Raw genomic sequence first — 57,671 nt, forward strand, 5'->3', positions numbered from 1 at the left:
TAGAAATACGGCTCCGTCTCTGCCAGTTCTTTTCTGGCTTTCTTTAATTTCGTCGAAGATATCAGGTACATCGCGTTCGTGATCTTGCGCGTATCCTGAATACTCCGGATCCGGTTCTGGATCTCTCTGAGTCCTGCCATCTTCCATCACCGCCTTACTGCTTATCCAGTTTTGCATCCGCTGTGGCTGCCTCCAGCGCATTTCCCTGTGCTTTCAGGAATTTTGCCTTGTACTCGCCCACCGCCTTCGCAATCTCGCGCTGGATATCCTCGCTGAGTGTCTTCGTCGTGCGGAGTGCGTCTCCCACCTGCGGGTAGGAGCTTCTCATATATTCGTAAAGACCACCCTGGAATGTCTTCAGCTTTTCCTTCGGAATATCTACCAGCAGATGGCTCGTCGCCGCATACAGAATCACAACCTGTTCTTCCATCGAGAGCGGATGCTCAAGCGGCTGTTTTAACAGCTCCATCAGACCGCTGCCGTAGGCAAGCTGTGCCTTGGTTGCCGGATCCAGATCGGAACTGAACTGTGTAAATACTTCCATCTCGCGGTACTGTGCCAGGTCGATACGTACGCTTCCGGCTGCCTTCTTCATCGCCTTGGTCTGCGCTGCGCCGCCGACACGCGATACCGAAAGCCCTACATTGACCGCCGGGCGCATGCCCTCGAAGAACAGCGAACTTTCCAGGAAAATCTGTCCATCTGTGATGGAAATAACGTTGGTCGGGATATACGCCGACACATCGCCCGCCTGTGTCTCGACAATCGGCAGCGCTGTGATTGAACCACCGCCCAGCTCATCCGAAAGCCGCGCCGAGCGCTCCAGCAGACGGGAATGCAGATAGAATACATCGCCCGGATATGCCTCACGTCCCGGAGAACGTTCCATCAGAAGAGACAGTGCACGGTACGCAACCGCGTGTTTCGATAAATCGTCATAGACAATCAGAACATCTTTTCCCTGATGCATGAAATATTCTGCCAGCGCCGTTCCTGCATACGGCGCGATATACTGTAAGGACGCCGGATCACTCGCCGTCGCTGCCAGCACGATGCTGTACTCCATCGCCCCGTGTTTTTCCAGTGTATGAACCAGTCTCGATACCGTTGAAGCCTTCTGACCGATCGCCACATAGATGCAGATCACGTCTTTTCCCTTTTGGTTCAGCATCGTATCTACCGCGATCGAGGTCTTACCGGTCTGGCGGTCACCAATGATCAGCTCACGCTGTCCGCGTCCGATCGGGAACATCGAATCGATCGAGAGGATACCGGTCTCCATCGGGGTATCAACTGACTGACGCTCGATAATACCCGGCGCCGGTGATTCCACCGGACGGTATCCGGCTGCCTCAATCTCCCCTTTATTGTCGATCGGATTGCCCAGCGCATCTACAACACGCCCTAAAAATCCCTCGCCAACCGGTATACCTGCCATCTTGCCGGTCCGCATCGCGCGGCTTCCTTCTCCGATGGTGTTCGCATGTCCAAAGAGGATGCAGCCGATCTCCTTCGACCGGATATCCTGTACCATGCCTCTCACATCGCCGTCAAACGCCACAATCTCACCGTACATCGCATGGTCGATTCCATCCACATAGGCGATGCCGTCGCCCACCCGGCCGACCGTACCGATCTCACGGGCTGAAATGTCGATTCCATCCAGATTTCCTTTCAGAATCCCGATGATTCCCTTCTGGGTAAGGAAATCACCCGAATCCGGCTCTTTTACCAGATTCTTTAATTTATCTGCCAGTGCCCGTTTTCTTCCCTCCGTGCTCCAGTCATATTCCTCACTTCCGACCCGGAGGATAAAACCACTTCCAAGCTCCGGCTTTTCTTCCTTCACAATCCGGAGTTCCCGTCCCGGATATTTCTCCGAGAGAAATTTCCGGATTCCGGCTGCCTGTTTTTCATCCGGCTCTTTGACATATTCCAGCACACAGCGCAGATATTTATCCGGCTTTTCAAACGTCTCCGCTTCCTTAATCAGATCCGGCATCATTTTCATTGTCTGATCCTGTGCCAGCACCTCGATGATTCCCCGGACTGCCAGCGGAAACAGGCTACGAACCAGATCTTCCCGCTTCTCACGGGTCAAATCCGGATTTTCAAGCTCTGCCGGAAGCTGCGGTGTCGCAGCCAGTATCTCAGCCGCATGCTGCAGATCATCGACAGAAATCTTCTGCCTCTTTATTTCTTGTAAATAGACATCAAGTTTCTTCATTCTCCGTCGTACCCGCTTTCTTCAAAAACTCATCATAAAGAGCGCTGTCATCCGACTTCTTGTTCATCGAACCAGCCGCCGCGTCCAGAACCAGCGACAAAATTTCATGCTTCGCCTGTTCGAGCATCTTGTCCTTCTCCCGGCGTGCATCCTCGCCCGCCTTACGGATGACTTTATCTGCCTCTTTCTGGGCGTTTTCAATCAGCTGGCGTCCTTCCTCACGTGCACTCGCACGCGCCGCATCCAGCACCTTGTTTTTCTCTGCTTCTATTTCATCCTGGCAGGCTGCGTATTTCTCTTTCTCCGCCTGCGCTTCTTCCTGCATCTTTTTTGCCTCATCATACTTTTCCTGAATGGCTGCATTCCGTTTATCGATCACTTTGTTGATCGGCTTAAAGAGGAAAATACGGGTAATTGCATACCAGATTAAAAGGTTGATGATCGTAAAAACCAGGTTGATGTCCAACCGTAACATAGCCTTGCCCCACCTTTCGTTTTCTATCGTATCAGCTTAAAAGAATAATAATCAAAAGGGCAATAACGAAACCATAAATAGCAGTTGCCTCGGCAAGTGCCGCACCTAACAATAGAATCTTTGTGATTTTTCCCTCTGCCTCCGGCTGTCTTGCGACTGCCTCAGTCGCCTTAGATGTGGCGATTCCGATACCAATTCCGGCTCCTGCGCCTGCAAGAACTGCCAGACCTGCTCCGATTGCAATGATTGTACCCATAATAAAGTCTCCTTTTTGTAATTTTCTATTTCTCTTCTATTACTCGATTGATTCCTTGATAAAAAGCCCTGTCAGGAAGACAAATACATACGCCTGAATCAGACCGTCAAAGATATCAAAGTAAGCGCTGAACAATACCGGAAGCCCTACCGGAAGGATGTATTCAATCAATTTCATGATGACGAACGCGCCCAACACGTTTCCGAACAGTCGCATACACAGCGACAACGGTTTGATAAATACCTCCATGATATTGATCGGTGTCACGATGGCGATCGGCTCTGTAAAGCTCTTTAACCATCCTTTTAAACCTTTGACCCGAATCCCTGCTGTCTCAATCAGCACAATACTCATCAGCGCCAGTGCTGCCGTGACGTTCAAATCCTTGGTTGGCGGCTTGAATCCCAGTATACCAAGCAGGTTCGCCACGCCCAGATACATCAGCACGGATGTCAGATACGGCGCATAGCCTTTTCCTTCCTCTCCGAGGATTCCCTCGCCAATGCCCTGCAGCCACGTAACAGCGTTCTCCAGAAGGAGCTGTCCGCGTCCGGGATGTTCAACTTTCAGACCGTGCGTCACAATCAGTGAAACCACGAGCACCACTGCCATCATGATCCATGTAACCACAACGGATTCTGATATGCCGATCCCGCCAATTGTAAAGGCTGTCTCACAGTTCAATTCCTTGATCAGGGTCGCACCCAGATCTCCCATACTGTCACTTCCTCTCTCCGGGTTGTTCTCCCGCGGCTGCCCCGGCTATTGTTCTTTCATTTCCCGATGCCGCCACGTGTTCTAGTTACTGTTCACGCATACGTGCCCAGTAACGTTTTCTCCTGTGTCTCCACATTCTTCCCGTCTGTTCCCGATCTTACTCCCAGAAATACAAATGGTAAAATTATATTTTTTTCCTATATCCATAGATAAAATGAATGGTGATAGTTATTGGTAATCGTTATTGTGGCTGGACATTTCTGGAAAAATACGATAAAGTGTGACTATATTTGGTAAATACACGTACAGATATAAAATCAGATAAACACTGTTTCAATCAGGCAGAAACAGTCCGACATACAGAAAGGATTTCAACTACATACATGGACATCAGTTTCGACTACTACAAGGTTTTCTATGAGGTGGCTCGATGCCAGAATATTACCCAGGCGGCTTTGAATCTCTGCCTCACGCAGCCAACCGTAACAAAATACATTCATAATTTAGAAGATATGCTTCAGTGCAAACTTTTCAACCGCTCCCAAAAAGGCGTGACCCTGACCGATGAAGGGCGGATCCTGTTCCGCCAGATCAACCGTCCCTGCCAGCAGATGGGACGCGCGGAAGAGATTTTAAAAGAATATACGAACAGTCAGAGCGGCAGGGTTTCGATCGGTGCGAGCGAGCTGACGATGCGCTTCTTTCTGCTTCCTTATATTGAACAGTTCCAGCAGCGTTTTCCGAATGTGACCGTGCAGATCCATTCCAACTCTGCGCCGATCACCGCTTCTTCCTTAAAGGCCGGGGAAAATGACTTTGCCGTCATCATCTCTCCGATCCACGAGATCATGAAGGAGCTGGATCTGGTTCACGTGATGCCGGTTTCCGAGTTCCAGGACATCGTCATCGCCGGAAACCGTTTTTCCGAGCTGCAGAACCGCACACTCTCCCTTGAAGAGCTCTGTATGCACCCGCTTGTCAGCATGGAGTCCGGCACGACGACGCGGCTTTTTTGGGACAATCTCTTTGAGGAACAGGGGCTGGATCTGCACCCGAGCATCGAAGTTTCTTCCAACGATCTGATCGCCCCGACCGTCTCCCACAATCTGGGAATCGGCTTTGTTCCCTCGGAATTTGCCCGGAACTACCTGCTCAACTACCGCGTGTTCCAGCTTCACTTAAATATCCCTATCCCGAAGCGCCAGATCCTCATCCTGCAAAACCCGATGCGCCCGCTGACGCCGGCGGCACAGGCATTTCTGGATATGCTGAAACAGCCGGTGCAGGAAAGTATAGGGAATGGACAGCCGGTCTTGTTACACCCATAGGAATTTTCACTAAAAATACCCTGTCGGTCGGATTTTAATGCTCCTGACAGGGCATTTTTGTTTGTAATCTACAAGCTTCTAACCTCTTCATATAAATGAAAGTGATTTTTTCTAAATTCCAGAAGCCCTTCCCGCTGCATTTTCCCCAGCTCTGCCGACAGCGCCGACCGGTCCACACCCAGATAGTCGGCGAGCTGCTGGCGATTGAATGGGATATCAAATCTCTCGCTCTCATTTTTTACCGCCTGATCGGAGAGGTACGACAGAAGCCGTCCCCGGATGGATTTCGACGATGTATTGAAGATCCGGCGGGACAGCTGCAAGTTTTTCTGCGCCGAGATTGCAAGCAGGTTGCGGATAAGCTGCGTGTGATGTCCGCAAGAATTGGGACACTGCGACAGCATTTTTCCAACATTTAAAAACAGCACTTCCGTCACCTCCGCTGCAAACACATCGACCAGCAGCTTTTCCCCCGGCACGCACGCATATGTCTCCGCAAAAATCTGTCCCGGTTCTACCCGGTCTAGAATGCTGCGGTTGCCCCACAGATCATCGTTGACAATCATCACACTTCCGTGCATCACCACACCCAGAGATGTGACCGTATTCCCCGCGCGATAAATCATTTCTTCTTTTTCATAACTGCGTTCCTCCGCCCCCAGACAGGACAGCATCTCCCCGATTCCAGATTCGCCCGCGCCTCGAAACAGGGGGCTGCGGCTTAGAAGCTGCATTTCGAAGGGAGTTAAATTCAGGCTGGCGCCCGTTTTATAGTTTGATGCCATATAGATGTTGACCTTTCTGTTTTAACTAAGTGTTCTTATTATATCAAATATTTTTATATTTTTCTGCAATCTGATTTCCCGTTCTTGCACATCCATACAACTTCTGCGATAATAGAAACATTCCTATATCAAATGAAGCTTTAAACCAGGAGATTTATCGGACAGGATATTTACATAAAGAGGAGACTTTCAAATGATCGAGCCAAACCAGCTTCTTCAGACATATATCCGCCAGTATCAGGCGGCAAGCAAGAAAAAAAGAAAGACCAGTTCCCGCCCCCGCGATCTGAACGAGCGGACGAACCGGCTGTTAAAAACATTGAAACGCACCAAACCGACGCAGGTCACCAGCCTCTCGCTGGAGGAATGGCACCGCCAAATCAAAAATCTGGCTTATTTTGCGTACCGTTCGCACAACGATGCTGTCACAAAGCTCATTGAAAGCAGCCTGCTGCCACAGCTCATCCGCCTGGATGAGGCAATGTTTCTGCCTGCCCAGCGCGATGATATTTCCGTGGATTTTCTGAATTATCTGGAAACAGAACTGGATGGTCAGCTCTGTACGCAGACACTTCTGGAGCTTTACCAGATCTATAAGCGCTACGTCATCCAGTATAAAATCATGGATCTCGTCCCATCCCGTCCAGAGCTGGAATTTCCGGAGACTATGGCGATGAACCGCCGTTTCATTCTCCACATCGGCCCGACCAACAGCGGCAAAACATTTCACGCGCTGGAACGCTTAAAAACAGCGAAAAAGGGCACTTACCTCGGTCCGCTGCGCCTTCTGGCGCTTGAGGTATATGAAAAAATGCACGACTGCGGCGTTCCCAGCACCATGCTGACCGGTCAGGAGTGTATCGCCGACGATGACAGCCGGATCACAGCTTCGACGATCGAGATGGCAGATTTCTCCGAGGAATACGATATTGCCGTGATTGATGAGGCACAGCTGACCGCCGATCCAGACCGCGGGCATTGCTGGACAAAGGCGATTCTGGGACTGAAAGCCCACGAAATCCATGTCTGCATGAGTCCCGCCGCTGAATCTGCTGTCACACACCTGATCCATCTGTGCGGCGACAGCCTTGCCATCTGCCGGTATCAGCGCAAAACTGCGCTCATCTGTGAGGACACGCCATTTTCTTTCCCGGAAAGTGTTCTTCCCGGCGATGCACTCGTCGTATTTTCCAAAAAATCCGTGCTGGATGTGGCGGGACGTCTGGAAGAAGAAGGTATCAAGGCAAGTGTTATATACGGAAGCCTGCCGCCGGAGATCCGCCGCCGCCAGATGCAGCTTTTTACCAGCGGCAAAACCAAGGTGGTCGTCGCCACCGACGCGATCGGCATGGGACTCAACCTGCCTGTCCGGCGTATCGTATTTGTACAGACCCAGAAATTTGACGGTACCACCCGGCGCGGTCTGACCGTACCGGAGGTCAAGCAGATCGCCGGGCGCGCCGGACGCTTCGGACTCTTTGACACCGGCTACGTCAACGCGATGGGGCAGGAATCCCTCGATTATATCCGGGAGCAGCTTACTCAGGAGGAAGAACCAATCGAAAAAGTCAGCCTCGGTTTCCCACAGATTCTCCTCGATCTGGACGAGCCGCTGGACGTTATCATCAAAGTCTGGAAATCCGTTGAGCCGACGCCTCCGTTTGAAAAGGTCAGCGTCGATGAGATTTTAAGCCTTTATGCGCAGGCAGAACGCTACAGAGACGATATCTACGGATTCGATGACAAACGGATTCTCTACCGCATGATCAGCTGTCCCATCGATATCAAGGATCATCAGGTTGTCCTGCAATGGCTGCGCTACTGCAAGGATTACCCGGCGGACAAACGCCTGAAACACCCGGACAAAGGCGCCGGTTCCAAGCTGGGACTGCAGAAATACGAAACGTATTACCGCAAGCTCGACCTCTACTACCAGTTCTCCCACCGTTTTGACAAGATCATCGACGAGGACTGGCTCGAACAGGAACGCAGCCGCACTGAGGGTACGATCATGCGGTATTTGTCCAAGGGCAAAAAAAGCTACATCGCCCGCTGCCAGCGCTGCGGACGGATACTGCCGGTTGGATATCCGTTTAAGATTTGTGAGCCGTGTTTTCATCACAGTTCCATTATCGATTAGCCCCTGATTTTACCGTTTTATTTTCCGGCTGTTCAACACCACCAATGCTGTAAAAATCAAAAGAATGCCCAGCACATTTTCAACCCGCAGCATTTCTCCAAATACCACAATCCCAGCCACAGCTGCCACCATCGGCTCAGCAAACGCCAGAACCGAGGCTTTTCCTGCCTCCATCTGGCGGAGTCCCAGTGTGTAGCTTACAAACGGAAAAAAGGTAGATACAAGTCCCAACGCCAGCCCTTTGCCAAGAAGCGCCGGAGAGGTCATCAAGCTCGAAAACACCTCCGGTAATTTTACAAAGGGAATCAGGCTGATGGTTACAGCCATAAAAAAAGCTTTATTCTGAGGTGATGATATGATAACGGAAGATGCCATGACGACATGGGGGATACTGTTTCGGGGCAGCGCATGACGCGCTGCCTATTTTTTCGAATTTATGCTATAATACAGAAAGAGGGAATCAAATTTTAGGAAAACAAGGAGAATTTCAATATGTATGATGTGTTAATTATCGGCGCCGGTCCCGGCGGTATCTTTTCTGCCTATGAGCTGATGGAACGTAAACCAGATTTAAAGATCGCTGTTTTTGAGGTAGGACATCCGCTGGAGCACCGTAAATGTCCCATTGATGGTGATAAAATCAAGTCCTGTATTCACTGCAAATGCTGTTCCATCATGAGCGGATTCGGCGGCGCCGGTGCATTTTCTGATGGAAAATACAACATTACCAATGATTTCGGCGGTACTCTCTATGAGTATATCGGAAAGAAGACGGCCATTGAATTGATGAAATACGTAGATGGAATCAACCTCCGCTTTGGCGGGGAGGGAACGAAGCTGTATTCCACTGCAGGAACAAAGTTCAAGAAAACCTGCATGCAGCATGGTCTGCATCTTCTGGATGCTTCGGTCCGCCATCTGGGTACAGATATTAATTATATTGTTCTGGAGCACCTCTATGATCATCTGAAGAATAAGGTAGATTTCTATTTTGACTGTGCCATCGAAACCGTGGAGAAGACCGAGAAGGGTTACAAGGTTTACAGCGATGATACAACCTTTGAGGGTACGAAATGCATCATTTCCGCCGGACGAAGCGGCAGTAAGTGGATGCAGAAGGTATGCAGGGATCTGGATATCCATACGAATTCCAACCGCGTGGATCTGGGTGTCCGGGTTGAGCTGCCGGCTGAAATCTTTTCGGATCTTACGGATGAACTCTATGAGAGCAAGATCGTGTATCGCACGGAAAAATACGAGGATTACGTGCGCACCTTCTGTATGAATCCCAAGGGAGCTGTGGTAAATGAAAATACCAACGGCATCGTAACGGTAAATGGTCACAGCTACGAGGATCCTGCAAAGCAGACCCATAACACGAACTTTGCCCTCCTGGTGGCGAAACATTTTTCAGAGCCCTTCAAGAATTCCAATGAATATGGAGAGAGTATTGCAAAACTCAGCAACATGCTGGGCGGTGGTGTAATTGTGCAGCGTTTTGGAGACCTGATCCGCGGAAAAAGAAGCACGCAGCAGCGAATCAATGAATCTTTTACGGTTCCAACCCTCAATGCGGCTGCCGGTGATCTGAGCCTGGTTCTCCCAAAACGGATTCTGGACGGTATTATCGAGATGATTTATGCCCTGGATAAGGTGGCACCGGGTACGGCGAATGATGACACTCTTCTCTATGGAGTGGAGGTAAAATTCTACAACATGGAGGTGGAAGTGGATCACAACCTGATGACCTGTCATGATGGACTCTACGTCATCGGTGACGGCAGCGGTATTACCCATTCCCTTTCCCATGCATCTGCCAGCGGTGTCTATGTGGCACGGCAGATCGCGGAGACAATTTAATAATAAACGGTCAGAAATGTCTATTAAAAATGGATAAGATGCAGCCCCTATCGTCTGCCATCTTATCCATCTCATTTCACTTCTTTAGCTTACCAACATCTCATTCAGATGCATTTTCCTTGATTCCCACTCAGATCCCCAACTTCCGAAACAACGCATACAATTCTTCTGCCTCGTCCATCGAAGGTTTCCATCCATATTGTTTTAAATCGACGCGGTCACCGTCCTCGGTGGAGTCCACCCGTATTCCATCCTGTTCCAGCAGTTTTTTCTGCTGTCCCGGATAGTCGAACGCCGCTGCGCCGCTTAGAAAGCCCTTGGAATTAATCACCCTGAATGCCGGGACATCGCCCAGGCGGTTGGTGCGGAGCGCATATCCCACCTGACGGGAATGGCGCGGTGCACCGCACAGGAGCGCTACCTGACCGTAGGTCGTCACGCAGCCGTCCGGAATGCGCCTAAATACTTCTTTCATTCTCCGATAGATGTCCATAATTATTTTCCCAGCACCTCGTCCGCATGATCAAGTGCTGCCTCGATATTCGGGCAGAAATGATCGCGTCCGACCATATCCACAAATCCTGCTTTCTCCATCACGTGCATCGGCTGCTCGTTGACATGGGACAAAATCAATGTGACGCCGTTCTTCTGGCAGCGCTCATATAGGGCAACCATCGAATTCATCGCTGTACTGTCAACTGCCGGAACAGCACGCATACGAAGAACCAGGCATTTCGTCTCCTCGCGGGTTTCAATCTGGTTGATGCGGTCTGCTGCACCGAAGAACAGAGGTCCTGTAATCTCATAAACAGCCAGTTCTCTCGGGATCTCCCGCAGACGTGCCTGTTCTTTCATGGCTGCTTCTTCATCTTCTGCAGCTGCCGCTAAGAGCTGTGCCTCTTCCACTGAAAGCTCTTTTCCGGCTTTTTTCGCTTTTCTTGCTTCCTGCGCTTTGCGCTTCTGCTCCTCTACTTCTTCGACATAAAGCCAGCTTCTGACGCCCGTCTCATCGCTCATCCGCTTCATAAACAGCAGGCAGGATAACAGCATACCGATCTCGATCGCTACAACCAGATCGAAGATAACGGTTAAGAAGAAGGTCAGCACCAGAACCGCAATATCACTCTTCGGAGCCGTCTTGGTCAGACGGACGAAGGTTCTCCACTGACACATATTGTAGGCAACCATAAACAGGATTGCCGCGATGGTCGGCATCGGGATCCAGCTTGCACACGGCATCAGAACTACCAGAATCAGAAGCAGGACAACCGCATGAACCATGCCTGCAACCGGGGTACGGCCGCCATTTTTGACATTGGCTGCGGTACGCGCGATCGCGCCCGTCGCCGGAATACCGCCAAACAGGGCGGAAATAATATTACCCGCGCCCTGTGCCACCAGCTCCGTGTTGGAACGGTGTTTTCCGCCGATCATGCCGTCCGCTACCACGCAGGAAAGCAGAGACTCAATCGCCGCCAGAACTGCAATCGTAAACGCATCCGACAGGGAACCCTGAATCACATCGTAGCTGAACACCGGCAGACGGAACGCCGGAAGCTTGTTGCTGACCGTGTAAAGGTCGCCGATCGTATTCACATGCAGCGGCAGGAATTTTACCATTAAAATACCTGCAATAACCGCTACCAGCGATCCCGGAATTTTTTCCGTGATCATCGGCATAACGATCAGAATCGCCAGACACACCACGCCGACGATGATCGCGTGCAGGTTGACACTTCCGAATCCAGCCGCGAACGCTTTCAGCTTCTGCATCGTCTCGATCGTCTCCATGCCTGCCGGATAGGTTACGCCAAAGAAATCCTTCAACTGACCGATGACGATCGTCACCGCGATACCGGAGGTAAAGCCGGTCGTGATTGTAAACGGAATAAACTTAATCAGTGAACCAAAATGGCAGAATCCCATGATAACTAGGATGATACCTGCCATGATCGTCGCAACTGCCAGTCCTTCCACGCCGCTCTTCGCCACGATACCTGCCACGATCGTTGCAAATGCCGCCGTTGGACCTGCAATCTGTACCTGGCTGCCCCCTAAAAATGAAATCACAAATCCGGCTGCAATCGCCGTGTAGATACCCTGTTCCGGACCTACCCCCGAAGCCAGCGCCAGCGCGATCGAAAGCGGCAGCGCGATGATCGCCACGATGATACCCGCTACCACATCTGACATCAGCTGTGCGCCGGAATACTTCTTCAATGTTGTAAACAACATTGGACGTATTTTTTCCATACCCAAAACTCTCCCTTTTTCTTCCCAATTTAAATAAAAAGTAATTGCCAGCCCTAAAAAGAACCGACAATTACCTATTATACAGCAAAATAAGGGTGTGTCCAGTTCTTTCGAAGTTTTAACACAGGAATGTTTCCGACTTGTTACTGGGCACGTATGCGTAAACAGTAACTCAGACTTCTAGATAAGCATTTGTTAAATTTCTTAGTTGTGATTTTTTTGTCAAAATGACGGATTTGTAAAATTTCTGTCACAAACTTCCGGCTATTTTTTCGATTGACTTTCCTTTAAAAAAGTCTATAATTCGTACTTGTAAAAAGCATTGAGCAGGACACGATTTCCAATTCTCCACGTTTTCAGAGAGCTGCCGGGCGATGAAAGACAGTAACGCCGATGGAAATTATCCCCTGTGAGCTGATCGGACAAACGCATGCAGGATACCAGTAGTCCGGTCCGGATTCCTACCGTTAAAGAGGAACATATTCAGAATGATGGATATGGCTGAGAGATCGGCTTTACAGCCGGTAAAAGAAGTGGTACCGCGGATGCTTATGCCTCCGTCTTCTTGAACTTTTAAAAGTTTCAGGAGGACGGAGGCTTTTTTGTTTCCCCGCTCCCGAAACTCCGGCAAACTGCCGGGACACTAAAAACCATTTGACCTATGGGAATGGAGGTATCTTTATGAACACATTAGTTATCGTAGTTATCGCAGCCTGTTGTCTGGCGGCTGGTTATCTGCTCTACGGCAGATGGCTCGCCCATAAATGGGGCATTGATCCAAACGCCAAAACACCGGCCGTCACAAAAGAAGATGGTCAGGACTATGTTCCGACCGATGGCTGGGTTGTATTTGCCCACCAGTTTTCATCCATCGCCGGTGCCGGTCCTGTCACCGGTGCTATTCAGGCGGCTGTCTTTGGATGGGTTCCGGTCTTTCTCTGGATCATCCTCGGCGGCATCTTCTTCGGCGCTGTTACCGATTTTGGTGCCCTGTACGCCAGCGTTAAAAATGAAGGCAAATCGATGGGACTTCTGATTGAACAGTACATCGGCAAAACCGGTAAAAAGCTGTTCCTCCTGTTCTGCTGGCTCTTTACTTTAATTGTAACCGCCGCTTTTGCCGACATGGTTGCTGGTACATTCAATGCATATGAGACGGTAGACGGCGTGACCAGCTTATCCGCCGCCGCAACTGTCAACGGCGCAGCCGGAAGCATTTCCCTTCTGTTCATTGCCTTTGCCGTTGTATTTGGACTGATTCAGAAAAAGGCTCAGTTCCATGGCTGGAAACAGACCTTGCTCGGACTTGTCTGCACGGTAGCTGCTTTCGTCATCGGCATGAACTGCCCGCTCATTACCACCAAGGCGAACTGGTCCTACATGGTATTCGCTTACATTTTCCTCGCAGCCGTTCTTCCGATGTGGCTTTTGATGGAACCGCGTGACCTGATGACAACCTTTATGTTTGCCGGTATGATTATCGGTGCCGTCGTTGGACTGCTTGTCGCACATCCGGCAATGAACCTGGCGCCTTACACTGGTTTCCACAATGAGAAATCCGGTGACCTGTTCCCGATTTTGTTTGTAACCGTTGCCTGCGGCGCCGTATCCGGTTTCCACAGCCTGGTTTCCTCGGGTACTTCCTCCAAGGCAATCACCAATGAAAAGGATATGCCGAAAGTTGGCTTCGGCGCTATGCTTTTGGAAAGTTTACTGGCTGTCCTGGCTCTGTGCGTTGCCGGTGCTGCCGCTTCCGCTGATGGCACGCCTGCAACCGGTACTCCGTTTGCTATCTTCTCCTCCGGTGTTGCCGGATTCCTGGAGATGTTCGGAATCCCGGTTTACGCTGCCCAGTGCTTTATGACGATGTGCGTCTCCGCACTTGCCCTGACAAGCCTGGATTCCGTTGCACGTATCGGACGTATGTCCTTCCAGGAGCTGTTCAGTGTCGATGACATGGAACACGCCGAAGGATGGAGAAAACTTCTCTGCAACAAATATTTTGCAACTGTTATCACCTTGGTATGCGGCTACATTTTAACCCAGATTGGCTACTCCAACATCTGGCCGCTGTTTGGCAGCGCCAACCAGCTGTTAAGCGCCCTGGTTCTCATCACCCTGTGCGTCTTCTTACGCGTCACCGGCCGCGAAAACCGCACGCTGCTGGTTCCGCTGGTTGTTATGCTGTGCGTTACCTTCACCGCACTCGTTGAGCGCTGCATCGCTCTGGTAAAGGCTTACAATGCCGGAACCGCTGTCTTTATGGTAGAAGGACTGCAGCTTATCATCGCGGTTCTGCTGATGGTTCTGGGTGTGATTATTGTGGTTCATTCCGGTAAAGTACTGTTTTCGAAATCAACTGCTTCGATGGCAGAGAACAATAAAAAATCTGAAATGAATAAACCGGCGCATTGCTAATGATTTCATCAAAATCAAATTATAACCCGACTATAGGTGCCAAAAAGGGAGTCTCTCGCTCACGAAAAGAGACTCCCTTTTTTGGTATTTTTTAATTCTATTGATAACCACTCTGCTGCTATATGATGCCAACTCTTCACTTCTGAATCTTTCTCACCGCGAATAATTGGCACTTTTGTTACTGTTCACGCATACGTGCCCAGTAACGCACTTTTTTCTATTCTTTCATCTTTTCTCAAATTTCTCTGGTATTTCCCCTGCATTTCGTCTATAATAGAAAGCAAATTTTTCAACCGAACACAGCGCTGACAGGCGTTGTATCAGACAGGAGGAGACATGGATATTGTATGTTTAGATCTAGAAGGTGTATTAGTGCCGGAAATCTGGATCGCATTTGCTGAAGAAACCGGAATCCCGGAGTTAAAACGCACCACCCGCGATGAGCCGGATTATAACAAACTGATGAATTACCGTTTAAACATCCTGCGCGAGCACGGACTGGGACTCAAGGAAATTCAGGAAACGATCTCTAAAATTGATCCGCTTCCGGGCGCAAGGGAGTTTTTAGACAAATTAAAAGAAATCACTCAGGTAATCATCATCAGCGATACCTTCTCCCAGTTTGCCGGACCTCTGATGAAGAAACTTGGCTATCCGACCATCTTCTGCAACTCTCTGGTTGTCAGCGAAAATGGTGAGATTACCGATTTTAAGATGCGCTGTGAGAAATCCAAATATACAACCGTCAAAGCACTCCAGTCCTGCGGCTTCGAGACGATCGCCAGCGGCGACAGCCACAACGACCTCGCCATGATTGAGGCAAGCAAGGCGGGCTTCCTCTTCCGCACGACGGAGGAGATCAAGGCAGAATATCCGCAGATTCCGGCTTATGAGACGTATGATGAGCTGTTAGAAGCGATTAAAAAGGTATTAGCGTAAACATTCCGTATTTTCATAATTGCATATGCAATCGTAAAAGCAGCCCCCGGAATCCACACTCCGGGAGCTGCTTTTCAATCGTTTATCATCTCAAATGTTCACTGATTATTTTTCAATAAATAACTGTTTTACATCAAATGCCTCGTCGATCATGCCGGATTCATACATGAAATCAGCGGTCTTCTGGAAGCCTTCTTTGTCATCATCTGTGATCTCGGTAGAGAAATCATAGAGATCGTACATGCTTCTGACTGCATCGGTGTCCAGATCCAGCTCATCGGCTACGATCTGCATCGTCTCATCCGGTTTTTCTTCCATGAAATCAGCAATCTCGGTCTGTGCTTCTTCCAGCTTCTCGATGATCTCCGGGTGCTCGTCATAGAATTTCTGTGTCACTGCCACTGCAATGATCGCCTTAATCAGGCCTTCGCCGTCGGCTACCAGGTGGTAACCCTGCTGCCCTGCATTGTAAGCAGTTGCGCCAGCAACCAGAGCCACGTCTACACTGCCGCCGTCCAGACCTGCTTTTGCATCCGGGATCGACATATTGACATAGTTGACGTCGTCGATCGTCATGCCAGCCGTTGCCAGATAGGAAACGAGAAGCTCATGCAGGTTGGTTCCGGTCGGTCCTGCGATTGTCTTTCCTCTCAGGCTTTCCGGCGTCGTCAGGGACTCATCCTTAGAATACATACAGAATGCCTTCGGAGAACGGCTGTACATATTTAATACCTTGATATCCGCTCCATTTGCTGCAGACAGAATCACCGAAGTACCGCCAACCGCATACAAAACCTGCACATCGCCGGAAGCCAGCGCCTGTGTCTGATCTGCCCCGGAGGTCAGCTCCGCATAATCAACCTCAATCCCCATATCGCCAAATGTTTTTTCAAAAATACCCTGATTTTTCTCGATGATCGTCGGCACATTGAGCGGAGAAGTTACATACGTAAAGGTCAGCTTATCCAGATCAGATTCTTTCGCTGTCTCCTCCTCGGCTGCCGCCTCCTCTGCGCTGGTTTCTGCCTCTGCCTGCGTGCTCTCAGCCGCATCTTTTGTACCGGAGCAGCCTGCCAAGGAAGCTGCGGTAAGGCAGAGTGCCATTCCCATTGCCATCCATCGTTTCATCATAATCGTTCCTCCTCTAAATAAAATGTAAATTATTTATAATATCCCTTTTCAGGGTTATCATCTCATCCTCCAAAAGATTCCTCTCTTCCTGCGGCGCCTTGACCTCATAGAGCGCCTTGACCATGCCCTTTTCAATGACCGCAATCTGGCTTCCCAGAATCAGTGCCTCATCGATGCTGTGCGTCACAAACAGAATGCTCGCACTGCGCTCCTGCTGGACGCGCAGAAGCTCTTTCTGCATCTGTTCCCTTGTAAAATAGTCAAGCGCGGCAAACGGCTCATCCATCATGATAAAGGTCGGCTCATACGCCAGCGCCCGCGCGATCGCCGCCCGCTGCTGCATTCCGCCGGAGAGCTGTGCCGGATATGCTTTTTCAAATCCAGATAATCCGACCGTGCGTATAACCGCCTCTATTTTCCCCGGATCTGTCTCCTTTTTTGAAAGCCCGAACACCACATTTTCCCAGACGGTCAACCACGGCATGAGGCGCGGTTCCTGAAAGACAAATGCCGTCTTGTGGGCGCTCTCCCAGCGAATCTCTCCGCTGTCCGCCGTCTCCAGTCCTCCGGTCAGCCGCAGAAGCGTCGTTTTCCCGCATCCGCTCTGCCCCAGAATCACAGTGATTCTCCCCGCCGGAAGCGACAGGTTGATCCCGTTTAAAACGGGAATCTCCCGGTTATCCACCAGGTATGTTTTATGAATATCAATCAGTTCAATTCCAGCCATTTTCCCCGGATCCTTTCAGCACAAATCCTATCATCCATCCAAACAGGCGGTCCGTCACATATCCGACTGCCCCGATCGCCAGAATCCCCACGATCACCTTGTCGGTCCGCGACATCTGCTGCGCAAATAAAATCATATGTCCAAGCCCGGTGGACGCCGCCACCATCTCCGCACCGATAATGGCGCGCCAGCTATAGCCAAGCCCGATCCGCATTCCGACCAGAATATCTGCCATCGCATAGGGCAGAATGATGCGGAAAAATTTGCGGCGCTTCGAGTAGCCGAACATATCGCCCACTTCCAGAAGTTTCGAATCGCACCCGGTAAATCCCTTCACGATATTTAAGTACATCGGGAAAAATGACGCCAGCACAATAATCACCGTCTTCGTCATCTCTCCGATTCCGCACCAGAGAATCAGCAGCGGAATCATGCTGAGCGGCGGGACATTGCGGAAAAACTGCACAATATACTCATAGTAAACGCTGCTGCCCGGAAACAGCGCCCGGAACATTCCCAGCACAAAGGCAAACAGGAACGCAATCGCAAATCCCTTCATGACACGCAGGAAACTGATTGAAATATCCCCCCACAGTTCCCCGGTTTTCACCATTTTTAAAAAGCTCGTCCACACCCGCGCCGGGGACGGCAGCACATACGCACTGACCATCTCCATGCGGCAGACCAAACACCAGATCAGAAATACCGCTCCGATTCCCAGCGCCGGACCGAAGTATTTCTGCCAATTATCCTTGAATTTCTTCGTTTCTTTCATTCTTCCCATTCTTTTTCCGCAATTCATGCATTTTCCGCTTCCTCAAGCGTTTTCCATGAACCGCAGATTTCTCTCACTCTATCTGCACGCCATCCCCGTGATGGCATCCATCCTTACAATACAAAAGTTCCAGCAGATCCGCCTGCTTCCAGCTTCCGCTCTCCACATATGCCCGGATTTTCTCCGGACTGCTGACACTCTCTACCTTCGCCGCCTGTCCATCTTTCCGGCAGATTCCCGCAAAATACCCCGGCGGAATCGGGCTGTCTTCGATCGCCCGGACGCGCACCTCACCGCCTGCCAGACGATTCCATGCGATAAACCGCGTATTCTCAAGTCCCAGCGAATTTCCAAGCACCGCAAGACTCTGGCATGGCGTCGTGATGATCTTCTCCCCATCCGCCAGATCCGGACGCGTGCTTAATTCCCGCGCACAGTGAAGTAAAATCGGCTCGATCGGGGCAACTTTCAGGTTTTCAATTCCAGATTCGTTTTCCGGCTCCTTCTGTATCTCTTCAAGCAGCCGAACCGCCTCCGGACAGCGCGCATCCGCAAGCGTCACGCACGCCCGCAGACTAGCTTCATATCTTTCCCGGACGATCCGTCCCCAATCGCCCCGGCACTCGACCCGCGTCAGACCATGCTGTTCTAAAAAACGCTTCAGCGAATCTTCCTCACACATCCCGGCAGAAACCGGATTTATCCACAAATACTGCATTGTTTCTCCACTCTATCCAATCAGGCTGCCTAGCTTTCACACCTATGCACCTAATTTACTGCGTTTTCACGTTCCCTGCAAGTTAGTTTTTTCTAACTAGCTTATCATAGCAAAAAATCGATATATTGTCCAGTTTTGATTGTAAACTTTTACATTTTTATAAGTTGACACTAGCCGGTAAAAATGATAAAATCGGTTTTAATAGTTCCTATTTTCCTACATCTTTAATAGGTTTTATTCCGAACAGATTCCTGTTTTTATTGAATCCTATAAAAAAAGCAGGCGGACAGGGCATCAAGGATACAATTCAGGCGATCGAAAATGCCGGATATACCTATGAGATCGAGTCGGATGACCGTGAAGAATAATGGGACGCATTTTTCTATAAAAAAGGTTTTAACCAATTCTCGCACTTTCCGTGAAAATCGGCTAAAACCATTTTTCATTACAGCATATTAATAAACCCGGTCGATACCAGGAAAAGAACCAGCATGACAGCCGGCACAATATACCGGATTAAGAAGCTGTACATACCTGCTCTTGAAAAATGTTCCCCATTTTTCTCGACTTCTTCCACGATCCACTTCGGTCCGACCACCCATCCGATCAGGATGCTGGTTAAGAAGGAAATGATCGGCATAAGGAAGCTGTTGCTGATATAATCCATCACATCAAGCAGCTGTCCGGTGGAACCGTTCGGCAGCTTCAACTCAAAATACAGAACATTGTAGCCCAGACAAATGAGAACTGCCGTGATCAGGGAATAGATTCCGACCATCACACACATCTGTTTTCTCGTCTTTCCAAACACTTCCATGCAGTTGGCAACCAGCGTTTCCATGACAGAAACGCAGGATGTCAGCGCCGCAAAGCCAAGCATCAGGAAAAATGCAAGTCCCACGATATGACCGGCGCCGCCCATCGCCTGAAATACCTTTGGAAGCGAAATAAAGGTCAGACTCGGACCGGACGCCATGCCATCGCGTCCTAAAAATACAAAGACCGCCGGAATAATCATCATACCGGACAGAAGCGCCACACCTGTATCAAAAAATTCAATCTGATTGGTCGCCTTGTTCAAATCGATCTCATCTTTGACATAAGAACCATATGTTACCATAATTCCCATCGACACACTCAGTGAGAAAAAGAGCTGGCTCATCGCATCCAGCAGTACTTCCAGAAATCCTCTTACCGTCAGTCCCGTAAAATCCGGGCGCACGTAGACGAGGAATCCCTGTATTCCCGTCCGGACCGTCCCATCCGCGTCCGTGTAGGAAAGCGTCAATGAAAAAATCGCGATTCCGATGACTAACAGGATCAGTCCCGGCATGATAAAACAGGAAAATTTCTCAATTCCCTTCTCCACACCTCTGTATACAACCCAGATTGTGAGCGCCAGAAAGATTCCCGTGAAAATCAGCGGCGCATTCTTTTCCGTGATAAACGATGTAAAATATCCGTCCTCCGCCACATCCCTGCCGGATGTCGTCAAATACTCAAAGAAATATTTCGTGATCCATCCGCCGATGACCGAATAATACGTCATAATTAACATCGGAACCAGAAACGTCAGGTATCCGACAAACTTCCACTTCGGATGCAGCGTTCCAAACGCCTGCAGCGCATTCTCCTTCGTTCTTCTGCCGATCGCCACATCCGTCGTCAGAAGTACAAATCCAAATGTCGCCACCAGCACCAGATACACCAGCAGGAACAGTCCGCCTCCGTCTTTCGCACATAAATACGGAAAACGCCAGATATTTCCTACACCGACGGCACTTCCGGCTGCTGCCAGCACAAACCCCAGCGAACCGCTGAAGCTGTTTTTCTTTTTTGCCATTTACTTATAACCCCCGTGATTGTAACTTTTATGTCCGTCTCCTGCGGACATAGATAGTTTCTATTCTACCTGTTTTTATTAGAATTACAAGTATCTGCCGGCAATTTTCTCCTCAAATTTCTCCCCCTGTTACTGTTCACGCATACGTGCCCAGTAACGGAATTTGCCGTGGCTTCGCATTTAAATACGGAATTTTCCCCCTTCATCTCTACTTGCCTGCCTTATCATCTTCTGCTAAAATTAAAAAGACAAAAACAGGAATTTTTCCATGGAATGAGGCATATACACAATGAACAGCAATCAAACATTCCCGCGTCTTTGCCGGGTTTTAGAAATATACGAAGCCGATTTTGGCTGTGAAGAACGCCCGGACGGGCAGGAAACGATGGTCTGTGTCCGTCTGCTGGACACAGCTGAAAATACAAACCTCTCAGAGCATCCAGAGTACACGATACGCACCGCGGATCAGGCACTCTATGATGCCGGAATCGATGAGGGCGATCGCGTCTGGTTTGACCCGGAATCCGGGCAGATTGAGAAAGCGGCTGAATCACACTAAAATATAAAGAGGTTACAAAGGAATATCAAAATGGAACCATTTTACTATAATCACATGAACAAGAACCAGCAAGCCGCCTACCGCGCCATGCAGCAGGGGCTTACCAATCTCTCCGACGAATTTCAGATTCCGCGCCTGGAGGGAAAGGATTTAAGCAATGTATTTTTTGAACTGCGGCTCGATCACCCGGAGATTTTCTGGGCTTCCGGCTTTAAATATAAGTATTACCCAGATTCCCCGAATCTGATCCTGATACCGGAATACCTCTTTGACAAGGGCAAGATCCGCGAACATCAGAAAGCGATGGGCGCCCGCGTCGAAAAACTTGCCCGCCCGGCAATGAAGCTGACTGAACTGGAAAAAGAACGCTATATCCACGATTTTATCTGCGAACACGTTCACTATGACAAATTAAAAAAGCCCTACTCCCATGAGATCATCGGACCTCTGGGACAGGGCGTCGGCGTCTGCGAGGGCATCGCCAAATCGGTCAAAATTCTTTGTGATACGCTCGGCATCTGGTGCATGATCGCGCTCTGCGGCAATAACCCTGAAAAGGGCATCAAATACCGCCATACCTGGAACATCGTCAAGATCGGGAAAACGTACTACCATCTGGACGCTACCTTCGACAACAGTCTCGGCAAATGTCTCCAGACCGGCGAGGAAATCCGCTACGATTACTTCAATCTCGACGACAAGGCGATCTTCCGCGACCACGAACCGCTCATCGCCCCGGCGCCTGCCTGCACGGACAGCGACCATTTCTATTATAAAGAAAAGAAGCTCTCCTTTACCAAACAGGAGGACGTTTACAAGCGCTCCTTACAGGCGGCCAAAAAAGGAAAAACACTGACGTTTCACTGGCGCGGCGGCTATCTGACAAAGGAAGTTCTGCGTGAACTGCTCGACCTAATCGAAAAAGCCGGAAAAGAACGGCAGAAAACAGCTCTCATTAAGCTTAACTGGCCGCAGGCAGTTCTGCGCGTCCGCTACACCGATGAGGCCATCCAGCCGATTGTCACCATGGAGGAAGCAAATGAAGGGGAAGAAACCCCGGAAGGCACAGCGTCTTTATAGTTCGCTGTGCTTTTCCGCGGAGCATTTTTGTGTCATAGGACGAAGTTTCCTATGACATGAAGATTCTAACAATCATAGAGATCATCTTCCAAAACCAGATCCTGATGTTTATCAAAGCTGCCTGCCAAAGGAGCTTATCCAGAAAATTTTACGCTGTTTTTTTGCTATACGTCAATGATTAGGATGAAATTTCTTAGAATTTTTCTCAAAGGAACTATTGCTATAGTCTCTCTTTTACTTCCATAACTGGGCACACACCAACTCCAGTACACTTCCCGCGATACATCTCGCCTTGTCCGAGATCAGAAAACAGTTGGAAAGTTCCTCTTTTCTCGGATCGACATCTGCTACCTTGAAATGTTCCGTCACCCGATAACCATCCCGCAAAAGACCTCGCAGAATGCCCGTGATCTGTGTCTGAACCAGAAGTTTCGTTCCGTCCTCCTGCCAAATCTCCGCGATCGTGTCCCCGGCTTCAACGATATCACCGATCACACGCACATTTTTGAAAATACCCGCTGCCTGCGCGTGAATCACCCGCTCTGCACCGTATCCACCGATCACGCCCGGAATCCCCGTATTCGGGATTGCCGCACCCTCGCGGATAATTCGCCCCAGCCGGTGACCGCGCTTTGTCTCCACCACAACATCCACATCCTCACCTGCCGTAAAGCCCGGACCAAGTGCAATCGTGAGCGGTGCCATATCCCGGCGGGTTCCAAGATTTCGCTTTGCCAGAATCGCATCGATCACAACAGCCGGTTTCAACGCTCCAATCGACACGCCTTTCGGATCAATCAAAATCGGCACGCTATTTTCCTGCCAGACCGCTTCTGCCTCCTCATATCGATCAATCCGGACAGCACGAAGCCCCTCGACCTCAGTTGTTTTTGTATAAACCGCCTCACACAGAGCTACCTGTCGCCGGATCGCCGCCGGATTTTCAATCTCCAGCACCAGCACCCGAAGCCCTGCCGCCCAGAGCCGATGAATCGTTCCAGTTGCCAGGTCACCGCCGCCGCGCACAATAATTAAATCATCTCGTTTCATGAGGATGCCTTCTCCTATCTCACTTTTGTTACTATTATTTCCATTACCTGTTTATGCAGCTTCTTCTTCAAATAATTCTTTTGATTGTGTTTTCTGCTTTTAGAGTAATTCTTTTTACTGCCACACACACGACACCTTATCATAAACAGAAGTGTCTATCCGTCCGCTCCACTGCTCCCACTCTTCCGGACGCATCCGCCACGCAAGACCACAGCCGGCAGAAATCTCCCTCGGAAGTGGAATTAAACGTCCCGGAATGCCCGTTTCCATACATCGTTTTTCCCATTCCATCGCCGCCACAGTTGTCTGAAAGGACAGTACGATAAATGGATGTTTTTCTCTCATACTACCAATTTCTCCCCTACGCTTCCTCTGCCAGTGCCCGAACTGCTTCTGCTGCCCTCTCAATCTCCTCTTCCGTATTAAAATGCGAAAAACTGAACCGCACCACTCCCTGACCGACCGTTCCAAGCGCCCGGTGCATGAGCGGCGCACAGTGTGCCCCCGCGCGGACGCAGATGCCGTATTCTTCCCAGAGTGCATCCGCCACACGTGCCGAATCTTCCCCGGCAAGGTTGAGGGAGACGATCGGCGCATGACATTTTGCCGCCGGAGCTCCATACACAATGATGCCCGGAATTTCCTTCACCTGTTCGTAAAAACGGCGTGTTAAATCCCGCTCCCGTTTCTGCAATTTCTCGATCCCCTGATCCATCCGGTAACGGATGCCTGCTGCCAGCCCCGCCAGACCATGGACATTGAGCGTCCCGGCTTCGAGTGCCGTTGGCATTTCCTTCGGATGGTGTTCATCATAACTGTGAATGCCGCTGCCGCCAACCAGAAGCGGTTCCACCGAAAGTCCCGGCTTCACATACAGCCCGCCGGTTCCCTGTGGTCCCAGAAGCGCCTTGTGCCCGGTAAAACAGAGCACGTCGATTCCGAGCTTCTGCACGGAAAACAGTTCTTCCCCTGCAGTCTGCGACGCATCCACAATCAGAAGCAGTCCATTCCGTTTAACAAACGAAGAAATATAGGAAAGATCCGTCACATTTCCTGTCACGTTGGAGGCGCCGGTAATTACCACCGCACGCGTCTCTGGGCGCAGAAATGCTTCCAACTCTTCATATTTTAGATTTCCACGCGCATCCACACCCACAAAACTAAGCATCGAACCCTGATCACGCAGACGATAAAGAGGACGCAGCACCGAATTATGCTCACAGACCGTCGTGATCACGTGATCGCCCGGACGAATCAGCCCGGAAATGGCTATGTTCAGCGCCTCCGTTGCGTTTGCCGTAAAGGCAATCCGCGACGCATCTTCCGCATCAAACAATTCTGCTGCTGCCGCACGTGCCCCGTACACCAGTCTTGAAGCATGTAAGGTTGCCTCATGCGCGCCGCGCCCCGGATTTCCTGCGGTGCGAAGCGCCTCAAGGACCGCCTGTTCCACCTGCAGCGGCTTTTGAAGCGAAGTCGCCGCATTGTCCATATAAATCATGGTTTTACCACATTTCCAGCGCCCAGCATTTTTTCAGCGATGACATACATGTTGGTTACACCGCCGACTGCCAGCTTCTCGGTCAGACCATAGAAATTCAGGCAGGTGCCGCAGGTCAGGATCTCCACACCTTCTGCCTCCAGTGTCTTCAGATCCTCCAGCATCGGAGATCCTTCACAGGTCAGACTGGCTCCGCCGTTATAGAAAAGAATGGTCTTCGGCAAGTTGTCCTGCTGGGTCAGGGCAAATGTAAATGCCTTCAAAAGCGTCTTTCCAAGTTCCTCACTGCCCTCGCCCATCTTATCATTGGCAATCACAACCACGGTATCGGTACGGCTGTCCGGAATACAGGCTTCGCATCCGGCTCCTGCCTGTGCTTTTTCCTCTTCTGTCTGTTCACCCACCGTAAAGATAACCTGATATTCCTGATCCGCCAGCTTCTTTGCACTGCTCTGATAGCCCTTCTGCTCTGCCATTTTCGTCAGATTCTGAACTGCAATCTCATTATCCACCAGCACTTCCACCTGTCCGGCACCCGAAAGTTCCTCTATCGCGCGTTTTGCCTTTACGACCGGAATCGGGCATGCGTCTCCTCTTGCATCTACTTTCTTCATTTCTGTTTCCTCCTATCCTCGTACAAAAATTTCAACCTCTCCCGGTTCCGTGATCGTTCCCACGATCCGCGCCGGAAGCCCGGCGTTCTGCAGCTCCTGTTCCAGTTTCTCCGCCTCATCCGGGGCAGCTGCCATCAGAAGTCCGCCGGAGGTCTGCGGGTCAAACAAGACCTCTTCCATTGAAAACGGTACATTTTCAAACTGCACCGCCGCCCCGACATGGTTGCGGTTTCTCTGTCCTGCCGCCGTGTATAAAAACGCGTCTGCCGACTCACGTGCGCCCGGAAGCACCGGGATATGGTTCACATCAATCTCGCACGACAGCCCGCGCCCCATCATTTCATGCAGATGTCCCAGAAAACCAAACCCAGTCACATCTGTGCACGCGTGAACCGTGTACTTCCGGCTGATTTCCGCCGCTGTTTTATTGAGCGTCGTCATCGACTGTACCGCCCCGTCCATCTGCTCTTTTGTCACTTCTCCGACGCGGTTTGCCGAACAAATCAGCCCAACCCCCAATGCCTTTGTCAAAATCAGGCGGTCGCCCGGCTGTCCGGCATCATTGGCGTACAGCTTTTTCGGATTTACCAGTCCCGTCACGGACAAACCGTATTTCACGCCCGTGTCCGCGATCGAGTGACCGCCCGCGAGAATGCCGCCTGCTTCTGCCACCTTCTCCGCGCCGCCCTGTAAAATCTGTCCCAGAACATTCAAATCCATTGATTCCGGAAAACACACCAGATTCAGCGCCGTCTTGACCTCACCGCCCATCGCGTACACGTCGCTCAGCGCATTTGCCGCTGCAACCTGTCCAAAAATATACGGATCGTCCACCATCGGCGGGAAGAAATCAACCGTCTGCACCAGCGCCAGATCCTCCGTGACCTGATACACTGCCGCATCGTCCCGGCTGTCATATCCGACTAAAAGATTCGGATCCTTCTCGCCGCGCGGTAGTTTTTCCAAAATGCGGCTTAAAACACCGGCTCCCAGCTTTGCCGTACAGCCTCCGCCCGTACAAAATACGATATCCTTTTTCTCACTCATCTCTCTCACTCCTGATTTCGTTCTGTTCCTGAAAAGGAAGTTAAAATTCCCTGAATTCCGTAGCTATGTTTCAGGATATCCAGTACCTTTCTGCCATTCTCCCGGCGCTCCGACGTGTCCGCCTGGTTTAGAACCACAAAAAACGAACGCCCCGATATATCTTTTCTGGCACCGTTTTCGCTACCAAGAAGCCATGCCAGAAGTTCTGGGGTCAAAGACGTATCTTTCGAAATAGGCACTTCTTTGAGCAGTCTTTTTCCTTCTTTGGGATAAGCTGCGTCCCCATACTCGCACACATCCCTGTTCCACGCCTCAATCGCCAGCTCCGCCCGGAAGCACACCTCCCCCAGCGGACGATACAGGGCACTCAGCCCCGCGACCGCCAGCACGATATCGCTCTGCGGCAGTATCACCGGCTCATGCGCCGCCGGAAATTTACACGGAAGACATTTCGCGCCATCCGCCTCCAGAAATGTGATATCTGCATCCGAAATCCACTCGCCTCGAATCGCTTCTGGCAGAATTGTCAATTTTTCGTGTGGGGCTGGGGTTCCGGCTACGACGTAGGTTCCCTGCTGCCAGAGACGATCGCGCTCTTTTCCGGCATTCTCCCACGCGGTATTTTCTTCCTCATTTACCGCAATCCACGGCACATTTACCGGCTTCCGAATATGCGTCGTCGTCGCCGTCAGCACCCGCCATCCCTTCGCCGTGCAGTACGCCGACAGCGCATACAGAAGCGTCGTCTTTCCGCCTCCGCCAATCAGCGAGACCACGTGTCCTTTTTCACGTAAGAAAGGAAACTTCTGCTCCCAGTCCATCACCGCAGCTTCTCTTCCCATTCCTTCTCCCGAAATCCCGTTAAAACACTATCTCCATCCACAATGACAGGGCGTTTTACCAACATCCCATTGGTGGAAAGCAGCTTCAACTGTTCGTCCTCGCTCATCTGCGGCAGCTTATCCTTTAACTGCATTTCCTTATATAGCATCCCGCTCGTATTGAAAAATTTCTTGATCGGCAGCCCGCTTCTCGCCTGCCACTTCTTCAATTCCTCATACGTCGGATTTTCCTCCACGATATGGCGCTCTGTATATGAAATTTCCTGTGCATCCAGCCATTTTTTCGCTTTCTGGCAGGTACTGCATTTGGGATAATAAATAAACAGCATCGTATTCCTCCTTTGTGAGCATGCTTGCTATTATACGGCACCTTCTATTTTAAATGCGACCGTTCTAAACAAAGCATTTTACCTTTTTAAATTCCCTACAGAAATTATACCCAGACACCAGAAAGATTGCAAGGGATGCCTGAAAATGATACAATAATAATATCTGCAACTATATTCAAGTCGAACGTCCGTGAGACTTGGCGCGTGATCCTGGTCAGCGAAGCTGACATATTCCTATCAGGATCACTGCGCATCCTCGCAGAGCGTTTATCTCAGTCGGAGACAAGGCTTCCACTGAGACAAATTTGCTATTACTCACCACCTGAAGAGGTGGGCGTCTTCTCGACTGAGATAACCCCCTCTTTTATACCAACAGGGAAACACATTCACCCAAAAATTATTATAAAAATATCCACTATGAAAGAAAAAATATTTAACATCATCCAGATCGGCGACAAGAGCAACCGTATCAGCCGTGCATTCGATATTTTCATCACCTTCACGATCATCTGCAATATCATTGTCACGTTTCTGGAAACATTCGATCAATTAACATCCTTCGGTGGTCTGTTTACCATGCTGGAACATGCCAGTGTCCTGATTTTCTGTATTGAATACGCGCTACGCATCTGGACTGCCGACTATCTCTATCCAGAAAAAACACCGGGACGCGCCCGGTTCTGCTTTCTCATTTCCTTTGATGGAGTGGTGGATCTGCTGACGATCATCCCGGTCTTTTTTCTGTCGGGCTTCATCATTTTCCGTATGCTGCGCGTGGCGCGGATCTTCCATCTGTTCCGGCTCAATGCGAAATACGACTCGTTCAACATCATTACCACCGTACTCTATGAAAAACGGAACCAGATCATTTCCTCTGTGTTCATCGTCATGGTGCTGATGCTGGCGAGCAGCATGTGCATGTATAGTGTCGAGCACAACGCTCAGCCGGACATTTTCCGCAATGCATTCAGCGGCATCTGGTGGAGTATGTCCACGCTTCTGACCGTCGGTTACGGCGATATTTACCCGGTCACAACGCTTGGGCGCGTGATGGCGATCTGCATCGCCTACCTCGGAGTCGGTGCCGTCGCGATCCCAACCGGTATCATCAGCGCCGGTTTCGTCGAACAGTACCAGCGCAAGAGCAGCCTGTCCAGCATGAAGGACGCGGATATTCAGGAAATTGCCGAGGTTTTCGTCGATAAACGGTATGCCGGAAAAACCATTGAAGAGATGGAAGAAGAGCAGAATATCAAGATATTTCTGGTGCTGCGCGATGATCTGTCGGTGCTTCCGCAGAAAAATATGGTTTTGAAATTAAATGATATTGTGATTATACGAATAGAAAATGAAGCATAATCAAACTTATCATCAAACATTTTTTGTGAACACAAAAAGACTGCCGTCCAAAGTTTCTCTCTCTGGACAGCAGCCTTTTCTTTCCTTCAAAATCAGCTTCTCAGCTCAATTCCATACGTCTTATTCAGCTGTTTCAGCACTTTCTTGACATATCCGTCAACGGTATCTGCCTTGAACGCCTCTTCCTTCGGAGTGAAGAGAACGGTAAATGCCATCGATTTCTTATCGGCTGCGATCTGTCTGCCCTCGTATACGTCGAACAGGCTAACATCCTTGACGTAAGCACAAGCCTCGCGGATACAGCCCTCAACCTGTCCGCAGGTGATGTCTTTGTCCATAACCAGCGCCAGATCACGTTTTTCCTCCGGGAATTTTGGAAGCGGCTCAAATACTTTGGCTTTTCCATACCATTTCTCCAGCGCTTTCATGCTGATCTCCAACACATACGCATCTTCGCGCATTGCCTCTTCCTTCATGATCTCATATTTTACCTTACCGAGGTAACCAATCTCCTCGCCCTCGCAGAAGATCGCTGCGGTCTGATACGGATGCAGGAACGGTTTCTCTGCTTTTTCATAGTTAAAAGTAATATTTAAAACATCGGCAACTGCCTCTGCCATTCCCTTTAAGGTAAAGAAGGACTCTTCCTTACCAAATGCACCGATGCACAGCGTCTCTCGCTCTTCCGGATATTCCGTCAGAGGCAGGGACTTCGGAATAAATGCATTTCCAATCTCGAAGATACGTCCCTCGAAGATGCCTCTCTTCTGGTTGCGTCCCATCGCATGAATCATCTGCGGTGCCAGTGTTGTTCTCATCAGGGACAGATCCTCGTTGATCGGATTCATGATGCGGATCGCCTTGCGCTCTGGCGCGTCCTCTGCAAATCCCATTTCATCCAGATCCGACGGGGAGAAGAAGGAATAGTGGATTCCCTCAAATGCGCCAACACTGCACAGCGTTCTCTTTACTTTCAGAATTGTTCTCTGACGCAGGTTGCTTCCACCGATCGTCACCTTAGCACTCGGCAGGAAGGTCGATGTGATGTGATCGTAGCCGTACATACGGATCACTTCCTCGGCAACATCCGGATAATCTTCCATATCCTCGCGGTATGCCGGGAAATGCATGGTCAGTTCGTCGCCGTTGATCTCCGGCTGGAAGTTTAAGCCAGTCAGGATGCGTAAAATATCCTCGTCCGGAACGGTAATACCCAGAACAGCGTTTACCTTCTTAACACTTGTCTTGAAGGTGGTCGGCTCTAAGGAGTTTCCGGTATTTACATTTTTATGGGTCTTGGAAATCTTACCAGCTCCCAGCTCCTCAACCAGGTGCAGGGCACGTTTCATCGCCATCTCGGTTGTGTACTCATCGACGCCCTTAGAATATCGCTGGCTCGCGTCGGATCCCTGTCCTAATGCACGGGAGCTTCTGCGGATGTTGTCACGGGCAAATTTAGCTGCCTCGAACATCACTTCCGTCGTGGTATCACGGACCTCAGAATTTAAACCACCCATGATTCCGGCAAGTGCTACCGGCTTTTTGCCGTCGCAGATAACCAGATTGTTCGGATTTAAGGTAAATTCTTTCTCATCCAGCGTCACGATCTTCTCGCCCTCGGCCGCGCGTCTTACGTTGATCGCATTGCCCTCCAGATAATCGCAGTCAAACGCATGAAGCGGCTGACCTAACTCACGCATGATATAGTTTGTAATATCAACAATATTGGAAATGGAATTATTCCCTACCAAAGCCAGACGTCGTCTCATCCATGCCGGAGACTGACCCAGTTTTACGTCATATACATAGTGTGCAATGTAACGCGGGCAAAGATCCTGTGCCTCTACCGTTACGTTGAAGCCTTCTTTCTCAACTTCTGTCTCAGTGTAATCCAGTGCCGGTGTCTTGAGCGGCTCGCCCAGTGCGGCAGCAACCTCTCTTGCCAGACCGAAAATACTCTGGCAGTCCGGACGGTTTGCCGTGATAGAAACATCGAAGATCCAGTCATTTAAGCCGGTCAGCTCTTTGACATCCGAACCAATTTCCGCATCCTCCGGCAGAACCAGCAATCCGTTGTAACCAGCACCCGGATACAGATCCTCGTTTAAGCCAAGCTCGGTACCAGAACACAGCATACCCTGGGACTCATAACCTCTCAATTTACCCTTTTTAATGGTGGCCACGCCCTCGATCGTCACATGATCTTTTGCAGTTGCATATACTTTCGCGCCAATCATGGCAACTGGGAATTTTCCGCCAGCTTTTACATTGTCAGCGCCACAGCAGATCTGTAAGAGTTCCGGACCACCTACATTGACCTGGCACACATGAAGATGTGTTTCCGGAATCGGCTCACAGGAGTCAACATAACCAACGACGATGCCGCTGATATCCTTGCCAACCTGCCATTTTTCTTCTACCTCAAATCCACAGTCAAAAAGCTTCTTCTCCAGCTCATCTGCGGAAATATTAATATCTACATAATCTTTTAACCAGCTTAACGGTACAAGCATTTCTAATCCTCCTGTCCTGATCAGTCATCGATCTGATCCAGCACACGCAGATCAGACTCAAAAAGCATCTTGATGTTGTTGATGCCGTATTTCAGCATTGCGATACGCTCCAGACCCAATCCGAATGCGAATCCACTATATTTATTGGAATCAATGCCGCAGTTTTCCAGTACCTTCTTATTTACCACACCAGCGCCGAGGACCTCGATCCAGCCTGTTTCCTTGCACAGACGGCAGCCCTTGCCGCCGCACTGGAAGCAGCTTACATCGACCTCAACAGACGGCTCCGTGAACGGGAAATAGGACGGACGAAGTCTCGTTTTTGTCTGCTCACCGAAAATTCTCTGAACAAACATATCCAGCATACCCTTTAAATCACACAGGGTGATGCCCTCATCAACAACCAGACCTTCCATCTGGCTGAACATCGGAGAATGGGTCGCATCATCGTCAGAACGGAATACCTTACCCGGGGAAACAACCTTGATCGGCGGTTTTTTCGCTTCCATGACATGAACTTGTCCAGCCGATGTCTGGGTACGGAGCAAGAATTCCGGAGACAGATAGAATGTATCCTGCATATCGCGCGCCGGATGATCCTGCGGTGTATTTAAAGCTGTAAAGTTATAATAATCGGTCTCGATCTCGGTTCCCTCATATACCTCAAATCCCATAGAGGTGAAGATATCCGTCAGCTGATTGCGGACCGTCGTAACTGGATGCAGATTACCGTAACGGATTTTAACCGGCGGCATCGTGATATCAATCTTCTCCGATTCATAACGCTGCTGCTGCTCTTTCTCTTTTAATTTCTGATCCAGCTCGTCAAAGAAATTGTTTGCCCACTCCTTGGCGCCGTTGATTGTCTTACCAAATTCCGCTTTCTGATCATTGGCAACATTACGCATTTCTTTCATCAGCAGACCAATTCTGCCCTGCTTATTATCCAGAAAGGTCTTCTTAAACTCATAGACACTCTTGGAAGTCGTCAGAGCATCCGCACCCTGGCGGATTTCCTCTTTGATCGCAGTGATCACTTCATTCAGCTCTTTTAAATCCTGCATGCTTTCTCTCCTTCTATTACTTTTGTTGCTTTTTATCTTGATATTGCTTTAACTTGTGGACACGAATTTGTGCATAAAGGATGTTCTCTGGCACATTCGGGCGTCTCGCGCGGTCGCTTGCGACATGACATAAAAAAATCCCTTCGCACAAAACGTGCAAAGGGACGATCATATCTATACCGCGGTACCACCCAGCTTCCTGTCGGCAGGTCATTTTTTCGTCTGCCACAGACACTTTCCGGTATGTAACGTACACCAGACGGCAATGCCTACTCTAAATTTCAGCAATGCAGCTCCCGTGGGAAATTCGGATATCTGTCTGAACGGAAAAAGGCTCACAGCCGCTGACCTCTTCTCTCTGACCGGAAACAGTATCTTATAGAACACGATCATAGCTTTTGGTTTGTTTGGTTTGATTGATTTCATGTATGCAATCTGTTTATTATTTTAGGCATGTTGGTGGGAAATGTCAAGGGATTTCTTTCCTTGATATTTTCATTGATATTTTCATCTTGGTATTTTCAAATTATAAGAAATTTTACTTATAATATCAACTATTTATTATATTATTCCATGATGATTCTACATTTCTAACAACTTCTATTGGTTTTCCCTGGATTATAGTCTCTCCGCCTTTATTTCCTGCATTTCTTCCTAAATCCACTTCATTTTCTTGATTTAATTTCAACAAATTTTTTTCTAATAGTTCAATATCCTTACTGTTAAGTCCAGCTGTCGGCTCATCTAAAATATATAAATTTTTTCCTTTAGTCTTTGCCCCCAAACATTTAGCTAATTTAATTCTTTGAGCCTCTCCACCAGATAAATTCATTGACATTTGGCCTAACGATATATAGTCTAAACCTATATCTTCCATGCATTGCCTCATAATCATTTATGACAGGCATTTTGCTTTCTCAACTCTTCGCTTATGGTCTGCTTAATTTTTTCATCATCCAACGGCTTTGCAAGATGTGCGTTCATTCCTGCTTCCATACACTTTTCTGCATCTTCCCTAAACGCATTTGCAGTCATAGCAATGATAGGGATTGTTTTTGCATCCTGCCGTTCCAGGGATCTTATTGTTTTTGTGGCAGTAAGCCCGTCCATCACCGGCATCATGACATCCATTAAAATAACATCGTATGTTCCTGATTCACAGGCTTCAAAGTGCTGAACAGCTTCTAAACCATTTTTCACTGTTTCTACTTCAGCCCCATTTTCCATCAGCATAAATTCTGCTATTTCCGCATTCAGCTCATTATCTTCAGCCAATAATATCCGGACACCTGATAGATCTGCATTGAAATCTTCTTTTTCTTCCGGTCGTGCATTCGTATCAATTTTAAATGGAAGTATTACAGTAAAACAGCTTCCTTCACCAAGCTTGCTTTCAACTGTTATGGTTCCGCCCATCTTTTCTACAAGTTGTTTCACAATAGGCATTCCCAGACCTGTCCCATTATAATCAGAACGTGGGGAATTATCTGCCTGTACAAATGGAGTAAACAATTCATTTTTTATAAATTCTTCTGACATTCCAATTCCATTATCTCTTATTTTAAATTCACATGTCATGTGATCTTCTGATCTTTCAATCGTTCTCATACTCATGTAAATAGAACCATTCACCTTATTGTACTTCATACTGTTTGTAAACAGATTCATCAATATTTTTTTCAGATGAACTGCATTGCTCCAAACATATATACCACTGTAATCATCATGTTCTCCTATAACATGAAGTCCTTTTTCTTCTGCCTGAAAAGATAGTGACTCCGTGATTTCCTGACATACCTGATCCAGATTGATGGATTCATCACTAAAAACCACGGTATCCGATTCTAACTTTGCCATATCCAAAACATCATTTACCAATGATAATAGCAGTTTCGAAGACTCATTTATTTTATTCAGGCAATCTTTTGCCCGCTCACCATCATTTCCGCTTTTTTCAAGAATTGTAAGCATGCCCATAATGCCATTGATCGGTGTCCTGATGTCATGAGACATGTTATTTAAAAAGGAAGTCTTAGCCTTATTGGCACTCTGTGCTTCTACAAGTGCATTTTGTAATTCCTGCTGTTTTTCTTCAAGCTCCTGATTCAGCTTCAATGCTTGCTCAGCAGACTTCTTGGATTTTTCTTCCGCACGTTTTGATTTTTTCAAAGAATCAAGAATTATACACAGAACAACGAAAAAAGAAATTCCAGCGATAAGTGAAACTGTCAGTAAATTGTCCTGAATAAAATCCTTCGTTGTAACTTTTCGTGAAGAAGCATTATACGAAACTACTGCACCCGAAAATTGAGCTGTAGGCATAGATGTCAGTGTTTTATTCAGAATGGACAAAAGAACCGGTTCTCCCTGCTGAACAGCAAATGAAACATCAGCTTCTTTTGTCAGGAAAACGCTATGAAGCTTATTATTTTTCAAATAGTCTGAAACAGTACCTGAATTGCTTACAATACAATCTGCCTCCCCTTTCTGCATTGCTTTTACTGCTGCATCTGATGTCTCATATTCCACAACCTCCCATTGTGGATAATTGTATGAAAGATATGCTTTCAATACAAAATTATCTTTTTCAACGGCAGCTATATTCTCTTTATTTTCATCAAAAGAATCCTTTGCCGTAATTGCTGCCATATTGAGAGTCAATAGCGTATCCGACAAAGCAAATCCATTTGTTTCTGCAAAGTATGGATTCTGGTTTGCATGAAAAATCAGGTCTATTTTTCCATCCTGCAATGCCTGAAGCAGTTCACTTCTTGTCTCATATCCATTTAATTCAAATTCCAGAGTCTGACCTTGCAGACAATTTTGGGCAAGATCCACATAATCTGTAATAACGCCTGTCAATTTACCTGTTGATGAATCTACACTACTGATACCTCCATCCTGATTCAGATACCCTATCCGGATTGCTCCATGCTGCCCGATCCACTCCCTTTCTTCTTTTGAAAGAAACGAGCTGCTCTGTGCAGAAAGATAACGCCTGTAGAGATCATCTGTGTAAAATGGGTTGTCATCCTTGATTCTGCGCATAGCACTATCCAGTGCTTCTTTGATATCCGGACGTTCTGGATTTATAGCGAAATAGATTTCTGTCTCTCCAATACTTGTAATCGGCGAAATCTCCGATTCTTCCCAACGGGGTTCTTCTACCGAAACGAAGCAGTCAATTTCATGTTTCGACAGTTTGTCCATAACTTCTGCGGTATTAGAAACATTGACATGCTGCGTATGCAGACCATACTTTAACTCCCATTCGTTAAGCACATCCTCCGTTATATTATCTTTAAACACACCAATATTTTTTCCCTCAAAAGAATCCAAATTTCCTGCTGTAAGATCCATATTGGATGCATCCGTATAGATGTAATATTTCTCTTCCCCCATAGGCATATCGGAAAAAAGCATATTTTCAGCACGTTCGTCTGTATAGGAAATGCCACCAAGAATATCAATCTCTCCATTTTCCAACTGTGTAAAGCAGTTTTTCCAATCACTTGTTATGTATTTATATGTCCAACCTGCATAACCTGCAATATCTTGAAGATACTCATAACCATAGCCGCTTCTTTCTCCCTTTTCATTGACTACATTATAAGTTTCCTCAAAAGATCCTACCCGGATAACATTGTCAGAGTTTTCTTTGGCAAATGTAGGAACGGATAAAACAATAAAACATATAATTGTGCAAAATATAAAATAACAAAATTTGAAATTTCTTATATTCTGTACTAATTTGCACTTCTTCATCTTTCTCCCATCCTCCAAGCTACAGTTGCTTGCTTGCTTGCTTGCTTGCTTGCTTGCTTGCTTGCTTGCTTGCTTGCTTGCTTGCTTGCTTGCTTGCTTGCTTGCTTGCTTCCAGATTTTAATTTTACATTCATTAATGTTCAATACCCCCACAACATTTTTATAAATATCTTTGCGACAGCTTCTGCTGTACTTTTACTATAATTATACTCTACAGCCAACTTGTGTCAATTTACTAACAGAGTAATTACATTCTTTTACTCTTTATTATATAATTCAATTGTATGTTCACAAATCGTTTTTTTCACTTTTTCAATATCCAAAGGTTTAGCTAAATGTGCGTTCATTCCTGCATCTAAACATCTTTGTACATCTTCTGCAAAAGCATTGGCGGTCATTGCAATAATCGGAATTATTCCTGCATCTGGTCGATTTAATGCCCGGATTGCTTTAGTCGCTGTCAATCCATCCATTACCGGCATCATAATATCCATAAGTATTGCATCAAATGTACCCACCGGATTATTATTAAATAATTCGACAGCCTGCTGTCCATCATTAACCATTGTAATTATTGCACCTTCATCTTCTAAAAGTATTTCTGCAACCTCGGCATTCAACTCATTATCCTCTACTAACATGAGATTTAAACCGTGAATGCTATTCTCTTTATCCGCCTCTTCTTTCTTAGATTTTTCTGGTGCAGCTCCCATCTCAAAAGGCAATTCAACTACAAAAGTGGATCCCTTTCCCACTTCGCTGGTAACAGAAATCGTGCCTCCCATTTTATCAATCATTTTTTTCACAATAGCCATGCCAAGTCCGATTCCATGATAATTGCTCCGGGCATCAGCTCTTTCTTGTGCAAACGGTTCAAAAATATGTTTCAGAAATTCTTTGCTCATGCCAATTCCTGTATCAGAAATTATCCATCGATAGGTAATTACATTATCCTTTTCTTCTATACATTCCTGTTTTGTCGAAATTTTCCCACCAAAATTTGTAAATTTAATGCTGTTTCCATATATATTCAAAAATATTTGTCGCAAATACAGCGGATTCGTTATAACGTACGGATGTACCCAAATACTATCTTCTGAAAAATCCACTGAAATTCCCTTATCCAGAGCACTTCCATCTATAATAGCTTTCATATCATAGAAAACATCAGGTAAACAGACTAATTCTGATGATAATTCTTCCCTGCCATCCTCCAATTTACTCATTTGTAGGACATCATTAATCAGAGATAACAGATGGTTTGCCGCCTTTTCCATTTCTTTGTAATTTTCACGTACAAGTTCCTCATCATCACTGTGTGTCATATTGATCTTTAGCAGACCCATGATTCCATTGAGTGGTGTACGAATGTCATGACTCATATTAAGAAGAAATGTAGATTTTGCCCGATTCGCAGTGTCTGCTGCAATTAATGCTTTATGCAGCTCCTCCTGCTGCTCAAGATCTTTCTGCTTTTGTTTTTTCTCTGATTCAAGTTTGGCAATCTTATGCTCTGCCTGTCTATTTGCTTCTTGTAAATTTCCGACAAGAATAATATTAGAAATAACTCCCAACACAATCACGCACAGCTTGTCACGATTAATCGGCGTATAAAAGATCCAACTGTGATCTGTGGAAAAAAAGAATGCTGAATATAAAACAGCAATAACACCACTTATTATCCCTGCCAAATACCCGGATTGCACTATTGACGCTGAAAGCACAACAAATAACACGATATTCGGATTTGGAATATTAAATTTATATACAATAAGACAGGCAAAAATTTGTATTATCCCTGCCAATATACTTCCTTTTAGCTTTATAATTTTATTCATGAAATTATTTTTTCTCATCTATAATATCTCCCACTGATGCAACATACTTCTTATTTCGATATATCCAAAAATAATATTACCAATCAAGAGAGATATCCGACAATTCCTATATATCCATCTTTCTTTAAAGGAGACCATAAGGTATGCAGTTTCAGATCATACATCTGCCTTTTATTTTCCACCTTTGCCATTAACTGCAATGAGATTTCTGTATTCTGTATTGATGTCTGGTCCAGTAACGCTCTGATATGTTGAATATCTTCACTGCTTACTTCGAACAGTTTGAATATATTAAGATTCTCTTTTTTTCTCTGTACAAGGATTTCAATAACTATGCTATTCATTTACTTTCTCCCTATATTAGGAACAAACACTTTTAATAGTCTTTTTCATCTTTTCAATATCCAAAGGTTTCGCCAAATGAGCGTTCATACCCACGGCAATGCACTTTTCAGCATCTTCCTGGAATGCATTTGCTGTCATAGCTATAATCGGTACTGTTTTTGCATCTGAACGTTCTAATTCCCTGATTTTTCTCGTAGCTGTATATCCATCCATAACAGGCATCATCAGATCCATCAAAATTACATCAAATGTTTCTGCCGGTTTCTCTTTAAATAGTTCCAGTGCCTGCTGTCCATTCTCCGCTCTGGTAATTAACGCTCCGATATCTTCGAGAACTGTCTTTGCTATTTCCGCATTCAGCTCATTATCTTCTACAAGGAGAATTCTTTTCCCTTTTATTGTATGAATTGCAGATGACTCTATGGTATCCTCACTTCCATATACCTCTTCTTTCAATGCTATGTCAAAAGAAAGATCTATCGTAAATTTTGTTCCAATACCCTGTCTGCTTTCTACCTGAATACTTCCACCCATCAGCTCTATCATAGATTTGATAATAGGAAGTCCCAACCCGGTTCCCGGCACTTTGTTTTCTGCGGTACTATGTTCTCTGGAAAATTCTTCATAGATATGTGGAAGATATTCTTCACTCATACCAATGCCCGTATCTTCACATGAAAAAATATAGCGTATCTTTGAAGGATTCTCTGATACCGCCTCATGTACTTCTACATAGATTGAATGTCCCTCCGGGGTATACTTTATAGCATTACTGATAATATTCAGCATGATCTCCTGTAACTTTGTCTGATCACAGACAACATAATGATGTCTTACATCTAAAACAGCATGATACTGCAGGTTCTTCTTTCTGACATCCTCTTCAAACACTGTATTTACTCTGTGAAATAATGCATCCATATCTTCAGCTTTTAACTGCAATACCGCAGTACCACTTTCAATCCGGGCCATCTCCAGAACCTGATTGATGATTCTCAGCAAAAGATTACTGGAAGACTGTATCTTTTCCAGATATTCTTTTGCCTTTCTTTCATTTTGCAGATTCTTCTCCAACAAACCGGAAAAACCTACAATTGCATTCATCGGAGTCCGGATATCATGACTCATGTTAAATAAAAATCTTGTTTTTGCCTCATTGGCATTTTTCGCCTGCTCAGCAGATTTTTCCAGTTCTGCTTCATATTGTCTTTCCCTGTGTTTTTTACTGGATATTAAATAAAATACTGTAGCAATCAATAATGAGACTACATAAGAAATGACAATACACATAATCCAGTAAGAACGTGGACTCCATCCCTCTGAGGGTATAATATCAAAATACCATGTGTTATTGGGAACTGCACATTCTACTGTCAGAATGTTATCCGGCATATCACCCTGGCTTTCTGCCAGAATAATCCTGTCGCTGCTGTCTATGTCATATGTCCAGATTCTGTAACAGAAATCTGCATCGCTTAAATAATCAAGATTTATCTCAGCAATGAAACGATCCCAGTCAATCACCAGAATCACAAAGCCCCAGAACTCACCCTGTTCTGAATTATTGTCCTGATAAACCGGATTAAAAAGCAGTGCTCCTGTTCCTCCCTGCTTTAACTGGTATGGTCCTCCAAGCGTATATTTCCCGCTATCCCTTGCCAGAATTGCATCCTTTTTCCGTTCATGTTCCTGCAGCATATCCAGGCCAAAAGCTCCCTCATTTCCCTGTTTCGGATAAATGTCTGTAACAATTCCCTCAGGTGCCAGTTCAAATGCCTTTATCACTCCATCTTCATTTGGAATCTTTTCTGCCAGTTCAGAAAAAGTATTTTCATCCAGATTCTCTCCGGCACTGATATAATTTCCCAAAAGATCAGAGAGCATGATATACTGATCCAGTCTTGCCCTGACTCTCTTCTCCGTGATCTGCGCCATATATTTTCCAGTTGTCTTTTCATCCTTTTCCAGGTTATAGAGCAGAAAAACGCCAATAAAGAATGCTGCCAGAAAAGTAATCAATCCAACAATATAACAATATATTCTTATCCTTTTATATGGTTCGCTATCCTTTTTCATTCTTCTACTCCTCTGTTATTCTTTTCCCGGTCACTGGCACATCTGCTTACCAGCACAGAATTTTCGGATTGTATCCATCAGTTCCAGTACATTTAAAGGTTTTGACAGATGCGCATCCATCCCTGCCTCCATCGTCTTTCTTTTATCTTCAGCAAAAGCATTGGCTGTCATGGCAATGATCGGAATCGTTTCCGCATCTTTCTTCCCGCTGCCACGAATCGCTCTGGCTGCCTGATATCCGTCCATCGCCGGCATCATGATATCCATCAGAACCGCATCGTAATATCCTTCCGGCATTTTCAGGAAACATTCCAGGGCCTGCTGTCCATCTTCTGCCTCAGTAACGGAAATCCCCTCATCTTTCAGAAGGAATACCGCAATTTCCCTGTTGAGTTCATTATCCTCTGCCAGAAGAATACGGCACCCGGACAGATTTTCCTTTGGTAATTCAGACATTTCCTGTACAGCTGCAGGTTCTTCTGCTATTTCAAAAGGTATGACCACACGTATGGTAGTGCCCTGATTTTCCACACTGTCAATCTGAATGGTTCCACCCATACGATCAATCAGTTCCTTTACAATCGCCATACCCAGCCCGGTACCTTTATACTGTGATCTGGCTCCCTGATCTGCCTGAACAAATGGCTGAAATATATTCTTCAGGAAATCCTCTGACATTCCGATTCCTGTATCTTTTATAGTCACATCTACCAGCACTCTTTCATCGGATTCCTTCTCTTCTTTCAAGCAGCAATCCACAGTTCCATTTTTATGGTTGTATTTAATACTGTTTGTGATCAAATTTAAAAATATCTGCTTTACATGCAGGGAACTTCCGATAAGATTCGGATATGGAATCGAATAAGGATCATCCATAAAATGAATCGTAATACACTCTTCATCTGCCCTCATCTGTGCAATGGTTTCCACCTCACGAAGCAGCTCCGGCAGATAAAAATCTTCTTTAGCCAGTTTTGCCTCTTCATTTTCCAGTTTACTCAGTTCCAGCGTGTCATTGATCAGCGACAACAGATGGTCTGCCGCTACTCTTGCCTTAAGACGGCTGGAATCCACCAGTGTTCTGTCCTCCGGGTGCTTCATGCAGATATCCATAAGCCCGATAATTCCATTCAATGGTGTCCGCATATCATGGGACATTCTGGAAAGGAAATCTGATTTACTCTGGTTTGCTTTTTTCTCGCTCTCCAGGGCAATGGTTTTTTCCACCAGTTCATTTTGGTCCAGAATCAGATTCCAGTGTTCGATCATTCCATCCGGTTTGCGGATTTTGTGTCCCCTGTCCTCAATATATTTCCAGAATCCATTTTTGCATCTCATTCGATATGTGATTTCATAATGATCCGCTTTACTATACTGCTCCAACGCATGTGCAATTCCCCGTTCCAGATCGTCCGGATGCGCCAGGTCAACAATCGTCCCCCCGGAAGCTTCCATCAATTCCTCCGGAGTATCATATCCCAGCATCTGTGCAAAATTCTCTGAAACATACTTAAAAGAATATTCCGGATCATCATTGCTGATTTTCACACCACCCGGCAGTGCAGATGTGATCATGTCCAGCTGATGCTTAAGTTCCTGGTTTGCTTTTTGCAAAGAATCTTTATAAAAACGCTCTTTCTGTACGATCTCATCTATACTTCGGAAACCAAGGAACGCAAAATGGCTGCCTTCCTCGTACTCTTTTACAATATGTGCCTGAAAACAGGACAAACCTGCTGCATTTGGTGACGTCTCAAAAGAAAAATGATATTCGTCTTCTGTTTCAAAATGCTTTTTAATCACATTACTGTCCAGTTCCCGACGCATTACGTCACGAAATTCCGGAAGTGCAAATGCAGAAGCATAGGCATCCACATAATCTGAAAATGCTTTGAACTCTTCATGTTTCTGGGCATGATTTGTCTCCTGATTAAATACAAACTCATACTCATCCGTATCCAGATTCAAAACAAAAGCTGTCGTATAATCACGGCTCAGTCCTGACAAAATCCTGTTCTTTTTTATCAGTTCCTGCTTATAAGTAATTTCAACCTGTTTTTCTTTATCAATCTGCCGGACAACAAACAGAACATTTGTAACCTTACCAGATGGGTTCCGTTTTTTTACAATAAATCTTGCCAGATGCCAGGATCCACTTTGTGCCCGGTATTCAACCGCAATACTTTCCGTGTCTTTCAGCCTGTCAGCCAGAGTCGATGTATCAAGGAACTTTTTCATCATTTCCTGATGCTCCTCATCAACAATTGTATTGATAGCATGCTGGAAATCTTCTTCCGTTTTTCCATGCTTGCCTGTAAGTTTATGCATCTCGTTGCCGGCAGATATTTCTTCATAAGTTCCTGTTTCCAGATTCATTCGGTAGATCAGCCAGTATAATTTACTGATGGAATCAATGATTTCTCCATTCAGATTTGCAGTTTCCAGTGCATCCTCAAGTGCCTTCATCATTCTCAGGTTTTCACGGACACTTCCCATATGGCACCCCACATCAGATAACAGATTCATGGACACCATATTCTGATTCAGATCCGGGTTATCCAATCCAATGAAGCCTATAAATTTATGATTTGTATAAATCGGCACAGCAATCAGAGCATGAATATTCTGAGGCTTTAAAATTTCATATTCCTGTGGGGTTTCTTCTGCTATTTCTTCTAGGTCATAAATGATGATATTTTTCTTCTGGATAAATGTTTCCACCCAGTTCTGCATCAGGCAGACGGGAACTTTCTGCAGATTCTGTATCTGCGGTTCGATTCCCGAGGCACACCATTCAAATGTATTTTTAAAACTTTCTTTTTTTTCTGAACTCCATTCAAAAATATACGCTCTGTCTGCTGCTGTATATTTTCCAACGCTCTTCAGTATAGATGGCATAATGTCATCCAGTTGTTTTTCATTCTCTGCCTGACTCATAGAAGAAATCTTATGAAGGATTTCATCCATGTAATACAATTTACTTTTTTTATCATCTCTGTATTCTTCCATATCACTTTTCCCCAATTTATAATTATTAGCCGCCTGTCTTCTTGCTACTTACGTATGCTCCAATTGGGAAACAACAACTTCTATACATCAAACACCTGGTCAAAAACAGCAAGTATTGTATTTATATCAATTGGTTTTGCAATATGAGCATTCATACCTGCTTTAAATGCCTTCTTTTTATCTTCTTCGAATGCGTTTGCGGTCATGGCAACGATTCTCTCTTTCTGTTTGGAGCAATGGCTCTTCTTGTATATCCATAGGCTTTGTCCGGACTTTCCTTAATTCCGACATAAAGATTGGCTTCTCCACAAATGCAGTAACTCCAGCTTCTTTTGCTTCCTGTTCGATATCTGCCCAGTCATATGCCGTCAAAATAATAATCAGATTAACAACTTCAATGCTTAATTCTTCACCTATGTCTAAAAATACATATTCATATTATCTATTACGGTATTTTCAAAAACAAATTATATAATCTTTCTCGAAAATACTCTTTGGACGTAAATTTAAAATTATCTTTTCTTTTCTCATCATATGCAATTTTAATAAAATCTTTTTGACCCTCTTCTCCCCATGCTTCCCACAGTTTTGGTCCAACAGTCATATTCTCACAATTCATAGGAATCAAATTATTCAAATATTTGAGAAGCAATCTTCTTGGTGCAATTTTCACCTGCTCCTTAAAAAAAGTATACTGGTCATAATCCCTTTTTAACCACGAAAATATAATATTGGTGTAATTTTCATTAGGAATAATTGAGATATAAATCATGGGTAATCCCGGCTCCGAAGATGATAACGAATTACCAAAGAGATCAATCATCGGACAAAAACATGTTGCTGCAGCAAAATACACTTTATATTCTAACGAGATCATCATGCTTTCCAAGCAACTATATGTCTCCTTCATTATGGCTTCATCAAATATCTTTTTATATTCATCTAAAAATACCATATTAATTTCCATATTATGATACATTAATAAAGCCAATGGATTGCTTGTCAAATCATATCTTTCTCTCAACTTATAAAAACAATCAAGCTCTCGCCTGACTTTGTAGTATGTAGCAGCAAAAATTCTATATGCGTACAAAAAAAATTTATTTTCGTTTAAACATATATTAGTACAATCAATCGGAGCAAACATTTTATCATGATTACTGCAAAAGCAATAGAATTTCGTTGCCTTTGCCTCAATCCCTCTTGGCTCCATTCTAAACTCGTTCCTTATACCGAAAACGATGGGCATTAATACTATTCCATTCTCTGCAATTAATTCCAATACCGCTTTTTGCGATATTGTATGTGCATGTGTTTTTACTCTACTACATTCGCTCTTATTGGGATGCAAACACATCTTTTTATATGTATTGTGCAATTTATCAAATTCTTGCATAAAACCACGAAAACTATTTGAATTACCGCATATACTAATTTTTATTGCACAACATTCAGAATATTTTTCCGCTTCCGCATAAACATAACTCACTTTTCTTATCAAACATCTCCCTCATATTCTTTAAGTTTCTCCATAAGTTCATTGAATTCACATTTTCCATCAATATATTCCCAATATGACATAATTCTAATGTCTGCCATCGCCATATTGTGTCCCGTATACTTTTGAGGGCCAATAATAAATCCATCAATCTCCGCTAATTGAAACCCTATATTCTCACATACATCCTCTGATAACTCACCTATTTGATTCTCATAAGCTTTCACATAGTTCCTTATATCGTTCAAAATCTCCTGTACATGATTTATATCTCTAATATTTATATCACTTATCATTTTCAAAAATCCTCGTAATATCCCGATACCGGTTTACTACCCGGTAAATTTCCACATACTCTTCTCCAACTTTATAAATGATCACATAATTCTCCCAAACCGCATACTTGTAATCTGTTCGGAAACTAACTCTTTTGGAGAGATCTGCACCTATCCCCGGAAACATTTGAATATTTTCAAATTTACCGTAAATTTCTTTAATCGTCTTTGCAGCATATTCTGCATTATCCTCAGCAATATAATCACGAATTTCTTTTAAATCCGCTGCAACCAATGGGTTAATTCGTAATTTCAGCATAGTTTATTCCCCCACAAGTGCTTTTAATTCGTCCAAGCTAAGCCAGCCTTCGCCGTTTTTGACTGCCTCCTCTGCCTCCTGTAGCTTCATTAATAGTTTTTTCTCCGCACGATCACGCTCATAATCTTCTATATCAAGCACTACAAAACGCCCTCTTCCATTTTTTGTCAAAAACACCGGCTCTCCAGTCCGGCAATTTTTTAAAACTTCATTATAATTTCTCAAATCAGATACTGGTAAAATATTCGCCATATAGACCGATCTCCTTCCTTGATGCACTGTTTTTTTCTATAATTATTATATGCGAAAAAGCTGTAAAATTCAACTTAAAATTTTACAGCTTTCTTGTTTTTCAAATAGTAACCATCAATTCTTCAATAATATCCCGACAAGGAATTCACCAATTATTATCAATCAAAACATCAACGATTCATTCTTGATTATATTTATCTAGATAAAACATTGTTATTTACATCTTTTTACACAAGTAACGATATATAATCGTAGCTAATATATACTCTGCAACTGCAACACCGGCAAGAATACATACAATTAAAGTGCCTGCACGAAATAGTGCAGCAATAAACGAAGCAATAAAACACGCCACCATAGTAACTGCCCATGATATATATCCCGCACGATTACGAAGCTGTATCTTTCTTTCATCCTTTAAATTAATTTCTTGTTGGCGTACTTTTTTACGATATGCTTCTACATTTTCTGGTCTTGTATTGTGATAATATCTCAGGAACTGCAAAATGCTGCTAAAAATCAATGCGAATCCCATGGCAAAAATCATTGAGGAATAATAATCTACTTGAATAGTAACTCCAATAATTACTAAAGCTATACCAATAACAATATAAATTGCTAACATGATTTTATCACTTTTCTTCATGTTTATCCTCCTCATATATAAATATTTCTTCAATACTCATACCAAAATACCTGGCAAGTTTAAAGGCTAACAAAATGGACGGATTGTATCTTCCATTCTCCAAGGAGCCAATGGTCTGTCTTGAAACTTCCATGGCAGACGCTAATTCTTCTTGCTTAATTCCTCTTAGTTTTTTCTGGACAGTCATATGGTTTATCATAGACAAGTAGTGAAAGGAATCATCCATTTATTATTTAGCTCCTTCTTCTATCATATAGAATAATTATAATTCAAACATTTAGAATTGTTATTATATTTGTGGTGTATGTCAACAACTTTTTTTCTTTTTAATTCTACCAGCAGACAGCATCTCTTTTTATGCAAGGTTATCATTTTATCAACTGTATAAGCACGCAAAAAAGCACCAGCCAACTAAGTGACTGATGCTTCTCACATCTGATATCCTTTATTTTTTATAAACTGTATTCCCTTTTGCAATCACTCCAACAAGCTGAAGTTCCTGGTCGAGAATACAAAGATCCGCATCATAGCCCTCTTCAACCTTACCTTTTCCCTTAAGACAAAGAATATCTGCTGGATTCGATGTAATTGTAGAAATTGCTATTTCTAAAGGAATTTCTGTTTTAAATACACATTCCTTTACTTCCTTCAGAAGGCAGCTGGACTGTCCAACTCCCATTCCAAGGAATTTGCCATCACTACTGTACATCGGAAGGCTTCCCTGCCCGTCAGAAGAAATTGTTATGCGGTCAGGATTTACTCCTGCATCTAACATCCGTTTGATACCATTACATACACGTACCTCATCACAGATAGTTTCCCAATAGTCAATATCTTCATTTCCAGTAAAGTCTACTGCTCCGCCTTTCAGTGCATACTCAATCGACTTGCCAAAAAGCATCTCATTTCGATTGATATGTGTTGGCAGTATTTGAGTTGCCGGTATCTCTGTCTCATCGACTACTCGTTCAATCAGATCTAAGCATCTCGGACTATCGCCCAGATGAACATTTACAATGCCAGCTTTCCCGGAAAGAACACCACCAAGCCTTGTATCCGCAATGACACGTGCAAATTCCTCGAAAGTCGGCTGTGAAGAACGATGATCAGAGATCGCGATTTCTCCCGTTCCAATGATTTCCTGAATCATCATAATATCTTTCACAATACTGTCAGTCAACGTGCGGACCGGAATCTGATAACTTCCGGTATAACAGTATGCAGACATTCCCTGCTCATTCAATCCTTTTGTCTTTGCAACCAGTGCACACATATCACGACCGATTCCATCGGTTCCAAGGCAGCCAACAACGGTTGTCACTCCAAACTTCGTAAGTCCTTCCATGGTTGCTTCCGGAGTACGATTGGCGAATCCGCCTTCGCCACCGCCTCCGAGTACATGAACATGACTATCAATGAATCCCGGAGTTAAAAGTAGCCCCTCTCCATTGATCCTTTCTGCCTCAGAAAGAAATCCGTCTGCGGATATAGAACCCGCATCTTTAATCTTAACAATCTTATCATTGATTATAAGTACATCTTTTTTCCCCAGATGCTGTGGAGCATAAACATCAATATTCTGAATTAATTTCATCACAAATCACTCCCACTGAGACAAATTTGCTATTACTCGCCACCAAAAGAGGTGGGAGTCTTCTCGACTGAGATAAAATACATATTTTAGAATCCAATTCCAACTGCAACAAGAACTGTAATGATTGCACCAATCATTAAGACACCAAGGAATTTCCACATGAATTTAATCCAGTTAGACCACTCAATCTTTGCAATTGCAAGAGATCCAATCAAGCATCCGGATGTAGGAACAATCAGGTTTGTAAATGCATCACCAAGCTGGAATGCAACTACAGCTGTCTGACGCGAAACACCTAACAGGTCTGACAGCGGAGCCATGATCGGCATTGTGATGGCAGCCTGTCCTGTTCCGGATACAACAAAGAAGTTAAATACGGACTGGAACAGATACATAAGTACGGCTGCAACTGCTCCGGAAACTCCAGACAATGCATTTGAAATATTATACATAATTGTATTAATAACTGTAGGTGTTGTCGGATCAGAACCACCAAGAACCTGCATGATTCCCTGTGCCATAGCAACGACAAGGGCAGCACCGATCAGGTCTTTTGCTCCATCTTTGAAAGATGTTGCAATATCATTCAGTTTCATATCATTCAGTTTAAAGATAACTCCAAACACACCGGAAACAATTCCCATAATAAAGAACTGTGTTGCAATCTCCGGCATGTAGTATCCCTGAGTCATAACTCCCCAAACTACCCATACTACTGTAACAGCCAGTGTCAGAAGGACTAAAATGTGTCCAAGACCAAATGAATGTCCTTCGTCAATTCCTGTTGTTTCATTCTGCTCACGGAAATATGAATCCGTCTTATATGCGATTGAGATTGTCGGATTCTTTTTAATCTTTGATGCATAGAACATAGTCATTCCACAGCCGAGTGCTGTAAATACGACCCACATTACCATACGGAATCCTGCACCGGAGAATACGTCAATACCTGCAATACCCTGTGCAATGCCTACAGAGAACGGATTCATCCAAGATGAACCGAAACCAATCTGTGTGGCAACATAAGTAACAAGAACTGCGATAACTGAATCATATCCAACTGCTACAAACAACGGACAAAGAATCATAGTAAACGGAAGCGCTTCTTCTCCCATTCCGAAAACTGCTCCACCAAGAGAAAACAGTACGAAAAGTATCGGAATCAGTAGTTTTTCTGCTCCCTTGGCCTTACGGATCAATCCGATCAATCCAGATTCAATCGCACCTGTACGGATCATGATACCAAATGCACCACCTACTACCATAAGGAATGCGATAATCTCGATTGCAGAACTATTTACGATTCCGTTATACATATAGTTGAAGAATCCTGTTCCACCATCTCCGCTAAAGAGTGCTACTCCTTCTGTTACTACATTTCCTGCATCATCTGTCAGATACTGGAAACTTCCGTCCTTGATTACTGTACGGGTTTTCTCAACACCATTGATCATATATGAAATATCCTGTGTTTCGTAAAATCCCTTTGGTACAAGAAATGTCAGAAGTGCTGCGATAACAACTACTAAAAAGATGATAATGTAAGTATCAGGCACTTGGAATCCCTTGTTAAAGGACTTTAGCCCTTTTTCTTCTTTTTTGCTCATTTTTGAGTCTCCTTCCCGTTTTTTGATATACCATATTAGTCTACCATAGAATGCTAAAAAGCCAACTAAAAATTTACATGTTTTTTGTCATTTTCCTGTATTTTTATACACCAAAAAATGGAATTGGCTCTGGTAATGCAAATCATGACCACTGGCTTAGCCAGTGATTAGACTGCGCCTTCCGGAACCTGCGGAAAGGCCAGATCCTCAATCGTGCCATACTGAAGAGCCGCATTTCTCTCATCCTCTGCCCAAAGTTTGCTTGGATGATTGGAAAAATTGATAAACATAGTAACATCCCCCTCATTTTTATCTCTATCTTATCTTAAATCCTCTTTCTTCTTCACAGGGAATCTCTGTGATCTCCATATCCGTCACGTTGATCCATCTCTGCTGCTGAATCCGAGCTAACATTTCCCGAATGGAAGCTTCGCTTCCCTGCACTTCCATCTCCACTCTTCCGTCCCACAGGTTCTCCACCCAGCCGGCCAGGCCAAGGGACTGGGCGATATAAAAGGAGCGGTAGCGGAAGCCGACGCCCTGGACATCGCCGGAAAAAAAGATGTGTTTTCGTACCATAATTACATCTCCTCCGGATACTGAAATCCCCATTCTTTTCTGACTTCCGTCATCATATCCATCACATCTTTTGTATAATCCAAATGCATGCATTCTGCATCCCCACGGATGGCTTTCTCCATATCCGCCAGCTCATAGGCCAGCGCATCTGCATGCTCACCGGTCTGAATCACTTCCGTTTCTCCGGAATCTGTATAGGTGATTCTCGCTTCCCAGGCTCTCGGATATTCCATGATTTCTATATATCCATTTTCACAGGATACCATGCCTCTTTTCGGCTGCTTGGAATGCAGCGACAACATGACAGATGCCATCTGGCCTTCCTGATTCATCAGCAGCAATCCTGCCTGTTCATCCACTCCTGTAGGTGCCGGTTTTACCTGGGATAAAAGCTGATCTGACTTGGAATCCATAAACCACCGAATAAAGGAAAGCGCGTACACCCCGATATCCAGCATGGCACCTCCTGCCAGGTTTTTATTAAAAAAGCGGTTGTTCATATCATATTCTTTGAAGCTTCCAAAATTCATAGTGATCAGATTCACCTTTCCAAGTTTCCCTGACTCAAGAATCTCTTTAAGCTTTTTATAAATCGGCATATGATAAATCGTCATGGCCTCACCTATGACAACACCCTTTTTATCCGCCAGAGCAATTGCCTCATCCAGTTCCCGGCTGTTTAAGGTGATAGATTTTTCGACCAGAATATGCTTTCCATTCTTAATTGCCCTGCGCATAAAATTAATATGGGTATTATGGGGAGTTGTGATATAGATTACATCATTATCCGGGTCTGTAAACATGTCATTATAATTATCATATACCTTTTTTATCCCATATTTTTCTGCAAATGCAACCGCTTTCTCATGGGTTCTGTTACCCACCGCATCGATGTTTCGCCCGTTTTTCTTTAAGGCCACGGCCATTTCATTTGCAATCACTCCGCTTCCAAGAACTGCCCATCTGATGTTCTGCATGTATCTCTTACCTTTCTTTATCCAACTAGCACTCCACCGCTACCTTAATCACTCCATCTTTCTTGTTCTCAAAAAGCTCGTATGCATCTTCGATCCGGCTAAGCGGATAGGTATGGGTAATAAGCGGTTCCGTATCGATCTTGCCCTCTGCAATGAGGCGAAGCGTCTCCTCACAGTCGCATCCATCTACACCGCCGGTTTTAAAGGTAAGATTCTTGCCATACATATCCGGAAGCGGCAGCGTCTGGGCTTCGTCATAGAGCGCTACCACTGTGACGATTGCATTAGGCCTTGCACATTCCCAGGCTAACCGGAAAGTAGAGGGAGCTCCTGCCACCTCAAGGACTACATCGGCTCCGCCATGATCACTGTTTTTATGAACATATTCCAGACATTCCTCCGGTGAAACGGTGTATACATCCGGATAATGCTCCTTTATAAAGCGGATACGGTTTTCATCTTTCTCGCAGACAATGATTCGTTTCGGTTTCTTTAACATTACGCATAGAAGGGTACAAATACCCGTCGGACCGGCACCGATGATCAAAATCGTATCTTCCTCCGTGATCTCAGAGATTCTCGCCGCCCAATAGCCGGTCGCCAGCACATCTCCCACAAACAGTGCCTGCCGGTCCGTCACTCCATCCGGAATCTTATTTAATCCCTGATCTGCAAATGGAACCCGCACATATTCGGCCTGTCCGCCATCGATACGGCATCCCAGGGCCCAGCCGCCATTCTCGTCCGTACAGTTATTTACATATCCATTTTTACAGAAAAAGCATTCACCGCAGAAGGTCTCTACGTTTACAGTGACCCTGTCCCCCGGCTTCACATGGGTCACCGCTGCCCCAACTTCTTTCACAATTCCTACCATCTCATGGCCGACTGTAATTCCAGGGACCGCCCGCGGCACACTTCCGTGTTTGATATGCAGATCACTGGAACAGATGCTGGCCAGTGTTACCTTTACAATCGCATCCCGTTCGTGCATAAGCACCGGTTTTGGTTTTTCCACTAATTCAAACTTTCCCTTAGAAATATATGTATATGCCTGCATTGCTTAACCCCCTTCTTTCTATGTATTCATACTGAATCCTATTATAGGCGAAACCTGGGGTTATTAGCAAGATTTGCCGTAAAAAACATGCTTCTGCTTCATTGAAACATTCCGCGTACATGATGGCTAGTTCCAACTGCTGGCAGGCTCCGGTATCATATGTCATTTTTTCAGAAAAACGTCCAAAGCGAGTTGCCTGCGCAAGGTTCCATTTTTCAAGGATCACCTGCATCTGCTGGTTTGTCCGTTTCAACTCATCCGTAAGAACAGCCAGCTGGCTACGTAATTCTTTTTCCTGCTCCATGCTTTCAAGCAAGAGCTGCAGGATATCTTTTTTATTCAGTTTTGCCAGCTGTTCTTTTGATAACGCAAGTGCCATACGGACGATCAGTCTCCTTCGCTTTTATGGATCCAGTATAACAGAAGAAGCAAAAAAACACAAAAATCAGACCGATATCTTTTCGGTATTTTGACGGTGGAAAACTCCTGCTCCAAAAGCAGTTCTTTCTGTAGAGAATACCTTCCAGGCTGCCTGAAAACAGGTGGATCCGGCTTACTTTTCATGTGGCAGAGAAGACTGTCCACAATTCATGTTAAGCGGATAAAAAACAGAACTTTTTATCCCCATACAGGCTTTCGAATCAAACAGAAAACTTCTCTGTTTTGTACAAAAGTCACACTGGATGTTTTGGATCGATCTTATGGACAGATGGATCTATGGAGTATCCGCTCATGAGCAGATGATACTGCTCCGAAGTGATGTTCCGGGCTTCCGCTTCCGATCGGGGCCATTGAAAAGTTCCCGCCTCCAGCCGCTTATAAATAAGCAGGAAGCCGTCTTCCTCCCAGACCAGCCCTTTGATCTTCCGGTTACTGGAACCCCAGAAGAATTTGAGCGTTAACATTTCATTTGGATCAGCTGTTACAGACCTCTGCACAGGGAACTGCTTTGGCTGCGTTACTTCAACAAAGCCGCTTTCTACAAGCAGGGCCTCTTTCACTTTGCGGATCCAGTAATAATAAGAGTCTCATGAAAGCTGATGCTGTGCACAATAATCTTTGACAGACAGACCAGATTCGTTGCGCTCCTGAATAATAGCAGCCCAGTTTTTTACACGGATCTGTGCTGTGTCAAGTTTGGTGTTCATAATTGACCTCCTAGTGTGAAAAATGGGAAAAGTGTATTGTACAACTTTTCCAACATTATCTCAAACTTGGAGGTGTAGTTCTAGAGATGTGTGGTTTACTATTTACGATCGAAATGTTCCAAGACAAACTCAAACCAGATAAATAAGCACGACAAAAGCCCTTAGCTATGAGTTTTATACCCACAGCTAAGGGCTTTTTAGATAAATATGGATTTATTTGTTGCACAACCACCTGTCAATCATTCTCTAACCCTAAAACCACTGGATTACAAGAATAATGGCTCTCATGCAACCGTTATCAAATTGTTATCAAAAGACTTTTAAAAGTGCTGCAAACCCGCATAAACGCTGGATTTACTAAACATTTTTGTTTATTCAAACTCTTGGGCGGAGAGATTTATCTGGCTGTTTCTTAGTACATATTTGTGCATTTTATTCTTCATAGTCTTCTTATTTTTCAATTTTATGTACCTCGTCTAATATTTTTAGAGCCAAAATGGAGCCAGCACATCCATCCAAAAATCTTGTTTTTTAAAGCAAAAACTATTGAAGTGTTGTATTTTTTATATAATCCATTATATATTGTCTTGCCTGAAATATATCTGAAAATGCCACACTATCTTGAGAAGACTTTCTACCATTGTTAGTCACAATTACCTTAATCGAATTTTTCTTGTAATCTACATAAATTTCTTTTACCGGTAAACCATGTGCCTCTCCTCTCCAATAATCTTCTTCAATTATTCTCCAATTATATAATGGGCTAAGTTTTTCTATTGCATTACGCATCTCCATTGCACTACTATACCTATCTTCTGGATTTTTTTTGCATGCCTTTTTTACAATTTTATGAACTTTATTGGGCACAAAAGAAGCTACTGGTATTTTTTCGATTAGTTTTCCACTTCTCATTAACGTTTCTGCATTCGGAATTCTCTGCAAAAACAAATTCCAATCTGAGATACCATTTACCATTCGATACATTGTCATACCAAGAGCATAAATATCTGTTTGTATTGTTGCTATGGAATTGTCTACAAACGTCTCTGGAGCTGCATGTGTCCGATACCATCTCCAAGGAACAATTACATTTCCCAATGCCGTTGATAATCCAAAATCAGACAATTTCGGTATTCCATTATCCATCAAAATATTTGCTGGTTTTATATCACGATGAATAATTCCCTGCAAATGTGAATATTCTACTGCAAACAAAATATCTCTCATAATATTTAAGCAATCAATAACAGATATATATGTATGCTTCAGCAAACTATCTAACGATTCTCCATTTGCCAATTCCATATCTACCACAAATACTAATTCATCATTAAAACCTATTATCTCTCCACCATTAATTTTAATTATGTGATTATGGCTACATTTATAAGGAATAGCTGCTTCACTAAAAAGTTTAAATGCTTCTTTAGGATCTGTCACTTCCAAAATCTTAATAGCCTTTTCCACCCCTAAGATTCTATCATGTGCCTTATACACAGCACCAAAACCACCATTTCCTAATTTTTGAATTAAGTAATATTTTCCCAGTTCATTCCCAGAATAATCAAGGCGTATATCCATATCTAATCCTCCAATGCATACCAAGCCACTAATGTTGCTGCCATCTCTTCATTTTTAAATTTTTGTGGAGAAAAAAACTTTTCAAAGCGTTCAATCTTAGCTTTCTTTCCTGCTGTTATCCATTTACTAGATCTTTCGCTTACTTCAACTCCTTGTTGCAAGCATACTAAGTTTAATATTCCTAGCGAATAATGCATATACGGTATTTGCTGCATAGTCGTATCCAAATACAATTTATACGCTACTCTATCAGGTCTATATTTTGTTACTAATTCAATAAATATATTACTAAAATCCATCATTAGCGATGGAGATTCTGACCTATAATTCTGTTTACCGATTTCATATATTAGTGCCGTATCCATTTTATCGCCATCAACAACAGAATAACATATTTCATTTTTCTTAATTGCAATACCTAAACATCGCATTTTCTTTCCTCCTTAGAATTACAGCATAAAGTTTACTATAATTAATATCTCTCTTATTACAACCTATTATTTTTTCCTCAATACATTTGAAACCGTTGATTGTGATACATCCAACATGGCAGCAATTGTTTCTTGATTTATTTTCTGTTTTGCTAAATCTCTTATAACTTCATTTCTTTGCGCCACTGATGCAATCTCCGGTAATTTATGAATGGTTTCCGAAACCACTCCAGATGCCGTTACACTTTTAATAAGCGTTGTACCATCACTTAATACAGCTCTTGCAATTTTAGCACCTGTTTTTTTATTTGGTTTAAATGCTAATGACATAACATCTGCCGTTGATTTACCTATATTTTTTAAATCTGTATTTTTGAAGACATTCATTAAATTAGTAGCCACAATGCACCTCCATATTTATCACTTTAATATTAAAATAATATTAAAATAATATTTTGTCAACTATTTTTCAACCCTCATACCTAAAAAACTCCCTAGCCATCAGCTCCGCAGTAGCCCGGTTATACCCCTTCTTCAAATACCCCTGCACAATCGTCCCAAACATTCCTGGTGCTAGAATATAAATAGTACAAGCCAAAATGAGAAATTCCAAATACACATAAGCATGGTACAATAGAAACATGCTGAAGGAGGATCTCATATGGCAAAGCAACATGACAAACAATTTAAACTTGATGCAGTCCAGTACTATCAGGATCACAAAGATCTCGGAGTACGTGGATGTGCAGAAAATCTTGGCATCGGATACAGCACATTAACAAAATGGCTGAAAGACTTCCGGGAATCAGGTGATATTCCTGTTCGTGGTTCTGGTAATTATGCATCTGATGAGCAGAAGGAAATTGCCCGTCTCAGACGTGAATTACGTGATGCCCAAGATGCACTTGATGTGTTAAAAAAAGCAATCAACATTCTGGGAAAATGACGGAAGCCATTTATCTTGAAGTGTCTGAGAAGACGGAAGCTGCCAAAAAGGCTGGATGCCGGGTTTCCGTCTCCGGAATGTTGAAATTTTTAGGTGTCTCTCGCTCAGGATATCTTGCATGGCTCCACCACGTACCTTCTGATACAGAAAAACGTCGTAAAGCTGTAAAAGCAAAAATACAGGATATTTATGATGATTCCAAGCAGAACTACGGTGCTCCGAAAATCACTGTAGAACTTCGAAAAACTGGTGAAGTCATTTCGGAAAGAACCGTTGGTATATATATGCGCCAAATGGGAATCCGTTCTCAGTGGAGCAAACCATGGACGATCACCACAAAAGATTCCGATTTCAGCACTGAATTACAAAATATCCTTGATGAGCAATTTAATCCTGATCGTCCGAATGCAGTCTGGTGTTCGGATATTACCTACATCTGGACAATAGATGGATTTGTCTATCTGACCAGTGTTATGGATTTATTTTCCAGAAAAATCATAGCCTGGACGCTTTCAGAAACACTGGAAGTATCTTGCGTGATTGATACTATAAACAAAGCCAAAGCTCGCCGAAATATCGATCAACCATTAATTATCCATTCGGATCGTGGCAGCCAATATGTTGCAAAGGAATATAAAAAAGCAACCGAAAATATGCAGCGTAGCTACTCGAAGAAAGCTTTTCCGTGGGATAATGCATGCATTGAATCCTTTCATTCTGTTATCAAACGTGAATGGCTCAATCGCTTTAAAATCCGTGATTATAAGCAGGCATACCAGTTGATTTTTGAATATCTGGAAGCTTTCTACAATACGAAACGAATTCATAGCCATTGCAACTATATGTCGCCAAACGAATTCGAACGAGTGTATGAAAGAACGAACACTGAGGCTGAGCTTCTGGCAGGTTAAAATGGGGCGGATCCCCCCGCCCGCTATTGACATACCCAGAAATCGCTGTTATATATAAAGCAATGGCTAAAAGCCTATTTTATAAGCCTTTAGCCATTCTAATCATAGAAGAATCTTATTTACAGAGATTTTTTCATACTCTCCTCTAAATATAGTAATACATACGCTAATACATATTCAGAAATAATACATTCTTCCATGTACCACTCAAAAAAATTATAAAACCGCTTCTCTTGCGTAGTCTCTGTCCTTATAACATATACA

The 57,671-nt window shown here is 45.1% G+C and carries 59 protein-coding genes and 1 other annotated feature (2 of these 60 cut by a window edge); of the genes, 10 read left to right on the forward strand and 49 right to left on the reverse strand.

Features of this window, described 5'->3' with window-relative positions:
• The 5 genes in view from atpG to DWX68_RS07550 are tightly spaced (at most 39 nt apart) and all read right to left on the reverse strand, a layout consistent with a single transcriptional unit that may run on beyond the window.
• On the reverse strand, positions 1-140 hold the beginning of the coding sequence (atpG, locus tag DWX68_RS07530) for an ATP synthase F1 subunit gamma (RefSeq protein ID WP_107000517.1). Its footprint begins 763 nt before the window's first position; only the first 140 of its 903 coding nucleotides appear in the window; the start codon lies at positions 138-140; the stop codon falls past the left edge of the window.
• 14 nt (positions 141-154) lie between these two features.
• Positions 155-2,227, reverse strand: coding sequence for a F0F1 ATP synthase subunit alpha (gene atpA / locus DWX68_RS07535; protein ID WP_118628930.1), 2,073 nt, complete (start codon positions 2,225-2,227; stop codon positions 155-157).
• The gene (locus DWX68_RS07540) at positions 2,214-2,702 is read right to left on the reverse strand and encodes an ATP synthase F0 subunit B (protein WP_118628931.1); all 489 of its coding nucleotides are present in this window, start codon (positions 2,700-2,702) and stop codon (positions 2,214-2,216) included. The genes atpA and DWX68_RS07540 overlap by 14 nt, the downstream gene beginning before the upstream one ends.
• A 31-nt stretch (positions 2,703-2,733) precedes the next feature.
• Positions 2,734-2,958, reverse strand: coding sequence for an ATP synthase F0 subunit C (atpE, locus tag DWX68_RS07545; protein ID WP_022359062.1), 225 nt, complete (start codon positions 2,956-2,958; stop codon positions 2,734-2,736).
• Positions 2,959-2,997: 39 nt separating this feature from the next.
• The gene (locus tag DWX68_RS07550) at positions 2,998-3,675 is read right to left on the reverse strand and encodes a F0F1 ATP synthase subunit A (protein WP_107000520.1); all 678 of its coding nucleotides are present in this window, start codon (positions 3,673-3,675) and stop codon (positions 2,998-3,000) included.
• 383 nt (positions 3,676-4,058) lie between these two features.
• Here DWX68_RS07550 and DWX68_RS07555 point away from each other — a divergent pair, with 383 nt between their 5' ends.
• The gene (locus DWX68_RS07555) at positions 4,059-5,003 is read left to right on the forward strand and encodes a LysR family transcriptional regulator (RefSeq protein WP_118628932.1); all 945 of its coding nucleotides are present in this window, start codon (positions 4,059-4,061) and stop codon (positions 5,001-5,003) included.
• 68 nt (positions 5,004-5,071) lie between these two features.
• On the opposite strand, the gene DWX68_RS07560 is transcribed toward DWX68_RS07555, so the two are convergent.
• Entirely contained in the window at positions 5,072-5,737 is a 666-nt protein-coding gene (locus DWX68_RS07560; protein ID WP_181357208.1) for a Crp/Fnr family transcriptional regulator, read from the reverse strand.
• A 244-nt stretch (positions 5,738-5,981) separates the two neighbouring features.
• On the opposite strand from DWX68_RS07560, the gene DWX68_RS07565 reads away from it, so the two are divergent.
• Positions 5,982-7,928, forward strand: a complete 1,947-nt coding sequence (locus DWX68_RS07565; RefSeq protein ID WP_118628933.1) for a DEAD/DEAH box helicase — start codon at positions 5,982-5,984, stop codon at positions 7,926-7,928.
• Between the two features lie 9 nt (positions 7,929-7,937).
• Here the strand turns inward: DWX68_RS07565 and DWX68_RS07570 are convergent, their stop codons facing one another.
• Entirely contained in the window at positions 7,938-8,255 is a 318-nt protein-coding gene (locus DWX68_RS07570) for an EamA family transporter (protein ID WP_182427962.1), read from the reverse strand.
• A gap of 165 nt (positions 8,256-8,420) precedes the next feature.
• Here DWX68_RS07570 and DWX68_RS07575 point away from each other — a divergent pair, with 165 nt between their 5' ends.
• A complete protein-coding gene (locus DWX68_RS07575) occupies positions 8,421-9,788 on the forward strand; it encodes an NAD(P)/FAD-dependent oxidoreductase (RefSeq protein ID WP_118628935.1) in 1,368 nt (455 codons plus the stop codon).
• Positions 9,789-9,918: 130 nt separating this feature from the next.
• On the opposite strand, the gene DWX68_RS07580 is transcribed toward DWX68_RS07575, so the two are convergent.
• Both DWX68_RS07580 and DWX68_RS07585 read right to left on the reverse strand, forming a co-directional pair.
• Positions 9,919-10,263, reverse strand: a complete 345-nt coding sequence (locus DWX68_RS07580) for an MGMT family protein (protein WP_347475168.1) — start codon at positions 10,261-10,263, stop codon at positions 9,919-9,921.
• Between the two features lie 20 nt (positions 10,264-10,283).
• Positions 10,284-12,041: a SulP family inorganic anion transporter gene (locus tag DWX68_RS07585; protein WP_118628936.1), complete on the reverse strand. Its 1,758-nt coding sequence runs from the start codon at positions 12,039-12,041 to the stop codon at positions 10,284-10,286.
• Positions 12,042-12,354: 313 nt separating this feature from the next.
• Positions 12,355-12,609, forward strand: a binding site (T-box leader).
• A gap of 113 nt (positions 12,610-12,722) precedes the next feature.
• Between DWX68_RS07585 and DWX68_RS07590 the strand changes: the two genes are divergently transcribed.
• Together DWX68_RS07590 and thrH are read left to right on the forward strand one after the other, a co-directional pair.
• A complete protein-coding gene (locus DWX68_RS07590; protein WP_118628937.1) occupies positions 12,723-14,459 on the forward strand; it encodes a carbon starvation CstA family protein in 1,737 nt (578 codons plus the stop codon).
• A 336-nt stretch (positions 14,460-14,795) separates the two neighbouring features.
• Positions 14,796-15,398, forward strand: a complete 603-nt coding sequence (gene thrH / locus DWX68_RS07595) for a bifunctional phosphoserine phosphatase/homoserine phosphotransferase ThrH (RefSeq protein ID WP_022359071.1) — start codon at positions 14,796-14,798, stop codon at positions 15,396-15,398.
• 105 nt (positions 15,399-15,503) lie between these two features.
• Here thrH and DWX68_RS07600 read toward each other — a convergent pair whose 3' ends face one another.
• The 5 genes from DWX68_RS07600 to DWX68_RS07620 all read right to left on the reverse strand — a co-directional run bounded on the left by DWX68_RS07600 (position 15,504) and on the right by DWX68_RS07620 (position 20,592).
• Complete coding sequence (locus DWX68_RS07600; RefSeq protein ID WP_347475169.1) at positions 15,504-16,529, reverse strand: NrtA/SsuA/CpmA family ABC transporter substrate-binding protein; 1,026 nt, start codon at positions 16,527-16,529, stop codon at positions 15,504-15,506.
• 13 nt (positions 16,530-16,542) lie between these two features.
• A complete protein-coding gene (locus tag DWX68_RS07605; RefSeq protein ID WP_107000528.1) occupies positions 16,543-17,256 on the reverse strand; it encodes an ABC transporter ATP-binding protein in 714 nt (237 codons plus the stop codon).
• On the reverse strand, positions 17,243-18,040 hold the full coding sequence (locus DWX68_RS07610) for an ABC transporter permease (RefSeq protein WP_242995759.1): 798 nt from the start codon (positions 18,038-18,040) through the stop codon (positions 17,243-17,245). Before DWX68_RS07610 ends, DWX68_RS07605 begins: the two co-directional genes overlap by 14 nt.
• Before the next feature lie 64 nt (positions 18,041-18,104).
• The gene (locus DWX68_RS07615; protein ID WP_118628938.1) at positions 18,105-18,749 is read right to left on the reverse strand and encodes a hypothetical protein; all 645 of its coding nucleotides are present in this window, start codon (positions 18,747-18,749) and stop codon (positions 18,105-18,107) included.
• Positions 18,750-19,194: 445 nt separating this feature from the next.
• A complete protein-coding gene (locus DWX68_RS07620) occupies positions 19,195-20,592 on the reverse strand; it encodes a sodium-dependent transporter (RefSeq protein WP_118293483.1) in 1,398 nt (465 codons plus the stop codon).
• Positions 20,593-20,881: 289 nt separating this feature from the next.
• Between DWX68_RS07620 and DWX68_RS07625 the strand changes: the two genes are divergently transcribed.
• The gene (locus DWX68_RS07625) at positions 20,882-21,151 is read left to right on the forward strand and encodes a hypothetical protein (protein ID WP_118628939.1); all 270 of its coding nucleotides are present in this window, start codon (positions 20,882-20,884) and stop codon (positions 21,149-21,151) included.
• A gap of 54 nt (positions 21,152-21,205) precedes the next feature.
• Positions 21,206-22,231 (forward strand): transglutaminase domain-containing protein, encoded by a 1,026-nt coding sequence (locus DWX68_RS07630; protein ID WP_347475170.1) that lies wholly within the window; start codon positions 21,206-21,208, stop codon positions 22,229-22,231.
• 234 nt (positions 22,232-22,465) lie between these two features.
• Here DWX68_RS07630 and yqeB read toward each other — a convergent pair whose 3' ends face one another.
• The 7 genes from yqeB to DWX68_RS07665 all read right to left on the reverse strand — a co-directional run bounded on the left by yqeB (position 22,466) and on the right by DWX68_RS07665 (position 27,614).
• Positions 22,466-23,281, reverse strand: a complete 816-nt coding sequence (yqeB, locus tag DWX68_RS07635) for a selenium-dependent molybdenum cofactor biosynthesis protein YqeB (protein ID WP_118293485.1) — start codon at positions 23,279-23,281, stop codon at positions 22,466-22,468.
• A gap of 114 nt (positions 23,282-23,395) precedes the next feature.
• Positions 23,396-23,626, reverse strand: coding sequence for a DUF3343 domain-containing protein (locus DWX68_RS07640; RefSeq protein ID WP_118491640.1), 231 nt, complete (start codon positions 23,624-23,626; stop codon positions 23,396-23,398).
• A gap of 16 nt (positions 23,627-23,642) precedes the next feature.
• Complete coding sequence (locus tag DWX68_RS07645) at positions 23,643-24,782, reverse strand: aminotransferase class V-fold PLP-dependent enzyme (RefSeq protein WP_118628941.1); 1,140 nt, start codon at positions 24,780-24,782, stop codon at positions 23,643-23,645.
• Positions 24,779-25,396, reverse strand: coding sequence for a sulfurtransferase-like selenium metabolism protein YedF (gene yedF / locus DWX68_RS07650; RefSeq protein ID WP_118628942.1), 618 nt, complete (start codon positions 25,394-25,396; stop codon positions 24,779-24,781). Before yedF ends, DWX68_RS07645 begins: the two co-directional genes overlap by 4 nt.
• Before the next feature lie 12 nt (positions 25,397-25,408).
• On the reverse strand, positions 25,409-26,443 hold the full coding sequence (gene selD, locus DWX68_RS07655) for a selenide, water dikinase SelD (protein WP_118628943.1): 1,035 nt from the start codon (positions 26,441-26,443) through the stop codon (positions 25,409-25,411).
• A 5-nt stretch (positions 26,444-26,448) separates the two neighbouring features.
• Positions 26,449-27,285 carry a selenium cofactor biosynthesis protein YqeC gene (gene yqeC / locus DWX68_RS07660; RefSeq protein WP_243027645.1) on the reverse strand — a complete coding sequence of 279 codons (837 nt, stop codon included), beginning with the start codon at positions 27,283-27,285 and terminating at the stop codon, positions 26,449-26,451.
• Complete coding sequence (locus DWX68_RS07665; RefSeq protein WP_118628944.1) at positions 27,264-27,614, reverse strand: arsenate reductase family protein; 351 nt, start codon at positions 27,612-27,614, stop codon at positions 27,264-27,266. Before DWX68_RS07665 ends, yqeC begins: the two co-directional genes overlap by 22 nt.
• 417 nt (positions 27,615-28,031) lie before the next feature.
• Here DWX68_RS07665 and DWX68_RS07670 point away from each other — a divergent pair, with 417 nt between their 5' ends.
• A complete protein-coding gene (locus DWX68_RS07670; protein WP_022359086.1) occupies positions 28,032-28,973 on the forward strand; it encodes an ion transporter in 942 nt (313 codons plus the stop codon).
• A gap of 92 nt (positions 28,974-29,065) precedes the next feature.
• Here the strand turns inward: DWX68_RS07670 and pheT are convergent, their stop codons facing one another.
• The 27 genes from pheT to DWX68_RS07800 form a co-directional block, all read right to left on the reverse strand.
• Positions 29,066-31,486, reverse strand: coding sequence for a phenylalanine--tRNA ligase subunit beta (gene pheT, locus DWX68_RS07675; RefSeq protein ID WP_118628946.1), 2,421 nt, complete (start codon positions 31,484-31,486; stop codon positions 29,066-29,068).
• 20 nt (positions 31,487-31,506) lie between these two features.
• A complete protein-coding gene (gene pheS, locus DWX68_RS07680) occupies positions 31,507-32,550 on the reverse strand; it encodes a phenylalanine--tRNA ligase subunit alpha (RefSeq protein WP_022359088.1) in 1,044 nt (347 codons plus the stop codon).
• A gap of 16 nt (positions 32,551-32,566) precedes the next feature.
• Positions 32,567-32,779: a hypothetical protein gene (locus DWX68_RS14655; protein WP_182432156.1), complete on the reverse strand. Its 213-nt coding sequence runs from the start codon at positions 32,777-32,779 to the stop codon at positions 32,567-32,569.
• 321 nt (positions 32,780-33,100) lie between these two features.
• Complete coding sequence (locus DWX68_RS07690; protein ID WP_182432157.1) at positions 33,101-33,427, reverse strand: ATP-binding cassette domain-containing protein; 327 nt, start codon at positions 33,425-33,427, stop codon at positions 33,101-33,103.
• Between the two features lie 14 nt (positions 33,428-33,441).
• Positions 33,442-36,468: a transporter substrate-binding domain-containing protein gene (locus DWX68_RS07695; protein WP_279220414.1), complete on the reverse strand. Its 3,027-nt coding sequence runs from the start codon at positions 36,466-36,468 to the stop codon at positions 33,442-33,444.
• Between the two features lie 104 nt (positions 36,469-36,572).
• Positions 36,573-38,171: an ATP-binding protein gene (locus DWX68_RS07700; RefSeq protein WP_118628950.1), complete on the reverse strand. Its 1,599-nt coding sequence runs from the start codon at positions 38,169-38,171 to the stop codon at positions 36,573-36,575.
• A gap of 65 nt (positions 38,172-38,236) precedes the next feature.
• Positions 38,237-38,497, reverse strand: coding sequence for a hypothetical protein (locus DWX68_RS07705; protein ID WP_243027647.1), 261 nt, complete (start codon positions 38,495-38,497; stop codon positions 38,237-38,239).
• Between the two features lie 16 nt (positions 38,498-38,513).
• Entirely contained in the window at positions 38,514-40,283 is a 1,770-nt protein-coding gene (locus DWX68_RS07710) for an ATP-binding protein (protein WP_243027649.1), read from the reverse strand.
• A 321-nt stretch (positions 40,284-40,604) separates the two neighbouring features.
• Positions 40,605-43,583 (reverse strand): ATP-binding protein, encoded by a 2,979-nt coding sequence (locus tag DWX68_RS07715; RefSeq protein WP_118628954.1) that lies wholly within the window; start codon positions 43,581-43,583, stop codon positions 40,605-40,607.
• Between the two features lie 80 nt (positions 43,584-43,663).
• On the reverse strand, positions 43,664-43,789 hold the full coding sequence (locus tag DWX68_RS15030) for a hypothetical protein (protein WP_279220415.1): 126 nt from the start codon (positions 43,787-43,789) through the stop codon (positions 43,664-43,666).
• 239 nt (positions 43,790-44,028) lie between these two features.
• Entirely contained in the window at positions 44,029-45,084 is a 1,056-nt protein-coding gene (locus DWX68_RS07725; RefSeq protein ID WP_118628956.1) for a hypothetical protein, read from the reverse strand.
• On the reverse strand, positions 45,081-45,377 hold the full coding sequence (locus tag DWX68_RS07730) for a hypothetical protein (RefSeq protein ID WP_118628958.1): 297 nt from the start codon (positions 45,375-45,377) through the stop codon (positions 45,081-45,083). Before DWX68_RS07730 ends, DWX68_RS07725 begins: the two co-directional genes overlap by 4 nt.
• Positions 45,367-45,675, reverse strand: coding sequence for a type II toxin-antitoxin system RelE/ParE family toxin (locus DWX68_RS07735; RefSeq protein WP_118628960.1), 309 nt, complete (start codon positions 45,673-45,675; stop codon positions 45,367-45,369). Before DWX68_RS07735 ends, DWX68_RS07730 begins: the two co-directional genes overlap by 11 nt.
• A 3-nt stretch (positions 45,676-45,678) precedes the next feature.
• Positions 45,679-45,927, reverse strand: a complete 249-nt coding sequence (locus tag DWX68_RS07740; protein WP_055195169.1) for a type II toxin-antitoxin system prevent-host-death family antitoxin — start codon at positions 45,925-45,927, stop codon at positions 45,679-45,681.
• A 217-nt stretch (positions 45,928-46,144) separates the two neighbouring features.
• Positions 46,145-46,573 (reverse strand): hypothetical protein, encoded by a 429-nt coding sequence (locus DWX68_RS07745; protein ID WP_055195167.1) that lies wholly within the window; start codon positions 46,571-46,573, stop codon positions 46,145-46,147.
• A complete protein-coding gene (locus tag DWX68_RS07750) occupies positions 46,560-46,772 on the reverse strand; it encodes a helix-turn-helix transcriptional regulator (protein WP_118629107.1) in 213 nt (70 codons plus the stop codon). Before DWX68_RS07750 ends, DWX68_RS07745 begins: the two co-directional genes overlap by 14 nt.
• Positions 46,773-47,018: 246 nt before the next feature.
• On the reverse strand, positions 47,019-48,167 hold the full coding sequence (gene iadA / locus DWX68_RS07755) for a beta-aspartyl-peptidase (RefSeq protein WP_118628962.1): 1,149 nt from the start codon (positions 48,165-48,167) through the stop codon (positions 47,019-47,021).
• Positions 48,168-48,253: 86 nt separating this feature from the next.
• Positions 48,254-49,774, reverse strand: coding sequence for a putative basic amino acid antiporter YfcC (gene yfcC, locus DWX68_RS07760; protein ID WP_118468203.1), 1,521 nt, complete (start codon positions 49,772-49,774; stop codon positions 48,254-48,256).
• Positions 49,775-49,941: 167 nt separating this feature from the next.
• Positions 49,942-50,064 (reverse strand): hypothetical protein, encoded by a 123-nt coding sequence (locus tag DWX68_RS15035; protein WP_267895299.1) that lies wholly within the window; start codon positions 50,062-50,064, stop codon positions 49,942-49,944.
• A 25-nt stretch (positions 50,065-50,089) separates the two neighbouring features.
• Positions 50,090-50,353 carry an acylphosphatase gene (locus DWX68_RS07765; RefSeq protein ID WP_182432158.1) on the reverse strand — a complete coding sequence of 88 codons (264 nt, stop codon included), beginning with the start codon at positions 50,351-50,353 and terminating at the stop codon, positions 50,090-50,092.
• Between the two features lie 2 nt (positions 50,354-50,355).
• Positions 50,356-51,330: a Gfo/Idh/MocA family oxidoreductase gene (locus DWX68_RS07770; RefSeq protein ID WP_118628964.1), complete on the reverse strand. Its 975-nt coding sequence runs from the start codon at positions 51,328-51,330 to the stop codon at positions 50,356-50,358.
• A gap of 25 nt (positions 51,331-51,355) precedes the next feature.
• Positions 51,356-52,390, reverse strand: a complete 1,035-nt coding sequence (locus DWX68_RS07775) for an alcohol dehydrogenase (protein WP_118628966.1) — start codon at positions 52,388-52,390, stop codon at positions 51,356-51,358.
• Entirely contained in the window at positions 52,365-52,769 is a 405-nt protein-coding gene (locus DWX68_RS07780; RefSeq protein WP_118628968.1) for a hypothetical protein, read from the reverse strand. Before DWX68_RS07780 ends, DWX68_RS07775 begins: the two co-directional genes overlap by 26 nt.
• A 295-nt stretch (positions 52,770-53,064) precedes the next feature.
• On the reverse strand, positions 53,065-53,391 hold the full coding sequence (gene tnpB, locus DWX68_RS07785) for an IS66 family insertion sequence element accessory protein TnpB (RefSeq protein WP_147354976.1): 327 nt from the start codon (positions 53,389-53,391) through the stop codon (positions 53,065-53,067).
• Positions 53,392-54,081: 690 nt separating this feature from the next.
• Positions 54,082-55,119, reverse strand: a complete 1,038-nt coding sequence (locus tag DWX68_RS07790) for a serine/threonine-protein kinase (RefSeq protein WP_118628970.1) — start codon at positions 55,117-55,119, stop codon at positions 54,082-54,084.
• Between the two features lie 2 nt (positions 55,120-55,121).
• Positions 55,122-55,550: a hypothetical protein gene (locus DWX68_RS07795; protein WP_118628972.1), complete on the reverse strand. Its 429-nt coding sequence runs from the start codon at positions 55,548-55,550 to the stop codon at positions 55,122-55,124.
• Positions 55,551-55,616: 66 nt separating this feature from the next.
• Entirely contained in the window at positions 55,617-55,952 is a 336-nt protein-coding gene (locus DWX68_RS07800) for a helix-turn-helix domain-containing protein (protein WP_147354946.1), read from the reverse strand.
• A gap of 259 nt (positions 55,953-56,211) precedes the next feature.
• On the opposite strand from DWX68_RS07800, the gene DWX68_RS07805 reads away from it, so the two are divergent.
• Together DWX68_RS07805 and DWX68_RS07810 are read left to right on the forward strand one after the other, a co-directional pair.
• On the forward strand, positions 56,212-56,496 hold the full coding sequence (locus tag DWX68_RS07805; RefSeq protein ID WP_005612369.1) for a transposase: 285 nt from the start codon (positions 56,212-56,214) through the stop codon (positions 56,494-56,496).
• Complete coding sequence (locus tag DWX68_RS07810; protein ID WP_118628977.1) at positions 56,493-57,407, forward strand: IS3 family transposase; 915 nt, start codon at positions 56,493-56,495, stop codon at positions 57,405-57,407. Before DWX68_RS07805 ends, DWX68_RS07810 begins: the two co-directional genes overlap by 4 nt.
• A 119-nt stretch (positions 57,408-57,526) precedes the next feature.
• Here the strand turns inward: DWX68_RS07810 and DWX68_RS07815 are convergent, their stop codons facing one another.
• A protein-coding gene (locus tag DWX68_RS07815) for a hypothetical protein (protein ID WP_118628979.1) crosses the window boundary here: on the reverse strand, positions 57,527-57,671 show its 3' end. 542 nt of this gene lie beyond the right edge of the window; only the last 145 of its 687 coding nucleotides appear in the window; the start codon falls outside the window, past its right edge; its stop codon occupies positions 57,527-57,529.

Source organism: Clostridium sp. AF20-7, assembly GCF_003479275.1.
Classification (GTDB): domain Bacteria; phylum Bacillota; class Clostridia; order Lachnospirales; family Lachnospiraceae; genus Otoolea; species Otoolea fessa.

What these genes read in the sequence shown, in the direction of transcription:
- DWX68_RS07630 (WP_347475170.1), top strand. Translation starts at nt 21,206, where the DNA reads ATGAACAAGAACCAGCAAGCCGCCTACCGCGCCATGCAGCAGGGGCTT.
- yedF (WP_118628942.1), bottom strand. Translation starts at nt 25,396, where the DNA reads ATGAAGAAAGTAGATGCAAGAGGAGACGCATGCCCGATTCCGGTCGTA.
- yqeC (WP_243027645.1), bottom strand. Translation starts at nt 27,285, where the DNA reads ATGGGAAGAGAAGCTGCGGTGATGGACTGGGAGCAGAAGTTTCCTTTC.
- DWX68_RS07745 (WP_055195167.1), bottom strand. Translation starts at nt 46,573, where the DNA reads ATGAAGAAAAGTGATAAAATCATGTTAGCAATTTATATTGTTATTGGT.
- pheS (WP_022359088.1), bottom strand. Translation starts at nt 32,550, where the DNA reads ATGCAGGATTTAAAAGAGCTGAATGAAGTGATCACTGCGATCAAAGAG.
- yfcC (WP_118468203.1), bottom strand. Translation starts at nt 49,774, where the DNA reads ATGAGCAAAAAAGAAGAAAAAGGGCTAAAGTCCTTTAACAAGGGATTC.
- DWX68_RS07775 (WP_118628966.1), bottom strand. Translation starts at nt 52,390, where the DNA reads ATGCAGGCATATACATATATTTCTAAGGGAAAGTTTGAATTAGTGGAA.
- DWX68_RS07740 (WP_055195169.1), bottom strand. Translation starts at nt 45,927, where the DNA reads ATGGCGAATATTTTACCAGTATCTGATTTGAGAAATTATAATGAAGTT.
- DWX68_RS07590 (WP_118628937.1), top strand. Translation starts at nt 12,723, where the DNA reads ATGAACACATTAGTTATCGTAGTTATCGCAGCCTGTTGTCTGGCGGCT.
- DWX68_RS07690 (WP_182432157.1), bottom strand. Translation starts at nt 33,427, where the DNA reads ATGGAAGATATAGGTTTAGACTATATATCGTTAGGCCAAATGTCAATG.
- DWX68_RS07610 (WP_242995759.1), bottom strand. Translation starts at nt 18,040, where the DNA reads ATGGGAAGAATGAAAGAAACGAAGAAATTCAAGGATAATTGGCAGAAA.
- DWX68_RS07615 (WP_118628938.1), bottom strand. Translation starts at nt 18,749, where the DNA reads ATGCAGTATTTGTGGATAAATCCGGTTTCTGCCGGGATGTGTGAGGAA.
- DWX68_RS07565 (WP_118628933.1), top strand. Translation starts at nt 5,982, where the DNA reads ATGATCGAGCCAAACCAGCTTCTTCAGACATATATCCGCCAGTATCAG.
- DWX68_RS07705 (WP_243027647.1), bottom strand. Translation starts at nt 38,497, where the DNA reads ATGAATAGCATAGTTATTGAAATCCTTGTACAGAGAAAAAAAGAGAAT.
- DWX68_RS07540 (WP_118628931.1), bottom strand. Translation starts at nt 2,702, where the DNA reads ATGTTACGGTTGGACATCAACCTGGTTTTTACGATCATCAACCTTTTA.
- DWX68_RS07625 (WP_118628939.1), top strand. Translation starts at nt 20,882, where the DNA reads ATGAACAGCAATCAAACATTCCCGCGTCTTTGCCGGGTTTTAGAAATA.
- DWX68_RS07585 (WP_118628936.1), bottom strand. Translation starts at nt 12,041, where the DNA reads ATGGAAAAAATACGTCCAATGTTGTTTACAACATTGAAGAAGTATTCC.
- yqeB (WP_118293485.1), bottom strand. Translation starts at nt 23,281, where the DNA reads ATGAAACGAGATGATTTAATTATTGTGCGCGGCGGCGGTGACCTGGCA.
- DWX68_RS07550 (WP_107000520.1), bottom strand. Translation starts at nt 3,675, where the DNA reads ATGGGAGATCTGGGTGCGACCCTGATCAAGGAATTGAACTGTGAGACA.
- iadA (WP_118628962.1), bottom strand. Translation starts at nt 48,167, where the DNA reads ATGAAATTAATTCAGAATATTGATGTTTATGCTCCACAGCATCTGGGG.
- DWX68_RS07560 (WP_181357208.1), bottom strand. Translation starts at nt 5,737, where the DNA reads ATGCAGCTTCTAAGCCGCAGCCCCCTGTTTCGAGGCGCGGGCGAATCT.
- DWX68_RS07570 (WP_182427962.1), bottom strand. Translation starts at nt 8,255, where the DNA reads ATGGCTGTAACCATCAGCCTGATTCCCTTTGTAAAATTACCGGAGGTG.
- selD (WP_118628943.1), bottom strand. Translation starts at nt 26,443, where the DNA reads ATGAGTGAGAAAAAGGATATCGTATTTTGTACGGGCGGAGGCTGTACG.
- thrH (WP_022359071.1), top strand. Translation starts at nt 14,796, where the DNA reads ATGGATATTGTATGTTTAGATCTAGAAGGTGTATTAGTGCCGGAAATC.
- DWX68_RS07795 (WP_118628972.1), bottom strand. Translation starts at nt 55,550, where the DNA reads ATGCGATGTTTAGGTATTGCAATTAAGAAAAATGAAATATGTTATTCT.
- DWX68_RS07765 (WP_182432158.1), bottom strand. Translation starts at nt 50,353, where the DNA reads ATGGTACGAAAACACATCTTTTTTTCCGGCGATGTCCAGGGCGTCGGC.
- DWX68_RS07555 (WP_118628932.1), top strand. Translation starts at nt 4,059, where the DNA reads ATGGACATCAGTTTCGACTACTACAAGGTTTTCTATGAGGTGGCTCGA.
- DWX68_RS07780 (WP_118628968.1), bottom strand. Translation starts at nt 52,769, where the DNA reads ATGGCACTTGCGTTATCAAAAGAACAGCTGGCAAAACTGAATAAAAAA.
- DWX68_RS07810 (WP_118628977.1), top strand. Translation starts at nt 56,493, where the DNA reads ATGACGGAAGCCATTTATCTTGAAGTGTCTGAGAAGACGGAAGCTGCC.
- DWX68_RS07770 (WP_118628964.1), bottom strand. Translation starts at nt 51,330, where the DNA reads ATGCAGAACATCAGATGGGCAGTTCTTGGAAGCGGAGTGATTGCAAAT.
- DWX68_RS07730 (WP_118628958.1), bottom strand. Translation starts at nt 45,377, where the DNA reads ATGATAAGTGATATAAATATTAGAGATATAAATCATGTACAGGAGATT.
- DWX68_RS07640 (WP_118491640.1), bottom strand. Translation starts at nt 23,626, where the DNA reads ATGAGAGAAAAACATCCATTTATCGTACTGTCCTTTCAGACAACTGTG.
- DWX68_RS07605 (WP_107000528.1), bottom strand. Translation starts at nt 17,256, where the DNA reads ATGGCTGGAATTGAACTGATTGATATTCATAAAACATACCTGGTGGAT.
- atpA (WP_118628930.1), bottom strand. Translation starts at nt 2,227, where the DNA reads ATGAAGAAACTTGATGTCTATTTACAAGAAATAAAGAGGCAGAAGATT.
- atpE (WP_022359062.1), bottom strand. Translation starts at nt 2,958, where the DNA reads ATGGGTACAATCATTGCAATCGGAGCAGGTCTGGCAGTTCTTGCAGGC.
- DWX68_RS07700 (WP_118628950.1), bottom strand. Translation starts at nt 38,171, where the DNA reads ATGAGAAAAAATAATTTCATGAATAAAATTATAAAGCTAAAAGGAAGT.
- DWX68_RS07750 (WP_118629107.1), bottom strand. Translation starts at nt 46,772, where the DNA reads ATGATAAACCATATGACTGTCCAGAAAAAACTAAGAGGAATTAAGCAA.
- DWX68_RS07580 (WP_347475168.1), bottom strand. Translation starts at nt 10,263, where the DNA reads ATGAAAGAAGTATTTAGGCGCATTCCGGACGGCTGCGTGACGACCTAC.
- DWX68_RS07665 (WP_118628944.1), bottom strand. Translation starts at nt 27,614, where the DNA reads ATGCTGTTTATTTATTATCCCAAATGCAGTACCTGCCAGAAAGCGAAA.
- pheT (WP_118628946.1), bottom strand. Translation starts at nt 31,486, where the DNA reads ATGCTTGTACCGTTAAGCTGGTTAAAAGATTATGTAGATATTAATATT.
- DWX68_RS07715 (WP_118628954.1), bottom strand. Translation starts at nt 43,583, where the DNA reads ATGGAAGAATACAGAGATGATAAAAAAAGTAAATTGTATTACATGGAT.
- DWX68_RS07805 (WP_005612369.1), top strand. Translation starts at nt 56,212, where the DNA reads ATGGCAAAGCAACATGACAAACAATTTAAACTTGATGCAGTCCAGTAC.
- DWX68_RS07735 (WP_118628960.1), bottom strand. Translation starts at nt 45,675, where the DNA reads ATGCTGAAATTACGAATTAACCCATTGGTTGCAGCGGATTTAAAAGAA.
- DWX68_RS07670 (WP_022359086.1), top strand. Translation starts at nt 28,032, where the DNA reads ATGAAAGAAAAAATATTTAACATCATCCAGATCGGCGACAAGAGCAAC.
- DWX68_RS15035 (WP_267895299.1), bottom strand. Translation starts at nt 50,064, where the DNA reads ATGTTTATCAATTTTTCCAATCATCCAAGCAAACTTTGGGCAGAGGAT.
- DWX68_RS07575 (WP_118628935.1), top strand. Translation starts at nt 8,421, where the DNA reads ATGTATGATGTGTTAATTATCGGCGCCGGTCCCGGCGGTATCTTTTCT.
- DWX68_RS15030 (WP_279220415.1), bottom strand. Translation starts at nt 43,789, where the DNA reads ATGACCGCAAACGCATTCGAAGAAGATAAAAAGAAGGCATTTAAAGCA.
- DWX68_RS07620 (WP_118293483.1), bottom strand. Translation starts at nt 20,592, where the DNA reads ATGGCAAAAAAGAAAAACAGCTTCAGCGGTTCGCTGGGGTTTGTGCTG.
- DWX68_RS07600 (WP_347475169.1), bottom strand. Translation starts at nt 16,529, where the DNA reads ATGATGAAACGATGGATGGCAATGGGAATGGCACTCTGCCTTACCGCA.
- DWX68_RS07645 (WP_118628941.1), bottom strand. Translation starts at nt 24,782, where the DNA reads ATGATTTATATGGACAATGCGGCGACTTCGCTTCAAAAGCCGCTGCAG.
- DWX68_RS07790 (WP_118628970.1), bottom strand. Translation starts at nt 55,119, where the DNA reads ATGGATATACGCCTTGATTATTCTGGGAATGAACTGGGAAAATATTAC.